Source organism: Geodermatophilus sp. SYSU D00703, from assembly GCF_054050155.1.
This window is the reverse complement of the sequence record NZ_JBJGYU010000040.1, coordinates 1-43124: the sequence shown is the minus strand read 5'-3', so window position 1 is coordinate 43124 and position 43124 is coordinate 1. Positions and strand designations below refer to the sequence as shown.

The following is a 43124-nucleotide window of genomic DNA, read 5'->3' as shown; positions in this document are numbered from 1 at the left end:
CCCCCCCCCCCCCCCCCCCCCCCCCCCCCCCCCCCCCCCCCCCCCCCCCCCCCCCCCCCCCCCCCCCCCCCCCCCCCCCCCCCCCCCCCCCCCCCCCCCCCCCCCCCCCCCCCCCCCCCCCCCCCACGCCCGGGGAGCGGTGCAGGCCCTCTCTTCGAGCTCTGCCCACGCTCGTGGGCAGAGCTCGACTGCCCCCGGGGACGGTTCCCCGGGGGCGCGCCGCGGGGGCGTGGAGCGGCGCATGCTACTTCCCAGTAGCGCCTTTCGCGACGCAACGCGACGACGTCCGGACACATTGCACCCGATCGACTCCGGCGTTACGAGACCGTGACGGTGGATTGGCCGCCAGGGGTTGACGGGGGCCCGTTGTTAACGCTCACACTTGTGCCGCTCGCCACGGGCGGGCCTGCGCCGGGTCGAGCGCGCAGAAGTCTCGAGGAGGAGATCACGTGAGCAGAAGGCTCGGCTTCGCCGCCGTCAGCGCCACCCTGGCGCTCACGCTGGCGGCGTGCGGCGGCGAGGGTGCCGGCGGCAGCGGGGGTGCCGGTGGCGGCGCCGAGGCGGAGGACCTGACGATCGGCGTCTCGATGCCGACCCAGACCTCCGAACGCTGGATCGCCGATGGCAACAACGTCAAGGAGCAGCTGGAGGGCGAGGGGTACACCGTCGACCTGCAGTACGCCAACGACGACATCCCGACCCAGTCCCAGCAGATCGACCAGATGATCACCGAGGGTGCCGACATCCTCGTCATCGCGGCGATCGACGGCACGGCTCTGGCGGGCCAGCTCGAGAACGCGGCGTCCAACAACATCCCGGTCATCTCGTACGACCGGCTCATCCGTGACAGCGAGAACGTCGACTTCTACGTCACGTTCGACAACTTCGCCGTCGGCGAGGCCCAGGCCAACGCCCTGCTGACCGGCCTCGGTCTGAAGAACGAGGACGGCTCCGCGGGCACCGCGACCGGTCCGTTCAACATCGAGCTGTTCGCCGGCTCGCTGGACGACAACAACGCCTTCTTCTTCTTCAACGGCGCCATGTCCGTCCTGCAGCCGCTGATCGACGACGGCACGCTGGTCGTGAAGTCGGGTCAGACCGACATCGAGCAGGCCGCCATCCTGCGCTGGCAGCAGGAGACCGCCCAGCGGCGCATGGAGGACCTGCTGACGTCCACCTACAACGACGGCTCGCGCGTCGACGGCGTCCTGTCGCCCTACGACGGCCTGTCCCGCGGCATCATCACCGCGCTGCAGAACGCCGGCTACGGCCCGAACCTCGACTCCCCGAACCCGATGCCGGTCGTGACCGGTCAGGACGCGGAGATCGCCTCGGTCAAGCTGATCGCCGACGGTGTCCAGAGCTCCACGATCTTCAAGGACACCCGTCTGCTGGCCGAGCAGGCCGTCGCCGCCGCCACTGCGTTCGCCGAGGGTGGCGAGCCGGAGGCCAACGACACCGAGACCTACGACAACGGCGTGAAGGTCGTCCCGTCGTACCTGCTCGAGGTCGAGACGGTCTACGCGGACAACATCCAGTCCGTGCTGATCGACTCCGGCTACTGGACCCAGGAAGAGGTCGCCAGCGGCCAGTCGGACTGACTCCGCCCCCCGAGTCCCGGCCGGGCCCGGCAGCCAGTGCTGCCGGGCCCGGCCGGCACCACCCGGGTCGCCACGGGACGGCGTCCCGTTCGACCTGCCCACCCCGGCCGGGTGGGCGCACACTCTCTCCACCATCCCGCGGCGCGCCCCTGCCCTGGCGACGGGCGCACCGACGACAGGACGACGAGGTCCCATGGACGACTACATCCTGGAGATGCGCTCCATCACCAAGACGTTCCCCGGCGTCAAGGCGCTGTCGGACGTCAACCTGAAGGTCCGCCGCGGCGAGATCCACGCGATCTGCGGCGAGAACGGCGCCGGGAAGTCGACGCTGATGAAGGTGCTGTCGGGGGTCTACCCGCACGGCAGCTACGACGGCGAGATCGTCTACGACGGCACCACCAGCTCGTTCGCCGGCATCCGCGACAGCGAGCACGTCGGCATCGTGATCATCCACCAGGAGCTCGCCCTGGTGCCGTACCTGTCGATCGCCGAGAACATCTTCCTCGGCAACGAGATCCGGGGCCGTGGCGGGCTCATCGACTGGAACAAGGCCAACGCCGAGGCCTCGCGGTTGCTCGCCGAGGTCGGCCTGCGGGAGAGCGCGGTCACCCCGGTCGGCCAGCTCGGCGTCGGCAAGCAGCAGCTGGTCGAGATCGCCAAGGCCCTGTCGAAGGACGTGCGGCTGCTGATCCTCGACGAGCCGACCGCCGCCCTCAACGACAACGACTCCGCGCACCTGCTGGACCTGCTCCGCAAGCTCCGGGAGCGCGGGATCACCTGCATCATGATCTCGCACAAGCTCAACGAGATCACCGCGATCGCCGACAACGTCACCGTCATCCGCGACGGGAAGACCGTCGAGACGCTCAGCCTGCACGCCGGCGAGGTGACCCAGGAGCGGATCATCCGCGGGATGGTCGGCCGCGACCTGGAGAGCTACTACCCCGAACGCGAGTCGCACCCCGGGGAGGAGATCCTCCGCGTCGAGGACTGGACCGTCTGGCACCCCACCCAGGAGCGCAAGATCGTCGACGGGGCCAGTTTCACCGTCCGGGCCGGGGAGGTCGTCGGGATCGCCGGCCTCATGGGCGCCGGGCGCACCGAGCTGGCCATGAGCATCTTCGGGCGCGCCTACGGGCGGAACATCTCCGGCCGCCTCTTCGTGCACGGCAAGGAGATCCGTCCCCGCAACGTCGCCGAGGCGATCGACGCCGGGATCGCCTACGCCACCGAGGACCGCAAGCACTACGGCCTCAACCTCATCGAGGACATCCGGCGCAACGTCTCCGCCGCCGCTCTGGACAAGCTCTCCAACAAGGGCTTCGTCAACGGCAACGAGGAGATCAAGGTCGCCGAGGGCTACCGCAAGAGCATGAACGTGAAGGCCCCCAGCGTCACCTCGGTCGTCGGCAAGCTCTCGGGCGGCAACCAGCAGAAGGTCGTGCTGTCCAAGTGGCTCTACACCGACCCCGAGGTGCTGATCCTCGACGAGCCCACCCGCGGCATCGACGTGGGTGCGAAGTACGAGATCTACACGATCATCAACCGGCTGGTCGCCGAGGGCAAGGCGGTGCTGGTGATCTCGTCCGAGCTGCCCGAACTGCTCGGCATCAGCGACCGGATCTACACGTTGTCGGCGGGCCGGATCACCGGTGAGGTGCCGATCGCGCAGGCCACCCAGGAGAACCTGATGGAGCTCATGACCAAGGAGAAGGAGCTCGCGGCATGACCAGGACCGCGCCCCCGCGCCCCGAGGCCACCCCCCAGGAGTCGGCCCAGACCGCCGCCCTGCACACCGGGACCAGCAACCTCAAGGAACTGGTCACCCGCAACATGCGGCAGAGCGGCATCTACGTCGCCTTCGTGGTGATCGTCGCGCTGTTCGCCATCCTGACCGGGGGCACGTCGCTGTCCCCCGGCAACGTCACCAACATCGTCCTGCAGTACAGCTACATCCTGATCCTGGCCATCGGCATGGTCATCGTGATCATCGCCGGGCACATCGACCTGTCCGTCGGGTCGGTGGTGGCGCTGACCGGCGCGGTCTCCGCCGTCCTGGTGATCCGGCAGGGGATGCCGTGGTGGGTCGGCGTGCTCGCCGCGATCGCCGTGGGCCTGGCCATCGGTGCCTGGCAGGGCTTCTGGGTCGCCTACGTCGGCATCCCCGCGTTCATCGTGACCCTCGCCGGCATGCTCCTGTTCCGCGGGCTCACCCTGCAGGTGCTCGACAACATCTCGCTGTCGCCGTTCCCGGCGGAGTACGGGCGGATCGCCAGCGGCTTCCTCAACGGGCTCATCGGCGGCCAGGGCTACGACGCGTTCACGCTCCTGATCGCGGCGGTCGCGGTCGCCGGCTACGCGTTCAGCAGCTTCCGCACCCGCGTCGCGCGGATCAAGTACCAGCAGCCGGTCGAGTCCTTCCCGCTGTTCGTCGCGAAGATCGTCGCGATCGGCGCCGTCGTCATGTGGTTCGCCTGGCAGCTGGCGCACGCCCGCGGCCTGCCGATCGTGCTGATCATCCTGGCCGTCCTGGTCATCGCCTACGGCATCATCACCAAGCGCACCGTCTTCGGGCGCCAGGTGTACGCGATCGGTGGCAACCTCGCCGCCGCGACGCTGTCGGGCGTGAAGGTCCGGATGGTCAACTTCTGGATCTTCGTCAACATGGGCTTCCTGGCCGCGATCGCGGGCGTCGTCTTCTCGTCCCGGTCCAACGGCGCCCAGCCCAGCGCGGGCAACATGTTCGAGCTCGACGCGATCGCCGCCTGCTTCATCGGTGGCGCGGCCGTCACCGGCGGTGTGGGCACCGTCGTCGGCGCCATGGTCGGTGGCCTGATCATGGCCGTGATGAGCAACGGCATGCAGCTCATGGGCATCGACCAGTCCATCCAGTCGGTGGTCAAGGGCCTGGTCCTGCTCCTGGCCGTGGCCTTCGACATCTACAACAAGCGGCGGGCCGGCGCCTCGCGCTGACCTCCCGGGCGGCCCCGCGGGAAGCCGCGGGGCCGCCCCTCGCCGCACCGGGCGACAGCACGTGGTCACGACACGGGGCACAGGCGCCCCGACGACGAGAGGGGTGACGGTGGAGCCCGAGGGGGCGACCCGCGCGCTGGTCATGTCCGACGTCGCCGCCCGCGCCGGGGTCTCGCACCAGACCGTCTCCCGCGTCATCAACGGCCACCGCAACGTCGCGCCGCAGACCCGCGAGCGGGTGGAGCGGGCGATCCGCGAGCTGGGCTACCGGCCCAACACCGCGGCACGGGCCCTGGTGACCGGGTCGACCCGCACGATCGGCTTCGTCACCGTGAACATCCAGCAGTACGGGCCGGCGCAGACGCTGGTCGGGCTGGAGCAGGCCGCGCGCACCGCGGGGTACTCGCTGTCGGTGACCGTCCTGGACGAGGCCACCGCGGGGGCCATGCGGGAGGCGGTGGACCGGTTCGTCGGGGCGTCGGTCGACGCGGTGGTGGCACTGGCCACCTACGACGACGCGGCCGAGGCGCTGCACCAGGTCGACGCACCCCTGCCGCTGGTCACCGTGCAGAGCGGCGGCGCCGTCGAGGACCCCGCGGTGGGTGTCGACCAGGTGGCCGGCGCCCGGCTGGCCACCCGGCACCTGCTCGACCTCGGCCACCGCACGGTCCACCACGTCACCGGCCCGGCCGACTCCAAGGAGGCCCGGGACCGCATCGCCGGCTGGCGGGCGGAGCTGTGCGCGGCCGGCGCGGAGGTGCCTGCGTACCTGCGCGGGGACTGGACGCCGTCCTCGGGGTACGTGGCCGGCCGGCAGCTGGCCGCCCGCATCCGGGACGGCGAGGAGATCACCGCGGTGTTCCTGGCCAACGACCAGATGGCGCTCGGGCTGCTCGCCGCCCTCCACGAGGAGGGGCTCGAGGCGCCGCGCGACGTCAGCGTCGTCGGCTTCGACGACCTGCCCGAGGCGCCCTACTTCACCCCGCCCCTGACCACCGTCCGGCAGGACTTCGCCGAGCTCGGCCGGCGCGGGGTCGAACTGGTCCTCGCCCGGCTGAGCGGTGGGGAGCTGCACCCGGACCCGGTGCCTCCCGCCCTGCTCGTCCGGTTGAGCACCGGACCGGCGCCGCGCCGAGTGTGAGGCTGCCGGCCGTGTGGGCGCTGACATCGCGACGTGGGCTGTGTCCCGGCGTCGACCGGATCGCTGGAACCAGGCCTGCCACCGGTGGGCGGAAGGGTCTCGTGACATGACGATGGACGTCGGAGCCGCGATCACCGGGGGGCGCACGGCCCTGGGGATCGAGCTCGGATCGACACGGATCAAGGCGGTGCTGATCGGTCCGGACCACGCTCCGCTCGCCGTGGGCACCCATGACTGGGAGAACCAGTTCGTGGACCGGCTGTGGACGTACTCGCTGGACGCCGTCTGGACAGGGGTGCAGCGGAGCTTCGCGGCCCTGGCCGACGACGTGCGGCGGCGCCACGGGGTGGAGCTGTCCACGGTGGGCGCGCTCGGCGTGTCGGCGATGATGCACGGCTACCTGGCGTTCGACGCCCACGGCGAGCTGCTGACGCCGTTCCGCACCTGGCGCAACACGAACACGGGAGCAGCAGCCGAGCGGCTCAGTGCGGAGTTCGGCCACAACATCCCGCACCGGTGGAGCGTCGCCCACCTCTACCAGGCGATCCTGGACGGCGAAGACCACCTCGGCCGGCTGGACCACCTGACCACCCTGGCCGGCTACGTGCACTGGCGGCTCACCGGCGAGAAGGTCCTCGGCATCGGGGATGCCAGCGGCGTGTTCCCGATCGACGACGCCACTCGCGGTTACGACGCCGCGATGCTGACCCGGTTCGACCGGCTCGCGGCCGAGGCGGGGGTGGAGCTGACCCTGGCCGACCTGCTGCCGGCGATCGCAGTCGCCGGCCAGCCGGCCGGCACGCTGACCGAGGCAGGAGCGGAGCTGCTCGACCCCACCGGGGGGCTGCGTCCCGGCATCCCGCTCTGCCCACCCGAGGGGGATGCGGGCACGGGGATGGTCGCCACCAACTCGGTCGCTCCCCGCACCGGCAACGTCTCCGCAGGGACGAGCATCTTCGCCATGGTCGTGCTCGAGCACGAGCTCAGCCGGATGCACCGCGAACTCGACCTGGTCACCACGCCGGCCGGGGACCCGGTGGCCATGGTGCACTGCAACAACGGGGCCAGTGAGCTGAACGCGTGGGCTGGGCTGTTCGCCGAGTTCGCCCGTGCGCTGGGCGTCGCGGCCGACCCGTCGGCGGTCTTCGAGATCCTGTTCGCCGCCGCGCTCGACGGTGCCGGCGACTGCGGCGGACTGCTGGCGTACAACTACCTCTCCGGCGAGCCGATCACCGACCTCGAGGAGGGACGGCCGCTGTTCCTGCGGTCTCCGGACAGCAGGTTCGACCTCGCCACCTTCATGCGGACGCACCTGTTCGCAGCCCTGGCCACCCTGCGGATCGGCATGGACGTGCTGCTGGAGGACGAGGGCGTGCGGCTCGAGGCGATGTTCGCGCACGGGGGCCTGTTCAAGACCAGGGGCGTGGCGCAGCGCTTCCTGGCCGCGGCGATCGACACGCCGGTCTCCGTCGGGGACGTCGCGGCGGAGGGCGGCGCCTGGGGGATGGCCGTCCTCGCCGCCTTCGCCACCCGGCGCGCGCCGGAGCAGAGCCTCGCCGAGTACCTGGACACCGCGGTCTTCACCGGCACCGTGCTGGAGACCGCCGAGCCCGAGCCGGCCGACGTCGCCGGCTTCGACGCGTTCATGCAGCGGTACGTCGCCGGACTCGCGGTCGAGCGGGCCGCCGTGGAACACGTGGGAATCGACCACCGGCGGGCCGAGCCGCAGGTCTCAGACGTCGAGACCGCGGCGTCCGCCTTCACCGAGGAGCAGCCAGCATGACCGCCACCGAACCCCGCACCGAGCGGGGCACCCACCGGGCGCAGCGCGAGCACGTCGCCGCCCTGCACAGCGAGCTGACCCGCAACGGCCTGGTCACCTGGACCTCGGGCAACGTCTCCGAGCGGGTGCCCGGCGAGGACCTGTTCGTGATCAAGGGCAGCGGCGTCCTGTACGACGAGCTGACCTGGGAGGGGATCACCGTCTGCGACCTCGACGGGAACGTCGTCGACGGGGTCAAGAAGCCCTCCAGCGACACCGACGCGCACGCCTACGTGTACCGGAACATGCCCGAGGTCAACGGCCAGGTGCACACGCACAGCCCGTACGCGACCGCCTGGGCCGCCCGCGCCGAGCCGGTCCCGTGCGTGCTCACCGCGATGGCCGACGAGTTCGGCGGGCCGATCCCGGTGGGGCCGTTCGCGCTGATCGGGGACGACTCCATCGGCCAGGGGATCGTGACCACGCTGCGCGGCTCCCACTCGCCGGCGGTGCTCATGCAGAACCACGGCGTCTTCACCATCGGGCCCTCGGCGCGTGCCGCCGTCAAGGCCGCGGTCATGACCGAGGACGTCGCCCGCACGGTGCACCTGTCGCGGCAGCTCGGCGAGCCGCTGCCGATCGCCCAGGCCGACGTCGACTCCCTCTACGCGCGCTACCAGAACGTCTACGGACAGTGAGGAAGGCTTGATGCACACGGACCCGTTCACCGGGCACGAGCTGTGGTTCCTGACCGGCAGCCAGGGGCTGTACGGCGAGGAGACCCTCCGGCAGGTCGCCGAGCAGTCCCAGCGGGTGGCCGGCGCGCTGGACGGAGCCGGTGAGGTGCCGATCCGGGTGGTCTGGAAGCCGGTGCTCACCGACGCCGGGGCCATCCGGCGGGCGATGGGCGAGGCCAACGAGGACCCGGCCTGCGTCGGCGTCATCACCTGGATGCACACCTTCTCCCCGGCGAAGATGTGGATCAGCGGCCTCGACGCGCTGCGCAAGCCGCTGCTGCACCTGCACACCCAGGCCGACGCCGCCCTGCCGTGGGCGACGATCGACATGGACTTCATGAACCTCAACCAGGCGGCCCACGGCGACCGGGAGTACGGGTTCATCCTGACCCGGTTGCGGATGCCGCGGACGACGGTGGCCGGGCACGTCGACAACCCGCGGGTGCGGGCCCGCGTGGGCTCGTGGGCCCGGGCCGCGGCCGCCGCGCACGCGGTGCGCTCGCTCAAGCTGGCCCGGTTCGGCGACAACATGCGCAACGTCGCGGTCACCGAGGGGGACAAGGTCGAGGCGGAGCTCCGCTTCGGGGTATCGGTGAACACCTGGGGCGTCAACGACCTGGTCACCGTCGTGGAGGCCGTGGAGGACAAGGCCGTCGACGCCCTGGTCGAGGAGTACGGCGACCTCTACGAGTTCGCCGAGGACGCCCGCCCGGGTGGGTCGCAGCACGAGGCCGTGCGCTACCAGGCCCGGATCGAGGCCGCGCTGCGCACCTTCCTCGAGGACGGCGGCTTCGGCGCGTTCACCACGAACTTCGAGGACCTCGGCGGGCTGCGCCAGCTCCCGGGCCTCGCCGTCCAGCGGCTGATGGCCGACGGCTACGGCTTCGGCGGCGAGGGCGACTGGAAGACGTCGGTGCTGCTGCACACCCTCAAGGTCGCAGCCGCCGGGCTGCCGGGCGGGACCTCCTTCATGGAGGACTACACCTACCACCTGGCCTCCGACACCCCGAAGATCCTCGGTGCGCACATGCTCGAGGTCTGCCCGACGATCGCCGGGGAGAGGCCGCGGGTGGAGGTGCACCCGCTGTCCATCGGCGGCCGGGAGGACCCCGCGCGGCTGGTGTTCACCGCGGCTCCGGGCGAGGGCGTCGTCGTGGGCTGGTGCGACCTGGGCGACCGGTTCCGCTGGGTGGCCAACGAGATCGACGTCGTCGAGCCCGACGAGCCGCTGCCGAACCTGCCCGTGGCGCGCGCCGTCTGGCAGCCACGGCCGGACTTCTCGACGGCGACCGAGGGGTGGCTGACCGCCGGCGGGCCGCACCACACGGTGCTGTCGACGGCGCTGGGGGCCGACGAGCTCACCGACCTCGCGGAGGTGTTCTCCACCGAGCTGGTGCTCATCGACGCGGACACCACCCGCCGCTCGCTGGCCAAGGAGCTGCGCTGGAGCGCCGCCTACCACCGGCTGGCCCAGGGGCTGTAGCCGGACGGCTCGTGCTCTGCCCACGGCGGTGGGCAGAGCACGAGCCACCGCCGGCGGTCAGAGGAGCGCGACGACCCGGGGACGAGGGCGCCGACGACGGCCAGCCGCAGGGTGCAGCGACCGGCACCGAGCCAGCACCCGGCAGTGGCGGGCGGACGGTGACCCGGGCGGGGGCGGGCCGACCACCGGCTCGGGCCAGCGCAGCGCCGTAGCCGCGCGCGCTGCGAGGCGACCCGCTCGGTGTAGAGACCCAACAGGGCGACCAGGTAGACCGGCAGCAGGATCACCCCGATCACCGCGCTGACCGGGTCGTCGCCGAGCGTCCAGGTGCTGGTGTCGCCGTCGCCCTCCGCGCTGGACCGCCCGACCAGCCGGACCACCCGGTCGCCGTGCCAGAGGTGCAGCCCCCGGCCGCCGCGCGAGGGTGCCGGGCTGTGGAACTGCTCGACGGGCGCGTCGACGACGACCCGCTCCCCGCCCAGCGGGCGCACCCGGACCACCGACAGCAGGCCCCCGGCCATCTGCAGGCGCACGCCGCGGCGACCGATGCCGAGCGGGGTGAAGCGTCGGGTCCAGCTCAGTGGCGGCGCCACCGCCCCGGGAACCTCGTACGCCGGGAGCGCCGCCCGGCGGCGGCGCTCCTCCTTCGACAGTCGCTGGGTCACGGCGCGACAACCCCGGGGTGGACCGGCTGCCCCGGGGAGGCCTCCGCGCGCCGTCCCCCGGACCCAGCGGCATCCTCCGGGGGAACTCGTGCTCTGCGTGCGCAAAGGGTGCAGAGCGCGAGCTTCCCCGGGAGAGGGGTGTCCCCGCGCCGGAAGACCCCGCGTCCGTCAGAGGGGGTCGCGGCGGACCGGGCAGGACATGCACCGCGGGCCGCCGCGGCCGCTGCCCAGCTCGGACCCGGCGATCCGCACCACCTCGATCCCGGCCGCCTCGAGCGCGGCGTTGGTGACGGTGTTGCGCTCGTAGGCGACGGTCAGCCGCGGCGCCAGCGCGAGGGTGTTGTTGCCGTCGTCCCACTGCTCGCGCTCGGCGGTGACCGGGTCCAGGCCGGTGTCGATCACCCGCAGCCGGTCGATGCCCATCGCCGCCGCGGCCGCCTCGACGAACGGCGCCGGCCCACGGACGGTCAGGTCGGTCGTGTCGTCGTCGTCCGGTGGCACGTCGGCCGTCACCGTCCAGGCCACCAGGGAGTCGGCCACCGCGGGGTACATGACCAGCGCGTCGACGTCGACCATCGTGGCGATGGTGTCCAGGTGCATCGTCGCCCGCTGCTGGGCGATCGGGACGACGAGCACGGTGTGCGCCAGCCCGCGGGCGAACACGCGCCGCGCCAGTCGCTCGGCACCGCCGGGCGTCGTCCGCTCGCCCACGCCGACCGCCACCACGCCCGGCGCCAGCAACAGCACGTCGCCGCCCTCGAGGTGCTCCAGCGAGGCGTCGTAGAGCCGTGCGGCGCCGGCGAACCGCGGGTGGTGGGCGTAGACGGCCGCGGTGATCGTGCTCTCGCGGTGCCGGGCCGGCATCGCGAGCGACGTGACCGCCACCTGGTCGCCGACCCACACCGACGAGTCGCGGGTGAACAGCAGGTTGGGCAGCGGGCGGACGACGAAGTCGTGCCGGTCCATGAGCTCGTAGGACAGGCCGTGCGCGCCGGGCAGCTCGTCGTGCGCCAGCCCCGCGATGAGAGCGCCGGCGAGGTCGTCGGGGGAGAGGTCGGCCAGGTGCGCGGCCGCCGTCCGCTTGAGCGTGGCGCCCAGCCGCGGGTCGTCGACCGCGGCGGCGACCAGCTCGTCGCGCGCGGCGGGCACGGTCAGCACCTCGGCCAGCAGCCGGTCCAGGTACAGCACCTCGACCCCGCGGGCGGTGAGCTCGGCGGCGAAGCGGTCGTGCTCCTCCTGCGCCCGCGGCACCCACGGCACGCCGTCGAAGAGCAGCTGGTCGTTGTTGCGCGGCGTCAGCCGGCGCAGCTCGGCCCCGGGCCGGTGCAGGAGCACCGTCCGCAGCGGTCCGACCTCGCTGGTCGCGCCCGGGACGGCGGTCTCGGCGGCGGGTGCGGTCATGGGGGCAGGCTGGCACACCGGGTGCCGTGAGGCCGCCCGGCCCGCTCGCCGTCACCGCGGCGAGGTGACCTCCCGCCCGTGCACGGTGACCGCGTAGATCACGACGACGTCGAAGGCGATCACCAGCGTCGACCAGACCGGGTAGGCCGGCAGGAACGCCACGTGCACGAGCGCGCTCAGCGCGGCCCACACCACCGCCACGACGCGGGCGAAGCGGCTGCCCCGCACCAGGCCCGCGCCGGTGGCGATCCCCACCACCCCGAGGACGACGTGCACCCAGCCCCAGACGGCGTAGTCGGCGTGGACGAGCAGCGCCTCGGGCCGCACCACGTAGAAGTCGTCGTTGACGAGCGCGGTGACGCCCTCCATCACCGAGAACAGGCCGGTCAGCACGAGCAGGACCCCGGCGAAGAGGATCCACGACGCCCAGCCGGTGGGGCGCTCGTCGTAGCCGTAGGCGCCGACGTGGGCCTCGGCCTGCCAGTTCGCCTCCGGCTGCCGACTCTGGAAGGCGCTGGTCATGGCGCCGCTCCCTCCCGGGCGGGACGGTCCCGCCCGGTGCAGCAGCCTGGCCCGCGCCGCGGGCGGGCGCCTCACGCGGAGCGGACGATGCGCCGCCCGTACCCGGGTCGCCTCGGACGGGCCTGGGTAGGGTGCCCGCGCCGGGGGCCGACGACGTCCCCACGACGCCTGCGTGGAGGACACCCCGTGGACCTGTTCGACCTGACCGGGAAGGTCGCCGTCGTCTCCGGCGGCACGCGCGGCATCGGGCTGATGATGGCCCGCGGCCTGCTGCAGGCCGGGGCGACGGTGTACGTCAGCTCCCGCAAGCCGGACGCGGGGGAGGCCGCGGCCGCCGAGCTGTCGCGCTTCGGCACCGTCAGCGCGATCCCCGCCGACCTCTCCACCGAGGCCGAGTGCCTCCGCCTCGCCGCCGAGGTCGGCCGCCGCGAGGAGCGGCTGCACGTGCTGGTGAACAACGCGGGGGCCACCTGGGGCGCGCCGTTCGCCGAGTTCCCCGCGTCGGCCTGGGACAAGGTGCTCGACCTCAACCTCAAGGCGCCGTTCTTCCTCACCCGCGCGTTCCTGCCCCTGCTCGAGGCCGCGGCCACCGACGACGACCCGGCCCGTGTGGTGAACGTCGGCAGCATCGACGGGCTGCACGCACCGGCGCTGCCGACCTTCTCCTACTCGGCGAGCAAGGCGGGGCTGCACCACCTCACCCGGGTGCTGGCCAAGGAGCTCGGGCCGAGGCGGATCACGGTCAACGCCGTCGCGCCTGGCCCGTTCGAGTCCAAGATGATGGCCGCCACGCTCGCCGCCCACGGCGACGAGATCGCCGCCTCCACCCCGCTCGGGCGGATCGGCCGGCCCGACGACATGGCCGGCGTCGTCGTGTACCTGAGCAGCCGCGCCGGCGCCTACGTCACCGGCGCGGTCATCCCGGTGGACGGCGGCCGGGCGACCACCCTGTAGCCCGTGCGGCAGGTCTTCGACGGCTGGATCCTGGGCGTCGGCACGGCGTCGGGCACCCGCGTCGTCGTCGGCCACTGGCCCCGGTCGCCGCTCGGGCCGCTCTCCGACGTGATGGTGCAGCGCCCCGACGGCCAGCGGGTGCTGCTCGCCCCCTCGCCGGCCGCCGCGGAGTTCATCGCGGCCACCTACGCCTTCGACGAGGTGCGGGTCCTCGACGTGGCGGTGGACCGGCCCGACCCGCGGACCTGGACGGTGACGGGCGGCCCGCTGCGGCTCGCCGTCCGCACCGGACGCCGTCCGCCGCTGGGGTGGGTGCTGCGCGGCGTCCCGGCGCCGCTGGCCCGCACGCCGGCCTGGGTGGGGCTGCTGGACCGGCCGGCCCGGCTGCTGACCGGCCTGCGCACCACCGGGTCGGCCGGGAACGGGCGCACCGAGTGGTACGGCGTGCAGGACCTGCACGCGGTGACCGCCGCCGACGGGTCGTGGGAAGGCGCGCCGCTGGGCGCGCTGGCGCCGGTCCGCCCGCCGGTCACCTTCGGGTTCGGCTCGGTGCCGCCCCGGCCGAGCGCCGTCCGGGTGACGACGACGGTGCAGCTGGCCTGAGCCGGCTCAGGCCGACCTCGGTGCGCTCGACCGCTTCCGGCGCGGGCGGGTGGCGGCCTCCTCGGGCACCCGCGCCAGGTGCGACTCGGCCAGCGCCACCTGGTGCGGCGAGCCCACCAGCTGGCCCTGCCGGCGGGCCGCGAGCCACCACTCGCGGGCGGCCACGGTGTCCCCGGTGCGCTCGGCGATCCGGCCGAGCAGCTCGTCGTAGGCGCCGAGGGTGAACGACGGCGTGCCGAGCACCGCCTGCCGGCCGCGGAACGGGAGCAGCTGCACGGTGGCCATCTCGATCTCGGGCTCGTCGCCGATCTGCAGCGCCACCTCCGCCTGCAGCAGCGTGGCGACGTCGCTGGCCCAGTCGCGCACCTGGGTGCGGCCCCACCGCTTGCGCAGCCGCCGCGCCTCGGCCAGGTCGCCGGACTCGGCCGCGGCCAGCACCGCCATCAGCTGCAGCAGCGGGTTGCCCTCGTCGCCGGTCTGCACGAGCAGGTCGATCGCCTCGGGCAGCCGGGAGTCGCCGCGGCGCAGGGTGAACTGGTGCGCGGCGAACGCGTGCGCGGCGTGCGGGGTGACCTTGCGGTACAGCTCGTAGGCCTCGGTGGTCAGCTCCTCGGCCCGCGCGGCGTCCCCGCGCAGCCAGGCGGCCCCGGCCTGCTGCCACAGCACGTGCGGGCGCACCTCCGGGCCGGACAGCGAGATCGCCAGCCGGCGGCCGGCGTCCATGTCGGCCTCGAAGCCGCGCAGGTCGGCCAGGTGCAGCCGGATCGCCGCCCGGTGCAGCCGGGCGTAGAACTCGGTGCGCCGCGGCAGCCCGCGCCCGGCCAGCGACAGCGCCTCGTCGGTGGCCGCCAGCCGCAGCTCGGCCGCGCCCGGCCGGCCCCAGACGGCCAGGGAGTAGTTGTTCAGCGTCCGGCCCAGCAGCTCCGGCTCGCCGACCTCGCGGGCGAGGGCGAGGGCGCGCCCGGCGTAGCGGGGGCCCTTCTGCAGGTCCTCGCTGAAGGCGAGCTCGACGCCGAGGGTGCCCAGCAGCCGGGCGGTCAGCCGGGCCCGCTCGCCCGGGTCGGGCGCCAGCCCGTCCTGCTCCTCGAGCAGGCCCTCCAGCAGGGCCACCATCTCGTGGTCGACGACGCCGTGCGGGCGCCAGTTCCACAGCGTGGGCGACCCCCACACCGCGGCGGACTCGAGCAGGCAGCGGCGGTCGCCCAGCTCGCGGGCGACCGCGATCGCCTCCCCGATGACCTCTCCGGCCTCGGTCCGCTGGCCGCTGCGCAGCAGGTCGTTGCCGAGGGCGGTGAGCAGGTCGTGCCGGGTGCGGGCGGCGCCGGACTCGGCGGGGTCGAGCAGCGACAGCGCCCGGCGCACGTGCCCGGCGGACTCGCCGTGGGCCAGCCGCGCGCGGGCGGCCTCCGCGGCGGCGGTCGAGTACCGCAGCGCCGGGCCCGGACCGGCCACCGGGACCGCCTCGACGAAGTGGTGCGCCAGCCGCTCGACCAGGACGTCGTCGGTGCGGCCGCCCGGGAGCCGCGGCTCGAGCGCAGCGGCCAGGCGGGCGTGCAGGCGGGCCCGCCGCAGCCGCGGGAGGTCCTCGTACAGCACCTCCTGCACCAGCGCGTGGGTGAACCGCCAGCTCCACGGCTGCCCGCCCTCGACCACCAGGCCGAAGGCGGTCGCCGAGTCCAGCGCGGCCAGCGCCTCCTCCGCCGGCGTGCCGGCCGCCTCGAGCAGGTCCAGGGTCACCTCGCGGCCGGCGACCGCGGCGAGCTCGAGCACCTCGCGAGTGCCCGCGGGCAGCCGGTCCAGCCGGTTGCGCAGCACCTCGCCGACCGACGGCGGCACCGGCACCCGGTCCAGGTGCAGGTCGTGCGTGCTGACCATCCAGCGGGCGAGCTCGACCACGAAGAACGGGTTGCCGGCGGTGCGGTCGTGCACGGTCTCGGCCAGCGCGTGGCCGCCGACGGCACCGAGCTGGCCGGCCATCAGCGCGCCGACGTCCTCGGTGGTCAGCCCGGCCAGCCGGATCCGGCTGGCCGCCCGTTCCCGGTTCAGCCGGGCCAGGCAGTCGACGACGGGCTCGGGCAGGTCCTCGCCGACCGTGCGGACGGTGACCACGAGCATCAGCGGCGCCCGCGGGAGGTGCCGGGCCAGCAGGCTCAGCAGCTGCACCGACGTGGTGTCGGCGCCCTGCAGGTCGTCGAGGACCACCAGCACCGGGCGTGCGGCGGCGGCCGCGGCGAGCCGGGCGCGCAGCTCCTGGAACAGCGTGAAGCGGGCGGCGTCGGCGTCTGTGGTGGAGTCGTCGGGCAGCGCGGGGAGCTGTTCCTGACCCAGCTGCTCGAGGACCTGCGTCCACGGCCACAGCACCGGCGCCCCGGCGTCGTCGGCGCACCGGCTCCAGGCCACCGACCAGCCGGCCGCCCGCCCGGCGTCGGCCGCGGCCTCGGCCAGCCGCGTCTTGCCGATGCCGGCCTCCCCGCCGAGGACGACGACGCCCGGCCGCCCGGCGCCGGCCTGCTCGGCGACGGTGCGCAGGTGGGCCAGCTCGACCTGCCGGCCGACCAGCGTCTCCGCCCCCGGCGCCGTGGTCGGCATCGGGACCGGCGGCGGGACCACGGACAGCACCGGGCGGGGCACGCGGTCGGTGAGCTTCGGGTCCTGGCGGAGGACCGCCCGCTCCAGGTCGCGCAGCTCGGGCCCCGGGTCGATGCCCAGCTCGTCGCGCAGCAGCTCGGTGCAGCGGCGCAGCGCGTCCAGCGCGTCGGCCTGCCGGTCGGCGGCGTAGAGGGCGGTGACCAGCCGGGCCCACAGCCGCTCCCGCAGCGGGTGCTCGGCCACCAGGTGCTCGAGGTCGGGGACGGCGGAGTCGGCCCGGCCCATCGCCAGCAGCGCGTCGCAGCGCCGCTCCCGGGCCCGCACGTGCAGCTCGGCCAGCCGCAGCCGGTCGGTGGCGGCGGTGGGCGTCTCACCGAGCTCGGGCAGCGGCTCGCCGCGCCACAGCCTGAGCGCCTGGTCCAGCAGCGCGACGCCGCGGGCCGGGTCGCCGCCCTCGACGGCGCGGTCGCCCTCCTCGACCAGCTGGGCGAAGCGCAGGCTGTCCAGGTCGGCCGCGTCGACCTGCAGCAGGTAGCCCGGCGGCCGCGTGAGCAGCACCCTCGGCGCCTCGCGCGGTCCGCGGGCGGGCTCGAGCGCCCGCCGCAGGTGGGAGACGTAGGCCTGCAGGGTGCCGGTGACCGTGGGCGGCGGCTCGTCGCCCCACAGCGCCGCCACGATGCGGTCGATGGCCACTGCCCGGCCCGGCTCGGCCAGCAGGAGCGCGAGCAGCGCACGGGGTTTGGCGCCGCCCACGTCGAGGGGGCGACCGTCGGGGCCCGTGACCTCGAGGGGCCCGAGGACGCGGTACCGCACGAGGCGGCATCCTCCCAGGTCTCGGCCGCGAGCGGGAGTCCCCTTCGTCCCGTCCGCGGCCGCAAGTGGCCCTCCAAGCGGCCTGCAAGTGCCGGTCAAGTACCCGCGGCCAGGGTCCTCGCTGTCACCGAAGCCAGCCCGCGGCACCGTCGCCGCGGCCGTTCCCCGAGGAATCCCGTCATGAGCCTCCCCGAGGTCACCACCGCCGCCGAGACCATCCCCGCCCCGCGCCCGCCCGCCGACGGCGCCATCCCGGCCGCGGCCGTCGACGCGCTGCGCAGCAGGGTCCACGGCCCGGTCTACGCCGCCGGCGACGAGGGCCTCGCCGCCGAGGTCTTCGCGTGGAACGTCGCGGTCACCCACACCCCCGCCGTCGCGGTGGGCGCCACCTGCGCCGCCGACGTCGCCGCCGCCGTCTCGTGGGCCGCCGCCCACGGGCTGCCGGTCGCCGTCCAGGCCACCGGGCACGGGCCGGTCCGCAACGCCGCGGGCACCGTGCTGGTCTCCACCCGCCGCATGCAGGGCGTGACCGTCGACCCGGTCCGCCGCACCGCCCGCGTCGAGGCCGGCGTGAGGTGGGAGAAGGTGCTGGCCGCGGCGGCCGAGCACGGGCTCACCGGCCTGTGCGGCTCGTCGTCCGACGTCGGGGTGGTCGGCTACACCCTGGGCGGCGGGATGGGGTCGCTCGGCCGCCGGTTCGGCTTCGCCGCGGACGCCGTCGTCTCCTTCGACATCGTGACCGCCGACGGTGCGCTGCGCACCGTCTGCGCCGAGAGCGAGCCCGAGCTGTTCTGGGGCGTGCGCGGCGGCAAGGGCAACTTCGGCATCGTGACCTCGATCGAGCTCGAGCTGTTCCCGGTGCGCTCGCTGGTGGGCGGGGGCATCTTCTTCGCCGCGGAGGACGCCGCCGCCGTCGTGCACGCCTACCGCGCCTGGGCGCCGACCCTGCCCGAGGAGGTCGGCACCTCGATCGCCGTCCTGCGCCTGCCGCCGATGGAGGAGCTGCCCGAGCCGCTGCGTGGGCAGACCGTCGTCCACCTGCGCTACGCCTACAGCGGCGACGACCCCGAGGAGGGACAGCGGCTGGTGGAGCCGATGACGGCCGCCGGGCGGGTCGTGCTCGGCTTCATCGGCCCGCTGCTCACCACCGAGATGGACGCGGTGCACATGGACCCGAAGGACCCGATGCCCGGCTGGGAGAAGGGCATGCTGCTCGCCGAGCTGACCGAGGAGACCGTCGACGCGTTCCTCGCCGCGGCCGGCCCGCAGGTCCAGGTGCCGCTGGTCATGGCCGAGATCCGGCAGCTGGGCGGCGCGCTGGCCCGCGAGCCGCGGGTGCCCAACGCCGTCGCCGGCCGGGACGCTGCCTGGTCGGTGCTGGTGCTGGGGCCGGCGGTGCTGGAGCTGGCCGAGGTCCTGCCGCAGGTCGGGCGGGGGGTGCTCGCCGCGCTGGCGCCGTGGGCCGCGCCCGGGTGCATGGTCAATTTCCTCGGCGACGTGGCGGGCCCGGCCGAGGTGGCCGCCGCCTACCCGCCCGCCGTCCGCGAGCGGCTGCTGGCCCTCAAGGCCGCCGTCGACCCGCGGGGGGTGTTCTCCCACGGCTACGCGCTCGACCCCCGTGCCCTCGACCCCCGTGCCCTCGACGCCCGTGGCCTCGACGCCCGTGGCTGAGCGGGACGCCGGGGGGCGCCGGTCCCCGGAGGACCGGCCCCGGCGGCTGCCGCGGCACTACCGCCGGATCCGGCCCGGGTACCCGGCCCCGCGGGACGGCGACCCGGCGGACCGCCGTCCCGAGGAGGGCACCGGGGACGACGAGGACTGAAGCGGAGGGTGGGAGTGCAGGGAACCTGCGCTCCCACCCTCCGCTGCCGTTCAGTCGGGCAGCAGGACGCCGGGGTTGCAGATGCCCTGCGGGTCGAGCCGCTGCTTGACCGCCCGCAGCACCTCCACCCCCAGCGGGCCGATCTCCCGCTCGAGCCACGGGCGGTGGTCGGCCCCGACGGCGTGGTGGTGGGTGAGCGTGCCGCCGGCGGCGACCAGCGCGTCGGTGGCGGCCCGCTTCGCCGTCAGCCACTGCTGGATGGGCAGGTCCTCGTCGCGGTCGGCGAGCACGGTGACGTACAGCGAGGCGCCCGTGGCGTAGCCGTGCGAGACGTGGGTCATCAGCAGCGGGCGGTGTCCCTTCCGGCCCAGCGACTCGTGCAGCGCCGCGCGGACGGCGTCGTACACCGTGGGCAGCTCCGTCCAGGTGGCCGCCGTCTCCAGGGTCTCCACCAGGAGGCCGGCGTCGAGCAGGCTGTCGCGGGTGTAGGGCGCCGCGAACCGGTGCCGCCGCCACGACTCGCCGACCCGACGGCCCAGCCGCACCGCCCCCTCCTCGCGCAGCACCGATGCCGCCGCCTTCCGGCGGGCCCGCACCAGCGGCGGCAGCCCCTCCCAGCCGACCACCAGCAGGCAGCCCTCACCGCGCCGCCGCGCGCGCAGCGAGCCGCGCAGCGCCCGCGCCCCGGGCCCGGACGTCATGAGCAGGGTGGCGCGGGTCTCGTCGGGGTCGGACAGCCGGACGACGTCGGGCAGCAGGTCGTGCCGGGCCAGCCGCTGCAGCCCGGCCAGCCCCGCCGCCCACGAGCGGAACGACCAGCCCTCGTACTCGCAGGCCCGCGCCTTGGGCCGCACGCGCAGCCGGAGTTCGGTGATCACGCCCAGGGCGCCCTCCGACCCCAGCGCCAGGCCGAGCAGGTCCGGCCCGGCGGCCGAGGCCGGTGGCGAGCCGAGCTCCAGCACCCCGGACGGCGTGACCAGGGTCAGCCCGGCGACCAGGTCGTCGAACCGGCCGACGCCGGTGGAGGCCTGCCCCGCCGAGCGGGTGGCGGCATAGCCGCCGAGGGTGGCGTACTCGAAGCTCTGCGGCAGGTGGCCGAGGGTGAGGCCGGAGCGCTCCAGGTGCTCCTCCAGCGCCGGGCCGCGCATGCCCGGGCCGACGGTCACCAGGGACGACGGCACGTCGAGCGCCTGCACCGAGGCCATGCGACGCACGTCCACCGAGATCGACGGGCGGTCGTCGGCGTCGGTGCCCGACAGCCCGCCGACGACGCTGGTGCCGCCGCCGAAGGGCACGACGACGACGCCCATCTCGCTGCACAGTGCCAGCAGGGCCGCGGTCTCCTCGGTGCTGCCGGGGGTGACGACGGCGTCCGGCGCGTCGGAGGCGTCGCCCTCGCGGCGGCGCAGCAGGTCCAGGTAGCTCTTGCCGCCCGCGTGCCGCAGCCGGCTCTTTCGGTCGGTCCCGACGTGCTCCTCGCCGAGCAGGTCGACCAGCCGCTGCCGGCAGTCCTCGGCGAGCCGCGAGGGCGCCACCCGGATCTCGTCGACCGGCACGGGGTGGGTCGGCCGCGACGTCCAGCCGAGCTCCCGGGCGAGGTGCTTGCGGGCCGCCTTGGGCAGCACCTCGGCCACGTCGGGGAAGGTCGCCAGGGCGAGCGCACCGTCCCCGCCGTCGGCCCCGGCGGTCACTTTCGCGTCGCGCGGGCGGGTGGGGGACCCCCAGCCCTGGATCGTCAGTTCCGGCTGCTCGGGCACGGCTACAGTCTGCCGGGTGCTCCGGAGGGGACCGTCCGACGGCGCCGGTGCCGGCGCGCTCTCCCCGGCACGGCGGGCCGCCGACCTCGACGTCGTCGCCGGCGGGCGGGTCGACGTGGCGGTGGTCGGCGGCGGGGTGACCGGAGCCGGGGTGGCCCTGGACGCCGCGGCCCGCGGGCTGTCGGTCGTCCTGCTCGAGCGCGCCGACCTGGCCGCGGGCACCAGCCGGTGGTCGTCGAAGCTCGTGCACGGCTGACCGTGCCGCTGCCCGGTTCCCGGTCGCGGTACGTGTTCGCGCTGCCGCAGCCGGGCGGGCTGGTGTACCTCGGGCTCACCGACGAGCCGGTGCGCGCGAGGTCCCCGACGAGGACCCGCAGCCCAGCGACGCCGAGGTGGCGCAGCTGCTGGCGGCGGTGAACCGCGTGCTGGCCACGCCGCTGACCCGCGCGGAGGTCGTCGGCTGCTACGCCGGCCTGCGGCCGCTGGTGCTCCCCGCCTCCGCCGGGACCGGGCCCGGCGACGCCACCGCCGACCTGTCGCGCAGGCACCTGCTGCGCTGGGACGGACCGGTCCTCACCGTCGTCGGCGGCAAGCTGACCACCTACCGGGCGATGGCCGAGCAGGCGGTGGACGCCGTGGTGGCGCGGCTGGGCCGGCCGGCACCGCGGTCGTGCACCGCGCGCCTGCCGCTGGTCGGCGCGGCGCCGCGGGTGGCGCTGGACCGGGTGGACGCGCCCCGCCGGCTGGTCGAGCGGTACGGCACCGAGGCGCCGGCGGTCGCCGCGCCGGGCGACGAGCCGGTGCTCGAGGGCCGCCCGGAGACGGGGGGAGCTGCGGTTCGCGGTCCGGGCGGAGGGCGCTCGCACGGTGGCCGACCTGCTCGACCGCCGGGTGCGGATCGGCCTGGTGCCGGCCGACCGGGCCCGCGCCGTCGCCGCCGCCGAGCGGGTGCTGGCCGCGGAGCTCTGACCCCCGTTCAGGCCGGCTGGCGGGGCGCCAGGGCGTCCAGGGTGGCCAGCCCGCGCCGGAGACCGACGGCCACGGCCCCCAGGGCGAAGAAGCCCTCGTCGTCGGAGACCGTGCTGCCGCGCAGCAGGCCGACCAGGCGCTCGAGCGCGGTGACCGCGGAGGTGATCCGCTCGTCCCGCTCGTCCGGCGTCGTCCCGTCCGTGCTGTGGTACGGGGTGGCGACCACGCCGGCCAGGCCGTCGAGGGCGTCGGCGAGCACCCACCCGGTGCCGCCGTCCACCAGGTCCACGCCCCGGCGGTGCGGCTGGACCTCCACGACCAGCGAGATGAGGTCGTCGACGAGGACGGCGACCCGGTCGACCGCCCGCGACTCGGCACGGATGCCGGCGGCCCGGCCCTGCCAGCGGCGCGCCCGCGGATTGGCCCGTCGGGCCCGCTCCACGCGGTTCTCGGCCGCGCGCATCCGGTCCAGCTCCCGCTCCAGGCGTGCGGCCCGGTCGGCCCACTCGGCGGCGTCGGGCACCCGGCCGTCGCGCAGGGTCGCGGCCAGGTCGCGGAGGTGGTCGGCGAGCGCGTGGCGGGTGAGGGTGACCTGCTCGATCGCCCGCGTCAGCTGCAGCGGCGGGAACAGCACGGTGGTGACCAGCACGCCGATCGCCGCGCCCAGCAGGGTCAGCCCGGCGTAGCGGAGCACGTAGGCGTCGGGGTCGTCGAGCCCCACGGTGAGCATGAGGACGGCGGCGAAGCTCACCCAGCTCGCCTGCTCCCGCCACAGTCCCCACTGCTCGACGGCGATGGCCAGCGCCACGATGAGCGCGATGGTCAGCGCGTTGGGCACCGCGCGGGTGAGCTCGTAGACGGCGACGGCCAGCGCGAACCCGGTGAGGATCGCCAGCACGCTGCGCCACGCGGCGCTCGCGGAGTCGGCGATGGTGGGGTGGACGGCGATGACCGCGCCGAGCGGGGCGTAGTAGGCGTAGTCCGACAGCATCGGCGGCAGCAGGACGGCGACCTGCCAGGCCAGCCCGGCGGCGACGGCGGCGCGCACGCCCCGCTGCACGGCCGGGCGGCGCAGCTGCACCCAGAGGAACCCCACGGGGGTCCAGGATGACCGGTGCGCCGGTCCCGGCGTCGACCCGCGGGCGTGACCCTGGTCGCAGTCAGGCCACCGGCTCCTCCCGCTGCAGCGCGTCGAGCGCGGTCAGGGCCCGCTCGACGCCGACCGCCACCGCGCTGAGGGCGAGCAGGCCCGGGTCCTCGTCGATCGTGGTGGCCCGCAGCCGGTCGACGAGCCCGGCCAGCGCGTCGCCGGCGGCCCGGACCCGGTGGTCGCGCTCGTCGGGCCGGGCCGCGTCCGCGGCGTGGTAGGGCGTCCGGATGACGCCGGCGACCCCCTCGAGGGCGTCGGCGAGACACCGTGCGGTGTCCAGGTCGGGCCGCTCCCCGCCGCTGCGGTGCGGCTGGTACTCGGCCACCAGGACCGTGACGTCGTCGAGCAGGACGGCGACGCGTTCCAGCGCCCGGGACTCCTCCTGGACCCGGGCCCGCGCGTCCTGCCGGCGGCGGGCCCGCACGTTGGCCCGCTGCGCCCGCTCGACGGTCCGCTGGGCCTCGCGCAGCCGGGCGAGGGCGGCCTCGCGGGCCACGGCCCGCCGCAGCTCCTCCTCCAGCGTGGGCGAGCGGCCCGCCCGCACCTCCGCGGCGGTGGCGGTGAGGTGCTCGGCGAGCAGCGTCCGGGTGGCGTCGATCGCGCGCCGGGCCCGCGTGAGGTTCAGCGGCGGGAACAGGGCGGTGACCAGCACGCCGACCGCCGCCCCGAGCAGCACCAGCCCGGCGTAGGCGGCGACGAAGTCGGCCGGGTCCCCGGCGCCGACGGTGAGCATGAAGACGGCCGCCACGCTCACCCAGCCGGCGCTGTCCCCGAGCAGCCCCCAGCGTTCGAGGCCGACGGCGAGGGCCACCAGCAGGGCCAGGGCGAGGGCCTCGGGCAGCCCGGTGGTCACCTCGTGCACGCCGACCGCGAGCCCCAGGCCGAGCACGATGGCCAGCACCGTGCGCCAGGAGGCGCTCGCGGAGTCGGCGATCGTGGGGTGGACCGCGACGATCGCGCCGAGCGGGGCGTAGTACGCGTACTCGGCGACGGCGGCGGGCAGCAGGACGGCGACCTCCCAGGCGAGGCCGGCCGCGATCGCCGCCCGGACCCCGCGCTGGACGGTCGGGTCGCGGAGCAGGGCGCGCAGGGAGGCCACGGGGCCAGCCTCGCAACGGTCCCGGTGCCCGGCGCGCGCCGTTCCGCATACTGAGAAGCCTGTTCCACTGTGTGGACCCGGCGGTGCAGGCTGACGCGGTGGACACCTACACGCACGGGCACGCCGACGCCGTCCTGCAGTCCCACCGCTGGCGCACCGCGGAGAACTCCGCTCCGCACCTGCTGCCGCTGCTCCGCCCCGGCCTCGACCTGCTCGACGTCGGCTGCGGGCCCGGGACGATCACGGTCGACCTGGCGCAGCGGGTCGCCCCGGGGCACGTGCTCGGCGTGGACGTCTCGCCCGCTCCGCTCGGCGAGGCCCGGGAGCTGGCCGAGCGGCGCGGCGTGCCGGTGACCTTCGCCGTCGGCGACGTCTACGCCCTGGACGCGGCCGACGACTCGTTCGACGTCGTCCACGCCCACCAGGTGCTGCAGCACCTCACCGACCCGGTCGCCGCCCTGCGCGAGATGGCCCGCGTCTGCCGGCCCGGCGGGGTGGTCGCCGTCCGGGACGTCGACTACGCCACGTCCACCTGGTTCCCCGCCGACCCGGGCCTGGACCGGTGGCTGGAGCTGTACTACGGCGTCGCCCGGCGCAACGCCGCCGAGCCCGACGCCGGCCGGCGGCTGCTGGCCTGGGCGCACGCCGCCGGGCTGCGCGACGTCACGGCGACGACGTCCTCCTGGTGCTACGCCTCGCCCGCCGAGCGGGAGTGGTGGGGCACCTCCTGGGCCGGCCGCGCGACGGCCTCGGCGTTCGCGGAGCAGGCGGTGGCCTACGGGCTGGCCACGCGGGAGGAGCTCGAGGAGGTCGCCGCCGCGTGGCGGCGCTGGGCCGCCGCGGACGACGGCTGGCTCGGGATGATGCACGGCGAGCTGCTGATCCGCGTCTGAGCCGGGCACTCTGCGGGCGTCCCTCGTGCGGTGCCGGTCCTGCCGGACCCCGGTTGCACGTGGAACGCCCGCGGAGCGCGGGTCACGCGCCCTGTCGGGCGGCGTTGGCCTGGACGGCGGTGCTCACGTACTGCGCCAGCCCGGGCGCCATCGCTTCGTACGTGGCGGTGAACCGCTCGTCCTCCACGTACACGCGGCCCAGGGCGGCGTGCACCTCGGGGGAGCACTCGTAGAAGTTCCGGCTGATGTGCTGCCGGTTCTCCTCGGCGACGTCCATCGCCTCGGCCGAGTCGGGCGCCGCGCCGGACCGCATCACCGCGACCCACCGGGTGCCGAGGTCCTCCATCTCGGTCCTGATCCGCACCCAGTCGTCCGTGCCGTACGCCCGGGTGCGGCGCTGCGACTGCGCCCACGCCTCGGTGTCGCCCCAGCGCTCCTCGGCCTCGGCCTCGTACTGCCCCGGGTCGTGCTCGCCGAAGACCTCGAACCGCTCCTCGGGGGTCAGGGAGATCCCCATCGCCCTCGCCTCCATCTCCTTCTCGACGGCCGCGACCATCGCCTGCGTCCGGTCGCGCCGGTCGAGCAGCAGCCGGTGCTGCCGGCGCAGGTGCTCGGCCGGGTCGGCGGACGGGTCGTCCAGCAGGGTCGCGACCTCCTCCAGGGGGAACCCGAGCTCGCGGTAGAGCAGCACCTGGTGCAGCCGGTCCAGGTCGGCCGGCGAGTACTGCCGGTAGCCGGCCGGCGTGCGCCCGGACGGCGACAGCAACCCGATCCGGTCGTAGTGGTGCAGCGTGCGCACCGTCACCCCGGCCAGGGCGGCCACCTCACCCACGTTCACGTGGTCCCTCCTCTCTGACGAGGTCGAGTGCACAGCCTGACGTCGCGTCAGGGTCAAGCGCGATCTCGGCCCGCCTGCAGGGGCCCGCGCCGAGCTCGCGAGGCGTGGGGGGCAGGCGGGTCCTCTCGTCGGGCAGGCTCCCCCCGCATGGACGAGAAGGAGGACCTGCTCACCCACCTGCGCGCCCGCCGGGGGGACCTGCTGGCCAAGCTCGACGGCCTCGACGAGTACGCCGTCCGCCGGCCGATGACGCCGACCGGCACCAACCTGCTGGGGCTGCTCAAGCACGTCGCCCACGTGCAGCTGGGCTACTTCGGGGACGTGTTCGGCCGGCCCGGCGGGCGCCCCCACCCCTGGGATGACGGGGGCGAGGACGCCGACATGTGGGCGACCGCCGACGAGACCCGCGAGGCGGTCGTCGAGCTGTACCGGTTCGCGGCCGCCCACGCCGACGCCACGATCGAGGCACTGCCCCTCGACGCCGTCGGGGAGGTGCCGTGGTGGCGGGAGGAGCGGCGCCGGCCGACGCTGCACACCGTCCTGGTGCACGTCTGCGTGGAGGTGGCCCGGCACGCAGGCCACGCCGACATCGTCCGCGAGCTCGTCGACGGCGCCGTCGGCATGAGCCCGGAGAACTCGAACCTGCCCGAGCGCAGCGCCGCGGAGTGGGCCGCCTTCCGCTACCGCGTCGAGGCGGCCGCCCAGCGGGCCGCGGGACGAGGGGTCGCCCCGACGGGTGCGGTCCCGGGCGATGGGTGAGGATCCTCCGCATGGCCGCCGACGACGTCTCACCCGAGGACCCCTTCCCGCGCAAGCGCGTCCGGGTCGACCGGCGGGCGGACGGCAACCTCCAGATGGCCTACGTCGAGGTGGGGGAGGGTGATCCGATCGTCTTCCTGCACGGCAACCCGACGTCGTCCTACCTGTGGCGCAACGTCATCCCGCACGTGCGGCACCTGGGCCGTTGCCTGGCCCCCGACCTCATCGGCATGGGGGACTCCGACAAGCTGCCCGACCCCGGCCCGGGCACGTACTCCTTCACCGCCCACTCCGGCTTCCTCGAGCGCTTCCTCGACGCGGTCGGCGCGACCGAGCGGGTCACCTTCGTGCTGCACGACTGGGGCTCGGCGCTCGGCTTCGACTGGGCGCACCGCCACCCGGGCGCGGTCCGGGGCATCGCGTTCACCGAGGGCATCGTCACGCCGCTGACCTGGGCCGACTGGCCGGCGAACTCCCGGAAGATCTTCCGCACCATGCGCGGCCCGGACGGCGAGGCGGCGGTGCTGGAGAAGAACGTCTTCGTCGAACGGCTGCTCCCCGCCTCGGTGGCCCGCGGGCTGAGCCCGGAGGCGCACGAGCGCTACCGCCGGCCCTTCGCCACCCCGGAGGAGCGCTGGCCCACCCTGGAGTGGCCGCGGCAGATCCCGATCGAGGGGGTCCCCCCGCGGGTGCGCGACGTCGTCGCCCGCTACGGGCAGTGGCTGCGCACGAGCGAGGTCCCCAAGCTGTTCGTCGACGCGGACCCGGGGTTCCTGCTCGTCGGCCGGCAGCGCGCCTTCGTGCGCAAGTGGGCGGCGCTGACCGAGGTGACCGTGCCGGGCTCGCACTTCGTCCCGGAGGACTCGCCGCACGAGGTCGGCCGCGCGCTGGCCGAGTGGATCCCGACGCTGCGCTGAACCGTCCAGGAGCGGTCGGGACCGGATCGGCCGGCGGGGACGCCGGTCAGCGCACCTTCTTCCCGGCCCGCAGGGACTCGGCGGTCTTCGCGATCCGGGCGGTGCGGGTCTCGGGCTTCTTGGCCTCCTCGACCCAGCGCACCCACTCCTTGCGGTGCGACGGGGCCAGCCCGTCGAAGAAGGCCCGCGCGCCGTCGTCCAGGGCGGCCGCGAGGTCCTCGGGCAGCGGGGTCTCGCGGGGTGCGGTGTCGAGCTCGACGCGGACGTCGACCTCCTCGCCGGCCCGCACGCCCGCGGCCTCCCGGTGCTCGGCGGCCAGCGGCACCCAGAACGCCCCGCTCATCGCGGCGACCGTCGTCCGGTAGGTGTGGCGGCCCACGGTCACGACGACGGGCGGCCGCTTGCCGGCACCGAGCGCCGTCACCACGTCGTCGGGGACCTGCAGGCCGGTGGCGGTCTTGCCGCCGAGCACGACGGTCGTCCGGAACTCCATGCGCGCAGGCTAGGGCCTCGGCCGGTCAGGCGGGCTGCGCCTCGGCGGCGGCCACCGTGGGGACGACGCCGGCGCTGCCCGGGAACGACCGGTTGCTGAAGTGCCGCATCTCCGGGCCCCAGCGTCGCATCGCCGAGCGGTGCGGGTCGGTCCGCACGAACGCGAGCATCGCCGCCTGGTCGTCCCACCACGACACGGTCGTGAAGTGGCGGGCCAGGGGGCGGGCCCGGAGGAACAGCGAGCGCGCCCCGGAGGAGCGCATGGCCTGCTTCCGGATGGCCAGCGAGTCGCGCAGGAAGGCGGGGACGTCGCGGAACCGGCGCAGGTGCAGCTGGGTGAGCACCACGACGCCGGGGCCGTCGCCCACGGTCGGGGCCTGCCACGGCAGGTCGGGGATGACGGGCACGGCTCCTCCTCGGATCGGGACTTAACGTGTGTAAAGCAGAGGGTAGGCCGCCGCCTTTACACTCGTAAAGTGCTTTCCGACCCTGCTCCGCGGGCCCCGGGTCGGCTCCGCGCCGACCTGCTGACGGCCGCCGCCACCCTCGTCGAGCGCACCGGCTCGCTGGAGGCGGTGACCCTGCGCGCGGTGGCCCGCGAGGCCGGCGTGAGCGCCCCGGCCGTCTACGGCCACTTCGCCGACCTCGACGCGCTGCTCGACGCCGTCCTCGCGGAGGCCTTCGCCGACCTGCGGGCGGCGATCGCGGCGGCCGTGGCCGAGCACGACGACCCGGTCGACCGGTTGCACGCCGGCTGCCGGGCCTACGTGGCGGCCGGGCTGGCCGCGCCCGGCCGCTACCGGGCGACGTTCGGGCCCCGGCGGCTGCCCGCCGGGCAGGCGGCCTTCGACGTCCTGGTGGCGGCGGTGGCCGCCTGCGTCGCGGCGGGACGGTCGGCGAGCCGGGACCCGCGCGCCGACGCCGCCCTGGTGTGGACGGCGCTGCACGGCGTGGTGAGCCTGCGCTCGGCCGGCCCGGAGCTGCCGGGGCCCGACCTCGGCGCCCAGGTGGGCGCGCTCGTCAGCCGCCTGGCGCTGCTGGTTCCGGAGGGGGACCGGGCGGGCTAGCGGTCAGGTCAGCACGCGCACCGTCTCGACGGCGGCCACGACGGCGAACACCAGGAACAGGACGGCGGCCACCCGGCGGATCAGCGCCACCGGCAGCCGGTCGGCGAGCTTCTTGCCCAGGAAGACGGCGAGGCCGGAGACGGTGAGCAGCGCGGCCCAGGCGCCGATGAAGACCGAGACCGGTGCGTCCAGGCGGGCGGCGAGGCCGGCGGTCGCGAGCTGGGAGAGGTCCCCCCACTCCGCGGCGAAGAGCACGCCGAAGGAGATGGCCGCGGCGCGGAGGAACGACGTCCCCTCGCGGCCGGCGGCGAGGTCCTCGGCCTCCTCCGGTCCGCTGCTCGCGCTGCGCCAGAGCAGCACCGCACCGACCAGGAACAGGACGGCGACCACGCCGCTGACCAGCGCCTCGGGGAGCAGCGACAGCAGGCTGCCCGCGGTGACCGCGATCGCCACCTGAAGGCCGAAGGCCGCCCCGACGCCGACGAACACCGGCCAGTGGGGGAGGCGGGTGGCGAGCACCAGGCTGGCGAAGAGCGTCTTGTCCGGTAGCTCGACCGGGAGGACGAGGACGAACGCGGTCGCGATGACGGACAGGGACAGCACGGGTTCTCTCTTCCGCTCGGCACTGCCGGGCGGGTGCTGGCCCGCCTTCGACCGGCAGCACGGGACTGCACAGGCCGAAGGCCTCGCCCACCCACGCCGGGGCGTGGGCCCGCTGACCGGGCGACCACCACAGGTGGTGCGCCAGCGTGTCGACCAGCGGACGGGGGCTGCTCCCCTTCTCGGCCCGCCAGCGTAGCCGAGCGCCGCCGGAACCCGGGTGCGGGCCGGGGGCGAGCCGCGCTACGGTCCGCGGCATGCCGTTCCGTTGACGCCCGTCCACGACCCCCCTGACCGCTGCGGCCCGGCCGCTGGCCCGGTTGGCCGTGGGCTGGGCCGCTCTCTCCGAGCTGGTCCCCTACTACCCGCTCTACGCGCTGCTCTTCCTCGACACCGGCCTGTCCGACGCGCAGGTGTCCGCGCTGTTCGCCGTCTGGTCGGTGACCGGCCTGCTCACCGAGGTCCCGGCCGGCGTCCTCGCCGACCGCTGGTCGCGACGCGGGGTCGTGGTCCTCGGCGGCGTGCTGCAGGCGGCCGCCTTCGCCGTCTGGACGGCGGCCCCCGCGGCCCCGGCCTTCGCCCTCGGGTTCGCGCTGTGGGGCGTGTCCTCGGCGCTGGTCTCCGGCGCCGCGGAGGCGCTGGTGTTCGACGGGCTGGCGGCCGTCGGCGCGGAGTCGTCCTACACCCGGGTCAACGGCTGGATGACCGCCGCCGAGCTGCTGGTGCAGATCCCGACGGCGGCCGCGGCGAGCGCGCTGTTCGTCCTGGGCGGGTACCCCGCCGTGGGCTGGGTGAGCGTCGGGGTGTGCCTGGCCGCGGCCGCGCTGGCGCTGCGCTTCCCCGAGGCCCGGCACGTCGCCGAGGACGACGACGAGGAGGACGTGCCGCTCCGGCAGGGCGTCGCTGAGGCGCTGCGCCCGGGCCTGCGGCTGACCGTCCTCGCCGTCGCCCTCCTCGGCGGCCTGGACGCGTTCGAGGAGTACTTCCCCGTCCTCGCCGGGGACTGGGGCGTGCCCACCGAGGTCGTGCCGTTCGCCGTCCTGGCGACCGCTCTGGCCGGGGCGCTCGGCGGAGCCCTGGCCGGCCGGGCCGAGCGGCTGCCCGACGGCGCGCTGCCGGCGCTGCTCGCGCTCGCCGGGGTGCTGCTCGCCGTCACGGCGCTGTGGGCCCGGCCGGCGGCGCTGGCCGCGCTCGCCGTGGCCTACGGCATCTACATCGCCGTGCTGGTCGTCGGGGAGGCGCGCCTGCAGCACCGCATCACCGGACCGCACCGGGCGACCATCACCTCGGTGGCGGGACTGGGGCTCGAGCTGGCCTCGCTGCCGGTGTTCGCGGCCTGGGCGCTCGGCGGGCTCGGCGGGGTGGCGGCGGTCTTCCTCGTCGTCGTGCCGGTGGTCGCCGCGGGCCTGCGCCGCCCGCCCGCGGCAGGTCAGGTCACGGGGTAGGCCGCCTCGGCGGCGGCCGTCGCCGCGCGCAGCACCTCCTTGACCGGCGCCGCGAGCCGGGCAGCGAGCGCGGCCACGTCGTCGAACTCCACGCTGACGTTGACCACCCGGCCGTCGAGGACGGCGAGCTTGACGCCCACCCGCCCGCCGAGGACCGCCACCGACGCCGACGCCCGCTCCAGCGCCACCTTGCCGACCGGCAGCACGCGCAGCCCGATCGTCGACGTCGTGGTGAACACGGCGGTGCGGAGCTCGTCGACCGCCTCGGGCGGGCACAGCACCGAGAGGGTGTGCGCCGGGCGGCCCTTCTTCATGAGGATCGGGGTCAGCCAGGCGTCCGAGGCGCCGGCCGCCAGCAGCCGGTCGAGCACGCCGGGCCACAGCCGCGGGTCCAGGTCGTCGACGTTGGCCTCGAGCACCACCGTCGAGGCCGGGGTGGGCCGCTCCGGCTCCCCGAGCACCAGCCGGACGACGTTGGGCAGCTGCTCGGGGTCGCGGGCGCCGGCGCCGGTCCCGACGCGGGTGACCCGCATCGGCGGCAGCGTCGTCCACTCGTCGACCCGGGCCGCCAGCAGCGCGGCGCCGGTGGGCGTACAGGCCTCGGCGGGCACCGGGCCGGCGTGCACCGGCGCCCCGGCCAGCAGCTCCAGCACCGCCGGCGCGGGGACCGGTACGACGCCGTGCGCGCCGCGCACCGAGCCGCTGCCCAGCGCGACGGGGGAGGCGGTGAGCCGCGCCAGCCGCAGGTGTTCGAACGCGGCCACCACTCCGACCACGTCGGCGAGCGCGTCGAGAGCGCCGACCTCGTGGAAGTGGACGCTCTCCGGCGCGACGCGGTGCACCCGGCCCTCGGCCACGGCCAGCCGCTCGAAGACGTCCAGCGCGCCGTCCCGGACCGCGGGGGCGAGGTCGGCGTCCTCCAGCAGCTCGCGGACGTCGGCCCAGGTGCGGGTGTGCGCGGACGGCGGGGCGTGCACGTGCACCCGGGTCGCGCCGAGCCCGTGCCGGCTGACCTGCTCCGCGACCAGCCGGATGCGCTCCACGGGCAGCGCGGCCACCGCGGCGGCCGGGACGTCGAGCGGCACCCCGGCGTCGACCAGCGCGCCGAGCAGCAGGTCCCCGGACGCCCCCGCAGCGAGGTCGAGCCAAGCGATCACATCGCCGTCCTACCGGACGACACCGCGATCAGGTGCCGTCCCCCGCGCTGAGCCGCTGCCCGTGTCCCGGTCGGGAGGCCTCCGGCCCCCGCGACCGGTCCACCCCGGCCGAGTGCCGTCCCCGGCTACCGAGCAGCCGCACGCCGGCCCACGCGCTATCTCCGGGTCCTTCTGGCGATCCGCGCGGCGAAGACGCCGGCGGCGTGGCCGTTGTCGATGTTGCTGACCACCACACCCGGCGAGGCCGAGTTCAGCATGGTGAGCAGCGCGCTGAACCCGCCGAAGGACCCCGGCTGCCCGGTGGAGGTGGGCACGGCGACGATCGGCACGTCGGTCAGCGCGCCGACCAGGCCGGCCAGCGAGGCGTCCAGCCCGGCGACGACGACCAGGCAGTCGACGTCCTCGAGCAGCGAGGGGTCGGCGACGAGCGGGCGCAGCCTGCTGCCGCCGACGTCGTCCACCCGCACCACCTCGGTGCCCGTGACGCGGGCGGCGAAGGCGGCCTCGGCGGCGACGGGCAGGTCACCCCCGGCCCCGACCAGCACGCCGATCCGGCCCACGGGCTCGGGCAGCGGGCCGACCGCCGCGGACATCGACGCGGCGTCGACGGTCGTGTAGGCGTCGTGCTCGCTGGCCAGCGCGACCAGCGTCTCGGCGGTCGCGCGCACCACCACCGCGGGCCGGTCGGGGAACTGCCGGCGCGCTTCGCGGACGAGCGCGAGCACCTGCTCGGTGCCGCGCCCGGTGCCCCAGACGACGTCGGGCTCGGACGGCACCCCCCGGGCGGGCGGAGCCGCTGCCGCCACCGGGCCGGGCTCGGTCGGCCGGACACCCGCGGACGGGAGCGGGCCGAGCGCGGGCTCGGCGGGGCTGCCCAGACCCAGGGGCGGGTCGACGGGCTCGACGAGGAGGGGAGCGAAGCCGCCGGGGTCTCCGGCGGGGTCGTCCAGCGGGGAAGGCTGCACGTCAGGGACCCTATGCGCGGTCGCGGGGGCCTCCGGCGCGTCGGCGGGGGTCGTGTCCTCCCCACCGGGCTCGCCCGTCACAGCAGTTCCCGTCCGCCCCGGCGGCCCGAAGAGGGCGTCGAGCGGGCTGTCCCCGGCCCGGGTCTGGGTGACCGCCGACATCCGGACGACGCGGTTGCGGCCACTGCGCTTGGCGTCGTACAGCACGCCGTCGGCGGCGGCGAACAGGGTGCGCCGGTCGTCGCCGCGGGTCGCCGAGGCGATGCCCACGCTGATCGTCACCGGGAGGTCGACCCCGAGGCCCGTCCAGTCGAACCCGGCGACCGCGCGGCGGGCGCGCTCCAGCGCCCGCTCCGCCTGCTCGGCGGTGGTGTCGGGCAGCAGGATGACGAACTCGTCCCCGGCCCAGCGGCACACCTCGTCGGTGTCACGGACCCCGGCGATGAGCAGCTCGGCCACCGTCCGCAGGACGGCGTCCCCGGTGGGGTGCCCGGCCGCGTCGTTGACCTCCTTGAACCGGTCGACGTCGACCACGGCCAGCGCCGGCGTGGTGCCCGAGGAGAGCAGCCCGTCCAGCCGCGCCTCGGCGTACCGGCGGTTGGGCAGGTGGGTGAGCGGGTCCTCGTACGCCTGCCGGCGCAGCTGCCCGGCGGCCCGCTCGGTCTCCAGCAGGCTCTTGCGCCGGTCGAACAGCTCGACCCAGCGGGTGCGCCGCTCGTCGACCCGGTCCAGCTCGTCGGCCAGGTAGGCCTGCAGGTAGGGGAGGGCCCGGCCGGCGTCGTCCAGCTCGGAGTGCAGCGTGCACAGCTCGCGCAGCGCCGCCCGGCGCACGCGCGGCAGGCCGTGCTCGGTCGCGATGGCCAGGGCCTGCGCGAGCTGCTCGTCGGCGCCGTGGCCGTCGCCCTGGCGGCGCAGCGCGCGGCCCAGCGCCAGCAGGGCCGCCGAGAGCAGGGCCCGGTCGCCGCTGGCCGTGGTGACCCGGACGGCGGCGCGCAGCGGACCGGCGGCCGCGGCGTGCTCGCCGAGCCCGACCAGCGCCCAGCCGTGCACGACCTGGGCGGCGACCACCGCGAGCGTGGACTCCGGCGGCAGCAGGGCCAGCGCGCGCTCGGCCAGCTCCCGCGCCTCGGCGAAGTGCGGCTCCGCCGACTCCGGGACGCCGTCGTCGAGCAGGCCCTCGCCGAGCTCGGCGGACAGCTCACCGAGGCGGGTCGCGGTGCGGGCGACGAGGACGTCGGGGTCGCCGTCCTCGGGGGTCAGCGCGCCGGGCACCGTCGCGGCGGCCACGGCGGTCTCGTGCGCCCGCCGCCGGTAGTCCAGCGCGAGCGGCATGAGCTCGAGGTCGGCCAGCACCCCGGCCAGCGTGCCCAGGGTGTCCACGAGCAGCCCGGACGGCGGGAGCGCGGAGTCCAGCAGGCTGGCCGCCTCGACCGCCTCGTCCATCGCGGCGTCGATGCGGCGGGAGAGCAGCTCGATGCGGGCGTGACGGGCCAGGCCGGCGGCGCGCTGCAGCTCGTCGTCGGCGGCGTCGAAGGCGGCCTTCGCCGAGCGCACCAGCGCGATCGCCAGCGCGGCGCGGGAGGCCGACTCCGACCGCGGGTCGCCGTCCTCGGCGCCGCTCGGCGCGCCGTCGATCAGCTCGGCGACGCCGGCGTGCAGGTCCAGCGCCGGCGGCGAGCCGGTGCCGTGCGGGGGCTCCACCGGGTCGCCGACGAGGGTGAACCCGGCCTTCCGCAGCCGCCGCACGAGCAGCTCCGCCCGCAGCGTGTCGGCCCAGGCACGGCCGAGGTCGGCGGGGGTCTCCGCGTCGCGGTCGCGCCCGGTGGGGGCCACGTAGGGCGAGGGGTCGGACTCGACGTCGGCGAGCAGCTCCTCGGCGTCGTCGAGCTGCCAGTTCGAGAGGGCAGCGGTCACCTGCTGGTGCAGGGCTCCCGGTGGCACGAGCGCACTGTGCACGTCGGTACCGACAGAGTCGAGCACCGGTCGGGGGGCGCGCCGACGGCTGTGACGATCGTCGTCCGTTTCGTCACAGCCGCCCCACCCGGCAGAGGAGCTCACGACGCGCCCTCCACCGGAGCTCGCCCGCCGGGGGCCCGGACCCGGTTGCGCCCGCTGCGCTTGGCGGAGAACAGGTGCAGGTCGGCGGTGTCGAACAGGGACCGCCAGCCCATCGACTCCTCCTCGGCGGCCGGCGCCGTGGCCACGCCGATGCTCACGGTCACCGGCTCGGTGAGGTGCAGGTCGTCCCAGTCGGCATCGGCCACCGCCGCGCGCAGCCGCTCCATGGCGGCCAGCGCCTGCTGCTCGGTCGCGGCGGGCAGGACGACGAGGAACTCGTCCCCCGCCCAGCGGTACACCTCGTCGCCGGCGCGGCTGTGCTCGAGCAGCAGCGCGGCCACCCGGCGCAGCACCTCGTCCCCGTTCGAGTGCGAGGTGTCGTCGTTGACCTCCTTGAAGCGGTCGACGTCGACGACGGCGAGCGACAGCGGCTCCTCGCCCAGGCGCATGCTGGCCAGCCGGCGCTCGGCGCTGCGCCGGTTGCCCAGGCCGGTGAGCGGGTCCTCCATGGCGTGCCGGCGGAGGACGGCGGTCTGCCGCTCCGCCTCCCGCAGCCGGCTGCGCCGCACGAACATCTCCGCCCACAACTGGCGGCCGCGGACGTGGGCGCGGCCGGTGTCGGCCCGGTAGGCCTCCAGCCAGTGCAGCGCCTCGGCGGGCCGGCCCATCGCGGCGGTGCTCTGGCCCAGCTCGAGCAGGCACTGCCGGTAGCGCCGGCGGTCCCCGGTGGCAGCGAACGCCCCGGCGGCGTCCACCAGCAGGTCGGTGGCCTCGGCGCCGTGCCCGCCGCCGGCGTGCGCCTGGTCCAGACGGGTGAGCAACCGGGCGAGCACCAGGTCGCCGTACCCGCGCAGCCAGATCCCGCCGTCCCGGTGGATGCGCCGGTGCGCCCGGCGCATCGGCCCCAGGGCCTCGTCCGGCTCGCCCCGGGAGGACATCGCCCACGCCTGGACGAGGTCCAGCAGGTCCTGGTCGCCGGGCTCGGGCTCCCAGCCCAGCTCCCGCGCGGCCTGCGCGCACTCGACGGCGACCCCGGCCAGCTCCCGCGAGCGGTCGGTGTCCCCACGGCGGTGCAGGGTGTGGGCCAGCTCGGCGTGCTGCTGGGCACACAGCTGCAGCAGCCGCCACTGGTCCTCCGGGCACGGCAGCCGGCCGGCGACCCGGTGTCCGACCAGGGCCTGGGCGACGGCGAGCTCCTCCAGGTCGAGGGCGGTCAGCGTCAGGGACAGCCACAGGTGGGCCTGGTGCAGATCCCGGGAGGGACCGCCGACGGACGGGCCCTCGGTGAGCAGGCTGGCGTCGACGGCCAGCAGCATCGCGGCGTCGAGGTGGTCGGCGGTCACCTCGACGTGGGCCAGGTAGGCCAGCGTGAGGGCGGTCCGGGCGCTGGGCACGCACCGCCCGAGGGCCTCCCGGGCCGCGGACACCCCGGCGGCGGCCCGCTCGCGGTCGCCGTCCAGCAGGCTGCGGCGAGCGGCCAGGGCGTGCCGCCAGGCGATCCAGGCGGGGTCGGCGCTGGCGGCCAGGGCGGCCTCGGCCCGGTCGTGCTCGGCGGTGAAGGCGGTGGGGTCGTCGCGGTCGCTCGCGGCCAGCAGACGCCAGAGCGCCTCATCGAGGCCACCCTCGGTGAGGCGCTCGGGGCCGGGGGTCACGCATGTCCTCCATCGACGGGTGGAGGCGGCCGGTGCGGCCGCCTGCTGCCGGGCGCGACGACGCTCCCCCCGGGTGGAGCGTGCGCCCCGGCCCGGCGCCACTACCCTCGTCGGGTGTCTGCGATGCCTTCGGCTCGGCCCCCGACGCGGTTCGCCTACCTCGGGCCCGAGGGTACCTTCGCCGAAGCGGCGCTGAGCAGTGCCGTTCCCCCTGGGGAGGGGACGCGTCAGCCCGCCGCCAGCGTCGCCGCCGCACTGGCCGCCGTCCGGTCCGGGGAGGCCGACGCAGCCCTGGTACCCCTGGAGAACTCGGTCGAGGGCTCGGTGCCGGCGACCATGGACGGGTTGGCCGACGGCGCCCCGTTGCTGATCACCCGCGAGGTGTTCCTGGCGGTCTCCTTCGTCCTCGCCGTCCGGCCCGGGACGCGGCCGGCCGACGTCCGCTCGGCCGCCAGCCACCCGCACGCGCTGGCGCAGACCTCCCGGCGGCTGGCCGAGCTGCTCCCCGGCGTGGTCCCGCTGCCGGCGACCTCCACCGCCGAGGCGGCCCGGCAGGTCGCCGAGGGCGCCGTCGACGCCGCGGTGTGCGCGCCCATCGCCGCCGAGCGCTACGGCCTGGCCGCCCTGGCGGACGACGTCGCCGACCACCCCGGCGCGGTGACCCGCTTCGTGCTGGTCGCTCCGCCCGGCCCGCTGCCCGCGCCGACGGGCGAGGACAAGACCTCACTGGTCGCCGTGGTGAGCGACCGCACCGGCGCCCTGCTGGAGCTGCTGCGCGAGTTCTCCGTCCGGGGGATCAGCCTGACCCGCATCGAGTCGCGGCCCACGCGGGAGCGGCTGGGCGTCTACTCGTTCTCCCTCGACTGCGAGGGGCACGTGGCCGACGCCCGGGTGGGGGAGGCACTGGCCGCGCTGCACCGGGTGTGCGAGGACCTCCGGTTCCTCGGCTCCTACCCGCGGGCCGACGGGCGGGGCAACAAGCCGGTGCCCGGGACCGCGACCGACCCCGCCTTCGCCGAGGCGGCGGACTGGCTGCAGCGGGTCCGCGCCGGGGAGGTCTGAGGAAGGACCCCGTCCTCCCCCCTTCGCAGGCTCGGGGCGGGCCCCCGGACGGGGCCGCGGGACCGTGCAGGGGCCGGTCAGACGGGCGCCGGCTCGCGGTCGGGCGCCGGGCGCACCCGCCTCCGCGCCGGCCGGCCGGGCCACCACACGCGGTCGCCGAGCAGGGTGACCGCGGCGGGCACGAGCAGCGAGCGGACGACGAAGGTGTCGAGCAGCACGCCGAAGCCGACCAGGAACCCCAGCTGGGTGAGGATCACCAGCGGCAGCACGGTGAGCGCGCCGAAGGTCGCGGCCAGCACCAGCCCGGCGCTGGTGATGACCCCGCCGGTGACGGCCAGCGCGCGCCGGATCCCCTCGCGGGTGCCCGAGCGCAGCGACTCCTCGCGGGCGCGGGTCATCAGGAAGATGTTGTAGTCGATCCCCAGCGCCACCAGGAACACGAAGCCGATCAGCAGCACCTGCGGATCGCTGCCGGGGAAGTCGAAGAGGGAGTCGAAGACCAGGGACCCGACGCCGACCGTCGACAGCACGCTCAGCGCCACCGTCGCGACCAGCAGGACCGGCGCCACCAGGGCCCGCAGCAGCAGCGCCAGCACGACGGTGATGACGGCCAGCACCAGCGGCACGATCACCGCGAGGTCGCGGGCGGCGGTCTCCTGGGTGTCCAGGTCGCTCGCCGTGGCCCCGCCGACCAGCGCCTCCGGGTCGACGTCGCGCACCGCCGTCCGCAGGTCCGCGACGGTGTCCCGGGCCGCCTCGCCGTCCGGGGCGTCGGCGAGGATGGCGTCGAGCCGGACCAGCCCGTCCACCTCCACCGGCCGCCCCGAGCCGGCGCCGGGCCGCTCGCCGGTGAACGGGACGACCCCGGTGACGCCGTCCACGGCGGCGGCCGCGTCGGCCACCGCCTCCCAGCCGTCGGCCGGCGTGACGACCACGGCCGGGCTGGCGCCGCCGGCCGCGAAGTGCCGCTCGAGGGCCTCCTGGCCGGTGGCCGACGGCGAGCCGCCGCGGACGGCGTCGGACAGGGCGATCCCGTCGGCGTCGAACGTGGGCGCGAACGCCGCGAGCACGACCAGCAGGCCGAGGCTGCCGAGCAGCACCCGGCCGGGACGGCGGCCGACGCCGGTGGCGACCCGCTCCCAGCCGCGACCGTGCGCCTGCGCGTCGCCGTACCGGGGTCGGAACGGCCAGAACGCCGCCCGGCCGAGGAGCACCAGCACCGCGGGCAGGAAGGTGAGCGCGGCGAGCACGGCGAACGCGATGCCGACCGCCGAGATCGGTCCCAGGCCGCGGTTGGAGCCCAGGTCGGAGAAGAGCAGGCAGAGCACGCCCAGGACGACGGTGGCGCCGCTGGCCACGATCGGCTCCCACGACTGCCTCAGCGCCACGCGCATGGCCGTGAACCGCGATCGCTCCCGGCGCAGCTCCTCGCGGTAGCGCGCGACCAGCAGCAGGCCGTAGTCGGTGGCGGCGCCCACCACGAGGATCGACGCGATGCCCTGGCTCTGGCCGTTGACGGCGATCCACCCCTCCCGCGCGAGGAGGTAGGCCACGGCGAGGGCCACGACCAGCGCCATCCCCGCGGTGCCGATGACCAGCAGCGGCAGCAGCGGGCTGCGGTAGACCACCAGCAGGATGAGCAGGACGACGCCGAACGCGGCCAGCAGCAGCACGCCGTCGATCCCGGAGAAGCCCTCGGCGAAGTCGGAGAAGACCGCGCCGGGCCCGGTGACGTACGCCGTCGTACCCTCGACGGGCGGCAGTCCGCGCAGCTCGCCGACGACCTCGCCCAGCGTGTCGCCGAGGTCGGGGCTGAAGGGCAGGACCACCTGCGCCGCCGCGCCGTCCTCCGACGGGATCGGCGGGGACGCCTCGCCTCTCAGGGCTCCGGCCGCGTCGGCGATCGACACCGCCTCGTCGGCGCGCTCGGCGACCTCGGCCAGCTGGGCGTCGTCCAGCGCGCCGCCGTCGCCCTCCCAGAGCACGATCACCGGCAGGCTGCGCTCGGTGTCGAAGCCCCGCTGCAGCTCGGTGACCCGCGTGGACTCCGCGCTGTCGGGCAGGAAGGCGGCGGAGTCGTTCTCCTGGACCTGGGTCAGCTCGCCGCTGAGCCGTCCCAGGGGTCCGGCGAGGCCGAGCCAGAGGAGGGCGACGAGAGCGGGGAGCAGCCAGCGGACGGTGGAGCGCATGATGTCCTTCGAGGGTCGACAATCTCGACGATCGAGAGATTACGACGGGTCGGTCCCGCGCGCGAGTGGAGGTGGTGGGTGAGCGAGGTCGTCGCGGCGCGCCAGGAGGTCGCCCTGCTGTTGCGCCGGCTGACCGTCGAGCTGGACGCGGTCGGTCAGCGGTTCGCCGCGGTGCACGCGCTGAACCGCACCGACGTCCGGGCCCTGGTGGCGATCATGGACGCCGCACGGCGGGGCGAGGCGCTCACCGCCGGTGCCCTCGGCGCGGCGGTGCAGCTCAGCTCGGCGTCGGTGACCGCGCTGGTCGACCGGCTGGAGCGGGCCGGCCACGTGCGCCGGGTGCGCGACCCGCGCGACCGGCGCCGGGTCGTCCTGGAGATGTCCGACGCGTCGATGGCCGCCGGTGCCGAGCACTTCGGCGGGCTGCAGCGCGACCTGGTCGGGAGGATGGGCGGCTACTCCGACGAGGAGCTGGCCGTCGTCCGTCGGTTCCTGGAGGAGATGACCGAGGTCATCGAGCGCCACGCCCGCGCCGGGGACGGCCAGGCATAGGAGGCGGTCCCTACGCCCCGGGCCTCAGGACGCACGTGCTGGTTCCTGTGCCTGAGGGGTCACAGGTAGAGGCCGGTGGACTCCTCGATCCGCTCGGCGGCCACGGCGTGCACGTCGCGCTCGCGGAGGATCAGCAGGTCCTCGCCGTGCACCTCGACCTCGTGCTGGTCCTCGGGGGAGAACAGGACCTGGTCGCCGACCTTCACCTGGCGGACGCTGGAGCCGACTCCGCGCGCCTCGCCCCACACCAGCCGCTTGGCCACCTGGGCCGTCGCCGGGATGAGGATGCCGCCGCTGGACCGGCGCTCGCCGTCCTCCTTGCGCAGCGCCACCAGGATGCGGTCGTGCAGCATCTTGATCGGCAGCCCTGAGCCCTTGACGTCAGCCACGTCGATCCACGTTACGCGAGTGAGGACCCCCTCCCACGAGCCCTTCGCAAGCTCAGGCCACGACCGGAGGGGGCCTCATCCCCAGCCGAGCTCGTGCAGGCGCTCGTCGTCGATGCCGAAGTGGTGGGCGATCTCGTGGACGACGGTGATCGTCACCTCCTCGACCACCTCCTCGGCGGTCGAGCAGATGTCGCAGATGGCCTCGCGGTAGATCATGATCCGGTCGGGGAGCGCGCCGCCGTAGTGCCAGCCCCGCTCGGTCAGCGCGTACCCCTCGTAGAGGCCCAGGAGGTCCGGCTCCGCCTCGTTGCGGTCCTCCACGAGGACGACGACGTTGTCCAGCAGCGCCATCAGCTCGGCCGGCACCTCGTCGAGCGCGTCGGCGACGAGCTGCTCGAACACCTCGCGGGGGAGCGGCCTCACCAGGACGTCGGCAGCGGCCGGCCCTCCTCGTACCCGGCCGCGCTCTGCACTCCCAGCACCGCGCGCTCGTGCAGCTCGTCGACGGTGCGGGCGCCCGCGTAGGTGCACGAGGACCGCACCCCGGCGACGATCTGGTCGATCAGGTCCTCGACGCCCGGGCGGGCGGGGTCGAGGTACATGCGCGAGGAGCTGATGCCCTCCTCGAACAGGCCGGCGCGGGCACGATCGAACCCGCTCTGGGTCGCCGTCCGGGCCTTGACCGCGCGGGCCGAGGCCATGCCGAAGGACTCCTTGTAGAGCCGGCCCTGACCGTCGTCGTGGATGTCGCCGGCGCTCTCGTAGGTGCCGGCGAACCAGGAGCCGACCATCACGTTCGCCGCGCCGGCGGCCAGCGCCAGTGCGACGTCGCGCGGGTGGCGCACGCCGCCGTCGGCCCACACGTGCTTGCCCAGGGCGCGGGCGGCCGCCGCGCACTCCTCGACGGCGGAGAACTGCGGCCGGCCGACGCCGGTCATCATCCGCGTGGTGCACATCGCGCCCGGGCCGACGCCGACCTTGACGACGTCCGCGCCGGCCTCGATGAGGTCGCGGGTGCCCTCGGCGGTGACCACGTTGCCGGCCACCACCGGCGCCGACCCGGCCACCGACCGCGTCGCGCGCACCGCCTCGACCGCCTTCTCCTGGTGTCCGTGTGCGGTGTCGACCACCAGCACGTCGACGCCCGCGGCCAGCAGCGCACCGGCCTTGCCGGCGACGTCCCCGTTGATGCCGACGGCGGCGGAGGTGAGCAGGTGGCCGTCGCCGTCGACCGCGGGGAGGTAGAGCGCCGAGCGCAGCGCGCCCTTGCGGGTGACGACCCCGACCAGCCGGTCGCCCTCGACCACCGGCGCGGCGTTGACCCGCTCCTCGGAGAGGACGTCGAAGATCTTGGGCAGGTCGGTGCCGGCCGGGACGGTCAGCGGCTCGGTCATCACCTGCGCCAGCTGGCTGAACCGGTCGACGTCCTGGCAGGCGCCGTCGGTGACGATGCCGACCGGGCGGTGCGCCTCGTCGACGACGACCACCACGCCGTGGGCGCGCTTGTGCATCAGCGACAGCGCCTCGGCCACGGTGGAGGTCGGGGAGAGCGTGATCGGGGTGTCGTAGACCGGGTGCCGCTGCTTGACCCAGGACACGACCTCGGCGACGACGTCCACCGGGATGTCCTGCGGCAGCACGGCCAGGCCCCCGCGGCGGGCGACGGTCTCGGCCATCCGTCGTCCGGAGATCGCGGTCATGTTGGCGACGACCACCGGGATGGTCGTGCCGACGCCGTCCGGGGTGGTGAGGTCCACCTCGAGCCGGGAGCCCACGGTGGAGTGGTTGGGCACCATGAAGACGTCGGCGTAGGTCAGGTCGGTCGCCGGGCGGGTGCCGCCGAGGAAGCGCATGCCCCCAGTGTCCCTGACGACGGCCCACCCCCGGGGGGGGGGGGGGGGGGGGGGGGGGGGGGGGGGGGGGGGGGGGGGGGGGGGGGGGGGGGTGGGGGGGGGGGGGGGGGTGGGGGGGGGGGGGGGGGGGGGGGGGGGGGGGGGGGGGGGGGGGGGGGGGGGGGGGGGGGGGGGGGGGGGGGGGGGGGGGGG

General features: G+C 75.6%; 37 protein-coding genes. 19 read left to right on the top strand and 18 right to left on the bottom strand.

Annotated features, from left to right (window positions below; genetic code table 11):
* Positions 1–449: 449 nt before the first annotated feature.
* The 7 genes from chvE (at position 450) to araA (ending at position 9700) form a co-directional block, all read left to right on the top strand.
* Positions 450–1601 carry a multiple monosaccharide ABC transporter substrate-binding protein gene (chvE, locus tag ACI782_RS23355; protein ID WP_456912499.1) on the top strand — a complete coding sequence of 384 codons (1152 nt, stop codon included), beginning with the start codon at positions 450–452 and terminating at the stop codon, positions 1599–1601.
* 193 nt (positions 1602–1794) lie between these two features.
* Positions 1795–3333 carry a multiple monosaccharide ABC transporter ATP-binding protein gene (gene mmsA / locus ACI782_RS23350; protein ID WP_456912498.1) on the top strand — a complete coding sequence of 513 codons (1539 nt, stop codon included), beginning with the start codon at positions 1795–1797 and terminating at the stop codon, positions 3331–3333.
* Positions 3330–4577: a multiple monosaccharide ABC transporter permease gene (gene mmsB / locus ACI782_RS23345; RefSeq protein WP_456912497.1), complete on the top strand. Its 1248-nt coding sequence runs from the start codon at positions 3330–3332 to the stop codon at positions 4575–4577. The genes mmsA and mmsB overlap by 4 nt, the downstream gene beginning before the upstream one ends.
* Positions 4578–4680: 103 nt before the next feature.
* Entirely contained in the window at positions 4681–5718 is a 1038-nt protein-coding gene (locus ACI782_RS23340) for a LacI family DNA-binding transcriptional regulator (RefSeq protein WP_456912496.1), read from the top strand.
* A 106-nt stretch (positions 5719–5824) separates the two neighbouring features.
* Positions 5825–7501 carry a xylulokinase gene (locus ACI782_RS23335; RefSeq protein WP_456912495.1) on the top strand — a complete coding sequence of 559 codons (1677 nt, stop codon included), beginning with the start codon at positions 5825–5827 and terminating at the stop codon, positions 7499–7501.
* Positions 7498–8178, top strand: coding sequence for an L-ribulose-5-phosphate 4-epimerase (locus ACI782_RS23330; RefSeq protein WP_456912494.1), 681 nt, complete (start codon positions 7498–7500; stop codon positions 8176–8178). The genes ACI782_RS23335 and ACI782_RS23330 overlap by 4 nt, the downstream gene beginning before the upstream one ends.
* Before the next feature lie 10 nt (positions 8179–8188).
* A complete protein-coding gene (araA, locus tag ACI782_RS23325) occupies positions 8189–9700 on the top strand; it encodes an L-arabinose isomerase (protein WP_456912493.1) in 1512 nt (503 codons plus the stop codon).
* On the opposite strand, the gene ACI782_RS23320 is transcribed toward araA, so the two are convergent.
* The 3 genes from ACI782_RS23320 to ACI782_RS23310 all read right to left on the bottom strand — a co-directional run bounded on the left by ACI782_RS23320 (position 9673) and on the right by ACI782_RS23310 (position 12288).
* Complete coding sequence (locus ACI782_RS23320) at positions 9673–10365, bottom strand: hypothetical protein (RefSeq protein ID WP_456912492.1); 693 nt, start codon at positions 10363–10365, stop codon at positions 9673–9675. The two genes, araA and ACI782_RS23320, sit on opposite strands and share 28 nt — an antisense overlap.
* A gap of 168 nt (positions 10366–10533) precedes the next feature.
* Entirely contained in the window at positions 10534–11766 is a 1233-nt protein-coding gene (locus tag ACI782_RS23315) for an arginine deiminase (protein ID WP_456912491.1), read from the bottom strand.
* A 51-nt stretch (positions 11767–11817) separates the two neighbouring features.
* Positions 11818–12288: a DUF7144 family membrane protein gene (locus ACI782_RS23310; protein ID WP_456912490.1), complete on the bottom strand. Its 471-nt coding sequence runs from the start codon at positions 12286–12288 to the stop codon at positions 11818–11820.
* A 186-nt stretch (positions 12289–12474) separates the two neighbouring features.
* On the opposite strand from ACI782_RS23310, the gene ACI782_RS23305 reads away from it, so the two are divergent.
* Together ACI782_RS23305 and ACI782_RS23300 are read left to right on the top strand one after the other, a co-directional pair.
* Positions 12475–13242, top strand: coding sequence for an SDR family oxidoreductase (locus ACI782_RS23305; protein ID WP_456912489.1), 768 nt, complete (start codon positions 12475–12477; stop codon positions 13240–13242).
* 3 nt (positions 13243–13245) lie between these two features.
* On the top strand, positions 13246–13845 hold the full coding sequence (locus ACI782_RS23300; RefSeq protein ID WP_456912488.1) for a hypothetical protein: 600 nt from the start codon (positions 13246–13248) through the stop codon (positions 13843–13845).
* Positions 13846–13851: 6 nt separating this feature from the next.
* Here the strand turns inward: ACI782_RS23300 and ACI782_RS23295 are convergent, their stop codons facing one another.
* Positions 13852–17247: a BTAD domain-containing putative transcriptional regulator gene (locus ACI782_RS23295; RefSeq protein WP_456912487.1), complete on the bottom strand. Its 3396-nt coding sequence runs from the start codon at positions 17245–17247 to the stop codon at positions 13852–13854.
* Between the two features lie 180 nt (positions 17248–17427).
* Here ACI782_RS23295 and ACI782_RS23290 point away from each other — a divergent pair, with 180 nt between their 5' ends.
* Both ACI782_RS23290 and ACI782_RS23285 read left to right on the top strand, forming a co-directional pair.
* Positions 17428–18918, top strand: coding sequence for an FAD-binding oxidoreductase (locus ACI782_RS23290; protein WP_456912486.1), 1491 nt, complete (start codon positions 17428–17430; stop codon positions 18916–18918).
* Positions 18911–19069, top strand: a complete 159-nt coding sequence (locus ACI782_RS23285) for a hypothetical protein (RefSeq protein ID WP_456912485.1) — start codon at positions 18911–18913, stop codon at positions 19067–19069. Before ACI782_RS23290 ends, ACI782_RS23285 begins: the two co-directional genes overlap by 8 nt.
* A 50-nt stretch (positions 19070–19119) precedes the next feature.
* Here the strand turns inward: ACI782_RS23285 and ACI782_RS23280 are convergent, their stop codons facing one another.
* Positions 19120–20826: an FAD-binding oxidoreductase gene (locus tag ACI782_RS23280; protein WP_456912484.1), complete on the bottom strand. Its 1707-nt coding sequence runs from the start codon at positions 20824–20826 to the stop codon at positions 19120–19122.
* A 16-nt stretch (positions 20827–20842) separates the two neighbouring features.
* Between ACI782_RS23280 and ACI782_RS23275 the strand changes: the two genes are divergently transcribed.
* On the top strand, positions 20843–21082 hold the full coding sequence (locus ACI782_RS23275) for an FAD-dependent oxidoreductase (protein ID WP_456912483.1): 240 nt from the start codon (positions 20843–20845) through the stop codon (positions 21080–21082).
* Between the two features lie 720 nt (positions 21083–21802).
* On the opposite strand, the gene ACI782_RS23270 is transcribed toward ACI782_RS23275, so the two are convergent.
* Positions 21803–22891, bottom strand: coding sequence for an FUSC family protein (locus tag ACI782_RS23270; RefSeq protein ID WP_456912482.1), 1089 nt, complete (start codon positions 22889–22891; stop codon positions 21803–21805).
* A 64-nt stretch (positions 22892–22955) separates the two neighbouring features.
* Positions 22956–24044, bottom strand: coding sequence for an FUSC family protein (locus ACI782_RS23265; RefSeq protein WP_456912481.1), 1089 nt, complete (start codon positions 24042–24044; stop codon positions 22956–22958).
* 98 nt (positions 24045–24142) lie between these two features.
* On the opposite strand from ACI782_RS23265, the gene ACI782_RS23260 reads away from it, so the two are divergent.
* Positions 24143–24937 carry a methyltransferase domain-containing protein gene (locus ACI782_RS23260; protein WP_456912480.1) on the top strand — a complete coding sequence of 265 codons (795 nt, stop codon included), beginning with the start codon at positions 24143–24145 and terminating at the stop codon, positions 24935–24937.
* 82 nt (positions 24938–25019) lie between these two features.
* Here ACI782_RS23260 and ACI782_RS23255 read toward each other — a convergent pair whose 3' ends face one another.
* Complete coding sequence (locus ACI782_RS23255) at positions 25020–25775, bottom strand: MerR family transcriptional regulator (RefSeq protein WP_456912479.1); 756 nt, start codon at positions 25773–25775, stop codon at positions 25020–25022.
* A gap of 147 nt (positions 25776–25922) precedes the next feature.
* Between ACI782_RS23255 and ACI782_RS23250 the strand changes: the two genes are divergently transcribed.
* Together ACI782_RS23250 and ACI782_RS23245 are read left to right on the top strand one after the other, a co-directional pair.
* Entirely contained in the window at positions 25923–26534 is a 612-nt protein-coding gene (locus tag ACI782_RS23250) for a DinB family protein (protein ID WP_456912478.1), read from the top strand.
* Positions 26535–26545: 11 nt separating this feature from the next.
* Positions 26546–27451 carry a haloalkane dehalogenase gene (locus ACI782_RS23245; protein ID WP_456912477.1) on the top strand — a complete coding sequence of 302 codons (906 nt, stop codon included), beginning with the start codon at positions 26546–26548 and terminating at the stop codon, positions 27449–27451.
* A gap of 46 nt (positions 27452–27497) precedes the next feature.
* Here the strand turns inward: ACI782_RS23245 and ACI782_RS23240 are convergent, their stop codons facing one another.
* Together ACI782_RS23240 and ACI782_RS23235 are read right to left on the bottom strand one after the other, a co-directional pair.
* A complete protein-coding gene (locus ACI782_RS23240) occupies positions 27498–27944 on the bottom strand; it encodes a YdeI/OmpD-associated family protein (protein WP_456912476.1) in 447 nt (148 codons plus the stop codon).
* Positions 27945–27969: 25 nt separating this feature from the next.
* Positions 27970–28350: a hypothetical protein gene (locus tag ACI782_RS23235; RefSeq protein WP_456912475.1), complete on the bottom strand. Its 381-nt coding sequence runs from the start codon at positions 28348–28350 to the stop codon at positions 27970–27972.
* A 69-nt stretch (positions 28351–28419) separates the two neighbouring features.
* Between ACI782_RS23235 and ACI782_RS23230 the strand changes: the two genes are divergently transcribed.
* A complete protein-coding gene (locus ACI782_RS23230; protein ID WP_456912474.1) occupies positions 28420–29010 on the top strand; it encodes a TetR/AcrR family transcriptional regulator in 591 nt (196 codons plus the stop codon).
* Between the two features lie 3 nt (positions 29011–29013).
* Here ACI782_RS23230 and ACI782_RS23225 read toward each other — a convergent pair whose 3' ends face one another.
* Positions 29014–29613 (bottom strand): TMEM165/GDT1 family protein, encoded by a 600-nt coding sequence (locus ACI782_RS23225; RefSeq protein WP_456912473.1) that lies wholly within the window; start codon positions 29611–29613, stop codon positions 29014–29016.
* Between the two features lie 323 nt (positions 29614–29936).
* On the opposite strand from ACI782_RS23225, the gene ACI782_RS23220 reads away from it, so the two are divergent.
* Complete coding sequence (locus ACI782_RS23220) at positions 29937–31055, top strand: MFS transporter (RefSeq protein ID WP_456912472.1); 1119 nt, start codon at positions 29937–29939, stop codon at positions 31053–31055.
* Here the strand turns inward: ACI782_RS23220 and larC are convergent.
* From larC to ACI782_RS23205, 3 genes are all read right to left on the bottom strand, one after another.
* Positions 31040–32212 carry a nickel pincer cofactor biosynthesis protein LarC gene (larC, locus tag ACI782_RS23215; RefSeq protein WP_456912471.1) on the bottom strand — a complete coding sequence of 391 codons (1173 nt, stop codon included), beginning with the start codon at positions 32210–32212 and terminating at the stop codon, positions 31040–31042. The two genes, ACI782_RS23220 and larC, sit on opposite strands and share 16 nt — an antisense overlap.
* A gap of 155 nt (positions 32213–32367) precedes the next feature.
* Positions 32368–35118, bottom strand: a complete 2751-nt coding sequence (locus ACI782_RS23210) for a diguanylate cyclase domain-containing protein (protein ID WP_456912470.1) — start codon at positions 35116–35118, stop codon at positions 32368–32370.
* 113 nt (positions 35119–35231) lie between these two features.
* Positions 35232–36887, bottom strand: a complete 1656-nt coding sequence (locus ACI782_RS23205; RefSeq protein ID WP_456912469.1) for a diguanylate cyclase — start codon at positions 36885–36887, stop codon at positions 35232–35234.
* A 123-nt stretch (positions 36888–37010) separates the two neighbouring features.
* Here ACI782_RS23205 and pheA point away from each other — a divergent pair, with 123 nt between their 5' ends.
* Positions 37011–37949 (top strand): prephenate dehydratase, encoded by a 939-nt coding sequence (gene pheA, locus ACI782_RS23200; protein WP_456912500.1) that lies wholly within the window; start codon positions 37011–37013, stop codon positions 37947–37949.
* A gap of 77 nt (positions 37950–38026) precedes the next feature.
* On the opposite strand, the gene ACI782_RS23195 is transcribed toward pheA, so the two are convergent.
* Entirely contained in the window at positions 38027–40138 is a 2112-nt protein-coding gene (locus ACI782_RS23195; protein WP_456912468.1) for an MMPL family transporter, read from the bottom strand.
* Between the two features lie 78 nt (positions 40139–40216).
* Between ACI782_RS23195 and ACI782_RS23190 the strand changes: the two genes are divergently transcribed.
* Entirely contained in the window at positions 40217–40690 is a 474-nt protein-coding gene (locus ACI782_RS23190; RefSeq protein ID WP_456912467.1) for a MarR family transcriptional regulator, read from the top strand.
* A 59-nt stretch (positions 40691–40749) separates the two neighbouring features.
* Here the strand turns inward: ACI782_RS23190 and ACI782_RS23185 are convergent, their stop codons facing one another.
* The 3 genes from ACI782_RS23185 to ACI782_RS23175 form a co-directional block, all read right to left on the bottom strand.
* Positions 40750–41079 (bottom strand): GroES family chaperonin, encoded by a 330-nt coding sequence (locus tag ACI782_RS23185; RefSeq protein WP_456912466.1) that lies wholly within the window; start codon positions 41077–41079, stop codon positions 40750–40752.
* A 75-nt stretch (positions 41080–41154) separates the two neighbouring features.
* Positions 41155–41502 carry a metallopeptidase family protein gene (locus tag ACI782_RS23180; protein ID WP_456912465.1) on the bottom strand — a complete coding sequence of 116 codons (348 nt, stop codon included), beginning with the start codon at positions 41500–41502 and terminating at the stop codon, positions 41155–41157.
* Positions 41499–42932 carry a GuaB1 family IMP dehydrogenase-related protein gene (locus tag ACI782_RS23175; protein ID WP_456912464.1) on the bottom strand — a complete coding sequence of 478 codons (1434 nt, stop codon included), beginning with the start codon at positions 42930–42932 and terminating at the stop codon, positions 41499–41501. Before ACI782_RS23175 ends, ACI782_RS23180 begins: the two co-directional genes overlap by 4 nt.
* Positions 42933–43124: the final 192 nt, after the last annotated feature.

Bases quoted from the DNA above. Each gene is read 5' to 3' on its own strand.
- ACI782_RS23315 (WP_456912491.1), bottom strand. From the start codon at position 11,766: ATGACCGCACCCGCCGCCGAGACCGCCGTCCCGGGCGCGACCAGCGAG.
- ACI782_RS23245 (WP_456912477.1), top strand. From the start codon at position 26,546: ATGGCCGCCGACGACGTCTCACCCGAGGACCCCTTCCCGCGCAAGCGC.
- ACI782_RS23335 (WP_456912495.1), top strand. From the start codon at position 5,825: ATGACGATGGACGTCGGAGCCGCGATCACCGGGGGGCGCACGGCCCTG.
- ACI782_RS23175 (WP_456912464.1), bottom strand. From the start codon at position 42,932: ATGCGCTTCCTCGGCGGCACCCGCCCGGCGACCGACCTGACCTACGCC.
- ACI782_RS23195 (WP_456912468.1), bottom strand. From the start codon at position 40,138: ATGCGCTCCACCGTCCGCTGGCTGCTCCCCGCTCTCGTCGCCCTCCTC.
- pheA (WP_456912500.1), top strand. From the start codon at position 37,011: ATGCCTTCGGCTCGGCCCCCGACGCGGTTCGCCTACCTCGGGCCCGAG.
- araA (WP_456912493.1), top strand. From the start codon at position 8,189: ATGCACACGGACCCGTTCACCGGGCACGAGCTGTGGTTCCTGACCGGC.
- mmsA (WP_456912498.1), top strand. From the start codon at position 1,795: ATGGACGACTACATCCTGGAGATGCGCTCCATCACCAAGACGTTCCCC.
- ACI782_RS23330 (WP_456912494.1), top strand. From the start codon at position 7,498: ATGACCGCCACCGAACCCCGCACCGAGCGGGGCACCCACCGGGCGCAG.
- mmsB (WP_456912497.1), top strand. From the start codon at position 3,330: ATGACCAGGACCGCGCCCCCGCGCCCCGAGGCCACCCCCCAGGAGTCG.
- ACI782_RS23240 (WP_456912476.1), bottom strand. From the start codon at position 27,944: ATGGAGTTCCGGACGACCGTCGTGCTCGGCGGCAAGACCGCCACCGGC.
- ACI782_RS23290 (WP_456912486.1), top strand. From the start codon at position 17,428: ATGAGCCTCCCCGAGGTCACCACCGCCGCCGAGACCATCCCCGCCCCG.
- ACI782_RS23250 (WP_456912478.1), top strand. From the start codon at position 25,923: ATGGACGAGAAGGAGGACCTGCTCACCCACCTGCGCGCCCGCCGGGGG.
- ACI782_RS23310 (WP_456912490.1), bottom strand. From the start codon at position 12,288: ATGACCAGCGCCTTCCAGAGTCGGCAGCCGGAGGCGAACTGGCAGGCC.